General features: G+C 73.1%; 39 protein-coding genes and 1 pseudogene. 23 read left to right on the top strand and 17 right to left on the bottom strand.

Annotated elements, in window-relative coordinates:
- The 4 genes and pseudogenes from ABZ920_RS27215 to ABZ920_RS27200 form a co-directional block, all read left to right on the top strand.
- Window positions 1-179 (top strand): annotated as a pseudogene (locus ABZ920_RS27215) (4-hydroxy-3-methylbut-2-en-1-yl diphosphate synthase); the annotation flags it as partial.
- Between the two features lie 120 nt (window positions 180-299).
- Complete coding sequence (locus ABZ920_RS27210; protein ID WP_361510281.1) at window positions 300-1,148, top strand: GNAT family N-acetyltransferase; 849 nt, start codon at window positions 300-302, stop codon at window positions 1,146-1,148.
- Window positions 1,149-1,590: 442 nt separating this feature from the next.
- Window positions 1,591-2,160 carry a GNAT family N-acetyltransferase gene (locus tag ABZ920_RS27205; protein ID WP_361510278.1) on the top strand — a complete coding sequence of 190 codons (570 nt, stop codon included), beginning with the start codon at window positions 1,591-1,593 and terminating at the stop codon, window positions 2,158-2,160.
- 219 nt (window positions 2,161-2,379) lie between these two features.
- The gene (locus ABZ920_RS27200; RefSeq protein ID WP_361510275.1) at window positions 2,380-4,083 is read left to right on the top strand and encodes a proline--tRNA ligase; all 1,704 of its coding nucleotides are present in this window, start codon (window positions 2,380-2,382) and stop codon (window positions 4,081-4,083) included.
- Between the two features lie 357 nt (window positions 4,084-4,440).
- On the opposite strand, the gene ABZ920_RS27195 is transcribed toward ABZ920_RS27200, so the two are convergent.
- From ABZ920_RS27195 to ABZ920_RS27185, 3 genes are all read right to left on the bottom strand, one after another.
- Window positions 4,441-5,340: an aminoglycoside phosphotransferase family protein gene (locus ABZ920_RS27195; RefSeq protein WP_361510272.1), complete on the bottom strand. Its 900-nt coding sequence runs from the start codon at window positions 5,338-5,340 to the stop codon at window positions 4,441-4,443.
- 127 nt (window positions 5,341-5,467) lie between these two features.
- Window positions 5,468-5,932, bottom strand: coding sequence for a ferritin-like domain-containing protein (locus tag ABZ920_RS27190; RefSeq protein WP_361510269.1), 465 nt, complete (start codon window positions 5,930-5,932; stop codon window positions 5,468-5,470).
- The gene (locus tag ABZ920_RS27185; protein ID WP_361510266.1) at window positions 5,929-6,501 is read right to left on the bottom strand and encodes a hypothetical protein; all 573 of its coding nucleotides are present in this window, start codon (window positions 6,499-6,501) and stop codon (window positions 5,929-5,931) included. Before ABZ920_RS27185 ends, ABZ920_RS27190 begins: the two co-directional genes overlap by 4 nt.
- 225 nt (window positions 6,502-6,726) lie before the next feature.
- Here ABZ920_RS27185 and rimP point away from each other — a divergent pair, with 225 nt between their 5' ends.
- The 10 genes from rimP to ABZ920_RS27135 all read left to right on the top strand — a co-directional run bounded on the left by rimP (window position 6,727) and on the right by ABZ920_RS27135 (window position 20,080).
- Window positions 6,727-7,224, top strand: coding sequence for a ribosome maturation factor RimP (gene rimP, locus ABZ920_RS27180; protein ID WP_361510263.1), 498 nt, complete (start codon window positions 6,727-6,729; stop codon window positions 7,222-7,224).
- Window positions 7,225-7,226: 2 nt separating this feature from the next.
- Complete coding sequence (gene nusA, locus ABZ920_RS27175; protein WP_361510260.1) at window positions 7,227-8,213, top strand: transcription termination factor NusA; 987 nt, start codon at window positions 7,227-7,229, stop codon at window positions 8,211-8,213.
- A 138-nt stretch (window positions 8,214-8,351) separates the two neighbouring features.
- Entirely contained in the window at window positions 8,352-8,633 is a 282-nt protein-coding gene (locus ABZ920_RS27170) for a YlxR family RNase P modulator (protein ID WP_361510257.1), read from the top strand.
- A 217-nt stretch (window positions 8,634-8,850) separates the two neighbouring features.
- A complete protein-coding gene (gene infB / locus ABZ920_RS27165; RefSeq protein ID WP_361510255.1) occupies window positions 8,851-11,889 on the top strand; it encodes a translation initiation factor IF-2 in 3,039 nt (1,012 codons plus the stop codon).
- A gap of 462 nt (window positions 11,890-12,351) precedes the next feature.
- Window positions 12,352-12,645: a DUF503 domain-containing protein gene (locus ABZ920_RS27160; RefSeq protein ID WP_361510252.1), complete on the top strand. Its 294-nt coding sequence runs from the start codon at window positions 12,352-12,354 to the stop codon at window positions 12,643-12,645.
- A 47-nt stretch (window positions 12,646-12,692) separates the two neighbouring features.
- Window positions 12,693-13,145: a 30S ribosome-binding factor RbfA gene (gene rbfA / locus ABZ920_RS27155; protein WP_361510249.1), complete on the top strand. Its 453-nt coding sequence runs from the start codon at window positions 12,693-12,695 to the stop codon at window positions 13,143-13,145.
- On the top strand, window positions 13,142-14,047 hold the full coding sequence (gene truB, locus ABZ920_RS27150; protein WP_361510246.1) for a tRNA pseudouridine(55) synthase TruB: 906 nt from the start codon (window positions 13,142-13,144) through the stop codon (window positions 14,045-14,047). The genes rbfA and truB overlap by 4 nt, the downstream gene beginning before the upstream one ends.
- An 817-nt stretch (window positions 14,048-14,864) precedes the next feature.
- Window positions 14,865-15,866 carry a bifunctional riboflavin kinase/FAD synthetase gene (locus ABZ920_RS27145; protein WP_361510244.1) on the top strand — a complete coding sequence of 334 codons (1,002 nt, stop codon included), beginning with the start codon at window positions 14,865-14,867 and terminating at the stop codon, window positions 15,864-15,866.
- 209 nt (window positions 15,867-16,075) lie between these two features.
- Entirely contained in the window at window positions 16,076-19,681 is a 3,606-nt protein-coding gene (locus ABZ920_RS27140) for a serine protease (protein WP_361510241.1), read from the top strand.
- Window positions 19,682-19,687: 6 nt separating this feature from the next.
- Window positions 19,688-20,080, top strand: coding sequence for a CU044_2847 family protein (locus tag ABZ920_RS27135; RefSeq protein WP_361510238.1), 393 nt, complete (start codon window positions 19,688-19,690; stop codon window positions 20,078-20,080).
- Window positions 20,081-20,496: 416 nt separating this feature from the next.
- Here the strand turns inward: ABZ920_RS27135 and ABZ920_RS27130 are convergent, their stop codons facing one another.
- The 8 genes from ABZ920_RS27130 to eccE all read right to left on the bottom strand — a co-directional run bounded on the left by ABZ920_RS27130 (window position 20,497) and on the right by eccE (window position 33,189).
- Window positions 20,497-21,573, bottom strand: coding sequence for an ABC transporter ATP-binding protein (locus tag ABZ920_RS27130; protein WP_361510235.1), 1,077 nt, complete (start codon window positions 21,571-21,573; stop codon window positions 20,497-20,499).
- Complete coding sequence (locus ABZ920_RS27125; protein ID WP_361510232.1) at window positions 21,570-22,586, bottom strand: ABC transporter ATP-binding protein; 1,017 nt, start codon at window positions 22,584-22,586, stop codon at window positions 21,570-21,572. Before ABZ920_RS27125 ends, ABZ920_RS27130 begins: the two co-directional genes overlap by 4 nt.
- Window positions 22,583-23,506: an ABC transporter permease gene (locus ABZ920_RS27120; protein WP_361510229.1), complete on the bottom strand. Its 924-nt coding sequence runs from the start codon at window positions 23,504-23,506 to the stop codon at window positions 22,583-22,585. The genes ABZ920_RS27125 and ABZ920_RS27120 overlap by 4 nt, the downstream gene beginning before the upstream one ends.
- Window positions 23,503-24,576: an ABC transporter permease gene (locus ABZ920_RS27115; RefSeq protein WP_361510226.1), complete on the bottom strand. Its 1,074-nt coding sequence runs from the start codon at window positions 24,574-24,576 to the stop codon at window positions 23,503-23,505. The genes ABZ920_RS27120 and ABZ920_RS27115 overlap by 4 nt, the downstream gene beginning before the upstream one ends.
- A gap of 40 nt (window positions 24,577-24,616) precedes the next feature.
- Complete coding sequence (locus ABZ920_RS27110) at window positions 24,617-26,527, bottom strand: ABC transporter substrate-binding protein (protein WP_361510223.1); 1,911 nt, start codon at window positions 26,525-26,527, stop codon at window positions 24,617-24,619.
- A gap of 333 nt (window positions 26,528-26,860) precedes the next feature.
- Complete coding sequence (locus tag ABZ920_RS27105; RefSeq protein WP_361510220.1) at window positions 26,861-30,664, bottom strand: SCO5717 family growth-regulating ATPase; 3,804 nt, start codon at window positions 30,662-30,664, stop codon at window positions 26,861-26,863.
- Window positions 30,665-31,075: 411 nt separating this feature from the next.
- Window positions 31,076-31,786, bottom strand: coding sequence for a hypothetical protein (locus ABZ920_RS27100; protein ID WP_361510287.1), 711 nt, complete (start codon window positions 31,784-31,786; stop codon window positions 31,076-31,078).
- 65 nt (window positions 31,787-31,851) lie between these two features.
- Window positions 31,852-33,189, bottom strand: a complete 1,338-nt coding sequence (gene eccE / locus ABZ920_RS27095; RefSeq protein ID WP_361510218.1) for a type VII secretion protein EccE — start codon at window positions 33,187-33,189, stop codon at window positions 31,852-31,854.
- A 270-nt stretch (window positions 33,190-33,459) separates the two neighbouring features.
- Here eccE and eccB point away from each other — a divergent pair, with 270 nt between their 5' ends.
- Window positions 33,460-34,992 (top strand): type VII secretion protein EccB, encoded by a 1,533-nt coding sequence (eccB, locus tag ABZ920_RS27090; protein WP_361510215.1) that lies wholly within the window; start codon window positions 33,460-33,462, stop codon window positions 34,990-34,992.
- 26 nt (window positions 34,993-35,018) lie between these two features.
- Window positions 35,019-36,296 carry a type VII secretion-associated serine protease mycosin gene (gene mycP, locus ABZ920_RS27085; RefSeq protein ID WP_361510212.1) on the top strand — a complete coding sequence of 426 codons (1,278 nt, stop codon included), beginning with the start codon at window positions 35,019-35,021 and terminating at the stop codon, window positions 36,294-36,296.
- Window positions 36,297-36,372: 76 nt separating this feature from the next.
- On the opposite strand, the gene ABZ920_RS27080 is transcribed toward mycP, so the two are convergent.
- The 5 genes from ABZ920_RS27080 to ABZ920_RS27060 all read right to left on the bottom strand — a co-directional run bounded on the left by ABZ920_RS27080 (window position 36,373) and on the right by ABZ920_RS27060 (window position 40,653).
- Window positions 36,373-36,537, bottom strand: coding sequence for a hypothetical protein (locus ABZ920_RS27080; RefSeq protein WP_361510209.1), 165 nt, complete (start codon window positions 36,535-36,537; stop codon window positions 36,373-36,375).
- A gap of 82 nt (window positions 36,538-36,619) precedes the next feature.
- Window positions 36,620-37,156 (bottom strand): hypothetical protein, encoded by a 537-nt coding sequence (locus ABZ920_RS27075; protein WP_361510206.1) that lies wholly within the window; start codon window positions 37,154-37,156, stop codon window positions 36,620-36,622.
- 166 nt (window positions 37,157-37,322) lie between these two features.
- Window positions 37,323-37,853: a hypothetical protein gene (locus ABZ920_RS27070; RefSeq protein ID WP_361510203.1), complete on the bottom strand. Its 531-nt coding sequence runs from the start codon at window positions 37,851-37,853 to the stop codon at window positions 37,323-37,325.
- A 5-nt stretch (window positions 37,854-37,858) separates the two neighbouring features.
- Window positions 37,859-40,168 carry a DUF6571 family protein gene (locus ABZ920_RS27065; RefSeq protein ID WP_361510200.1) on the bottom strand — a complete coding sequence of 770 codons (2,310 nt, stop codon included), beginning with the start codon at window positions 40,166-40,168 and terminating at the stop codon, window positions 37,859-37,861.
- 14 nt (window positions 40,169-40,182) lie between these two features.
- Window positions 40,183-40,653 carry a hypothetical protein gene (locus tag ABZ920_RS27060; RefSeq protein ID WP_361510197.1) on the bottom strand — a complete coding sequence of 157 codons (471 nt, stop codon included), beginning with the start codon at window positions 40,651-40,653 and terminating at the stop codon, window positions 40,183-40,185.
- A gap of 546 nt (window positions 40,654-41,199) precedes the next feature.
- On the opposite strand from ABZ920_RS27060, the gene ABZ920_RS27055 reads away from it, so the two are divergent.
- The 5 genes from ABZ920_RS27055 (at window position 41,200) to ABZ920_RS27035 (ending at window position 45,671) form a co-directional block, all read left to right on the top strand.
- Window positions 41,200-41,640 (top strand): hypothetical protein, encoded by a 441-nt coding sequence (locus ABZ920_RS27055; protein WP_361510195.1) that lies wholly within the window; start codon window positions 41,200-41,202, stop codon window positions 41,638-41,640.
- A 2-nt stretch (window positions 41,641-41,642) separates the two neighbouring features.
- Window positions 41,643-43,466 (top strand): hypothetical protein, encoded by a 1,824-nt coding sequence (locus tag ABZ920_RS27050; RefSeq protein WP_361510192.1) that lies wholly within the window; start codon window positions 41,643-41,645, stop codon window positions 43,464-43,466.
- 99 nt (window positions 43,467-43,565) lie between these two features.
- Window positions 43,566-44,795 carry a S8 family serine peptidase gene (locus ABZ920_RS27045; RefSeq protein ID WP_361510189.1) on the top strand — a complete coding sequence of 410 codons (1,230 nt, stop codon included), beginning with the start codon at window positions 43,566-43,568 and terminating at the stop codon, window positions 44,793-44,795.
- 154 nt (window positions 44,796-44,949) lie between these two features.
- The gene (locus ABZ920_RS27040) at window positions 44,950-45,291 is read left to right on the top strand and encodes a WXG100 family type VII secretion target (protein ID WP_361510186.1); all 342 of its coding nucleotides are present in this window, start codon (window positions 44,950-44,952) and stop codon (window positions 45,289-45,291) included.
- A gap of 80 nt (window positions 45,292-45,371) precedes the next feature.
- Window positions 45,372-45,671: a WXG100 family type VII secretion target gene (locus tag ABZ920_RS27035; RefSeq protein ID WP_361510183.1), complete on the top strand. Its 300-nt coding sequence runs from the start codon at window positions 45,372-45,374 to the stop codon at window positions 45,669-45,671.
- A 400-nt stretch (window positions 45,672-46,071) separates the two neighbouring features.
- On the opposite strand, the gene eccCa is transcribed toward ABZ920_RS27035, so the two are convergent.
- The gene (gene eccCa / locus ABZ920_RS27030) at window positions 46,072-50,037 is read right to left on the bottom strand and encodes a type VII secretion protein EccCa (protein WP_361510180.1); all 3,966 of its coding nucleotides are present in this window, start codon (window positions 50,035-50,037) and stop codon (window positions 46,072-46,074) included.
- A 345-nt stretch (window positions 50,038-50,382) separates the two neighbouring features.
- On the opposite strand from eccCa, the gene eccD reads away from it, so the two are divergent.
- Window positions 50,383-51,891, top strand: coding sequence for a type VII secretion integral membrane protein EccD (eccD, locus tag ABZ920_RS27025; RefSeq protein WP_361510284.1), 1,509 nt, complete (start codon window positions 50,383-50,385; stop codon window positions 51,889-51,891).
- A 482-nt stretch (window positions 51,892-52,373) separates the two neighbouring features.
- On the top strand, window positions 52,374-53,873 hold the full coding sequence (locus ABZ920_RS27020; RefSeq protein ID WP_361510177.1) for a PQQ-binding-like beta-propeller repeat protein: 1,500 nt from the start codon (window positions 52,374-52,376) through the stop codon (window positions 53,871-53,873).
- Window positions 53,874-54,001 lie beyond the last annotated feature (128 nt).

Raw genomic sequence — 54,001 nt, 5'->3', positions numbered from 1 at the left:
ACCTGGGCGTGGCCTCCGGCAACGGCAAGGGCCAGATCTTCGTCAAGGGCCAGGTCATCAAGACCGTGCCGGAGTCGAAGATCGTGGAGACCCTCATCGAGGAGGCCATGAAGCTCGCCGCGCAGATGGAGGCCGACGGCACCGCCTCCGGCGAGCCCTCGGTGTCGGTCGCCGGCTGAGGGTCCGGCACCGGGTCGCCGCACCCCCGTCCCACCGCGTCGCCCGAGGGGGGCGACGCGGCACCAGGGGTGGCAGGTACAGTGCGGAGACCAGCAGAACCCCAGGGTGAGGCCCCGCACGTGTTGACCCAGACCACCTCACGGGTGCTCGGACCGAGCGACCTGGACGCCGCGCTCGCCGTCCTCCACCGCGAGCCGGTCGCGAACGCCTTCGTCACCTCCCGGGTACAGGTCGCCGGACTCGACCCGTGGCGTCTCGGCGGCGAGATGTGGGGCTGGTACGAGGACGGCGTGCTCACCTCCCTGTGCTACGCGGGCGCCAACCTGGTCCCCATCTGCGCCACCCCGCGCGCCGTGCGCGCCTTCGCCGACCGGGCCCGCCGGGCCGGCCGCCGCTGCTCCTCGATCGTCGGCCCGGTCGAGCCGACCGCCCAGCTGTGGCGGCTTCTCGAACCCGGCTGGGGACCGGCCCGCGAGGTCCGCGCCCACCAGCCCCTGATGGTCACCGACCGCATGCCGTCCGACATCGCCCCCGATCCCCACGTGCGCCGCATCCGCAAGGACGAGATGGAAACGATCATGCCGGCGTGCGTGGCGATGTTCACCGAGGAGGTCGGCGTCTCCCCGCTCGCCGGCGACGGCGGGATGCTCTACCAGGCCCGTGTCGCCGAACTCGTCGGCTCCGGCCGCTCCTTCGCCCGCCTCGACGAGCACGGCAAGGTCGTGTTCAAGGCGGAGATCGGCGCCGCGACCCCGCAGGCCTGCCAGGTCCAGGGAGTGTGGGTGGCACCCGAGTACCGCGGGAAGGGCATCGCGGCCCCCGGCATGGCGGCGGTGCTGCGGTACGCGCTGGCCGACGTTGCGCCGGTGGTGAGCCTGTACGTCAACGACTTCAACACCCCCGCGCGCCGGACCTACCGCAGGGTGGGCTTCGAGGAGGTCGGCGCGTTCATGAGCGTGCTCTTCTAGCGCCGCCCCACCTCGGCGCTGCACAGCCGGGCCGCGCCCCACTCGGGCCCGCGCCCCACTCGGGCCCGTGTCTCACTCGGGCCCGCGCCCTGTTCGGGCCCGCGCCCTGTTCGGGCCCGCGCCCGCCCTGCCCGGGCCCGGGCGCCGCACCGGCCCGGTCCGGTTCTCCCGCCTTCCGCCTTCCGCCGCTCACGGCTCCGTCCGTGCCCGCGGGTGTCAGGGGGTGCCGCGTTCCGCGCCCCTCGCCGCAGCGGTCCGCGCGGCGGGCCCGTTCTCGTGCAGCGGCCTGCTCGCCGTTCCGGGTCCCCACCGGGCGGTCCGGCCCCTTCTCCCCGAGCCGGGGGGATCCGCCCGCCGCCTCCCGGCGCCGCGTTCGACCGGTTCCGGCGGCCCCCCAGCCGCGCCGCGCCGGGCCTCGCGCGCGCCCTGTAGTCTCCCCGGCATGCCCCACTTCCCCGGTCACGGCCGCCCCCACCCCGACGACATCGTGATCGGCCCCCTCGACCTGCCCGCCCGTGTCGACGAGGCGCTCGCCGTGCAGGCCGTCGCCTTCGGGCTCGGCGCCGAAGAGGTCGCCGTACGCCGGCAGATCGTGCTGCGGCACATGACCTACCCGGACGCCCGCGCCCTCGGCGCCACCACCGCCGACGGGCGGCTGGTCGGGTTCGTCTACGGCATGCCCAACAACCGCGCGCACTGGTGGTCCACCGTCGTCGAGCCCTACCTCCGCGCCCGCGGGCACGACCACTGGCTCGACGACTCCTTCGTCATCACCGAGCTGCACGTGCACCCGGACCACCAGAACCGCGGCATCGGCCGGAGCCTGATCACCGCGATCACCGACAGCGCCGACGAACCCCGCTCGATCCTCTCCGCGATCGACACCGACAGCCCGGCACGCGGCCTCTACCACTCGCTCGGCTACCAGGACCTCGCCCGCCGGGTGATCTTCCCCAGCGCCCCGATGCCCTACGCCGTCATGGGCGCCCCGCTCCCGCTGCGCCGCCGCTGAGCCCTGTCGTCCGGGGCCCGGCGTCGCGGGGTCCGCCGCGCACCTCCACCGTGGCCGGCACCCCGGCACCGGACGCGCCACGACCTGGCCGGACCCGGCCCGGACGGGCTCCCCGGGCGCGCCGGGGGCGCTCCGCGCCGCGCTAACCGATTTCCACCGGGATGGACCGCCCGGCTAACCTCCTAGCCATCACCCCACCGCAGCAGGAGTACGAGAACCATGGCGAACCCACCGGTCCAGCGCATGTCCCAGTTGATGGCCAAGACGTTGCGTGACGACCCGGCGGACGCCGAGGTCCTCAGCCACAAGCTGCTCGTACGCGCCGGCTACGTCCGCCGCACCGCCGCCGGCATCTGGACCTGGCTGCCCCTGGGCAGGAAGGTCCTCGCCAACGTGGAGCGCATCGTCCGCGAGGAGATGGACGCGATCGGCGCCCAGGAGGTGCTGCTGCCCGCCCTGCTGCCGCGCGAGCCCTACGAGGCGACCGGCCGCTGGGAGGAGTACGGCGCCGAGCTGTTCCGCCTGCAGGACCGCAAGGGCGGCGACTACCTCCTCGGCCCGACCCACGAGGAGATCTTCACGCTGCTGGTGAAGGACCAGGCGTCCTCGTACAAGGACCTGCCGGTCATCCTCTACCAGATCCAGACCAAGTTCCGGGACGAGGCACGGCCCCGCGCGGGCATCCTGCGCGGCCGCGAGTTCCTGATGAAGGACTCCTACTCCTTCGACCTCTCCGACGAGGGCCTCGCCGAGTCCTACGCCCTGCACCGCCAGGCCTACCAGCGGATCTTCGGCCGCCTCGGCCTGGACTACCGCATCTGCGCCGCCACCGCGGGCGCGATGGGCGGCTCGAAGTCCGAGGAGTTCCTCGCCCCGGCCGGCGCCGGCGAGGACACCTTCGCCGACTGCCCCCACTGCGACTTCGCCGCCAACACCGAGGCGATCACCTACGAGCTGGCGCCGGTGGACGCCACCGGCGTGCCCGCGCCCGAGGAGATCCCGACCCCGGACACCCCCACCATCGAGACCCTGGCCGCCTCCCTCGGCGTCCCGGCTTCCGCGACCCTGAAGAACCTGCTCGTGAAGGTGGACGGCGAGATCGTCGCCGTCGGCGTCCCCGGCGACCGCGAGGTCGACCTGGGCAAGGTCGAGGCGCACTTCGCCCCGGCCGCCGTCGAGCTGGTCACCGCGGAGGACTTCACGGGCCGGCCCGACCTGGTCCGCGGCTACGTCGGCCCGCAGGGCCTGGAGAAGGTCCGCTACATCGCCGACCCGCGCGTGGCCCCCGGCACCGCGTGGATCACGGGCGCCAACAAGGAGCACACACACGCGAAGAACGTCGTCGCGGGCCGCGACTTCGAGGTCGACGAGTACGTCGACGTCGTGGTCGTCCAGGAGGGCGACCCGTGCCCCAAGTGCGGCACCGGCCTGAAGCTGGACCGTGCCATCGAGATCGGGCACATCTTCCAGCTGGGCCGCAAGTACACCGACGCCCTCAAGCTCGACGTGCTCGGCCAGAACGGCAAGCCGGTCCGCGTGACCATGGGCTCCTACGGCATCGGTGTCTCCCGCGCGGTCGCGGCCCTCGCCGAGCAGCTCGCCGACGACAAGGGCCTGGTCTGGCCGAAGGAGGTCGCCCCGGCCGACGTGCACGTGGTGGCCGCGGGCAAGGCCCTGCAGACCGAGCTGGCCCTCGACGTGTCGCAGAAGCTGGCCGCCGCCGGCGTGCGCGTCCTGGTCGACGACCGGGCCGGCGTCTCCCCGGGCGTGAAGTTCACCGACTCCGAGCTGATCGGCGTGCCGCAGATCCTGGTGGCCGGCCGGCGCGCGGGTGAGGGCGTGGTCGAGCTGAAGGACCGCAGGACCGGCGAGCGCGAGGAACTCACCGTCGAGGAGGCCGTCGCCCGCCTGACGGCGGAGTGAGGCGGAACCACCCACGGGAAGGGCCTGCGGGCCCTTCCCGCATCCCCGCCCAGGCCGGTCCCTCACGTCCACCGGTCCGGGACGGTGAGGCCGGTCCCTCTCGGGAATCGCCGATGAGACCGGGCCGCTCAGCGCTCCCGGTCGACGGCAGGGCGCGCGGTCCGGACGGCGCGCCGCGCGGCGCGCCACCGCAGCCGCACGGCGCCCTCCCGCCGCCACTGAGTGCGCCGCCCGTTCCCGCACGCGGACGCTGCTTGCCCGAGCACCGCGCGCCCCCGCACGTGGCTCGCCCCCGGCACGCGCGTCGCCGCACCTCCCGTCGTGCGGGGGCCGGTCGCCGTCGCGGACGCCGGCGCGTCACAGCCAGGACGCGAACTCCAGCAGCAGTTCCGCGTCCCGCGGACGGCCGACCCGGCGGGCCCGGACCCCGGACTCCACGGCCCGGAACAGCGTCCACCCGCGCAGCCGCTCCCGGTCCACCTCCAGCGACTCCGCCAGCCGCTTGACCCGCCGGCGGGTCGTCGAGGCGCCGGACGGCGAGGCGATCAGGTCCTCCACCCGGTCGCGGACCAGGCGCGCCAGATCGAAGGCGCCCTCGCCGACCACCGGGTCGGGGCCGACGGCCAGCCACGGCACCCGGTCCCCGGCGAGCACCTTGCTCTGCCGGAACGTGCCGTGCAGCAGCAGCCGTTCCGGGGGCGCGGCCAGCAACTCCTCCCGCACCGCGAGCGCCGCCTCGACCAGCGGCGCCGCCTCGGGATCGGACTCGGCGCCCGCCCGCATCGCCTCGGCCTGCCGTCCGGTCCGCTCCTCGACGGTCTCGAAGGGGTGGCCGGGCGGGGGTTCCACCCACAGCCGCCGCAAGGTGCCCGCGGCCTCCAGCAGCGCCCTGGCCTCCGGCAGTGAGCGCACCGACACGTCCGGGTGCAGCCGCTCCAGCAGCAGCACGCCCTCGGTCCTGAAGGGCTCCAGCAACTGGACGGCACCCCGCCCGCCCCAGTGGGCGAGCGCCGCGCGCTCGCTCTCCGGCCGGGCCCGGGGCGGAGCCAGCTTGAGCACGGCGGGCGTCCCGTCGGCCGTCCGGACCAGCACCACCAGGCTGCTGCGCCCACCGGGCACCTGCACCCGCTCGACGGTCAGCTCGCGCAGCGCGACCGCCTCCCGCGCCGTCTCGGGCAGCTTCTCCAGCCAGTCGTCGCCGGCGGGTGCCGTCTCACCGAGCGCCCGCACCAGACGCCGCGGCGGTTCGAAAGCCATGCGCGAGTCGCTCCTTCCGTGCCCTTCCCGGACGCGTCACCTGCCGCCAAGCCCCGTGCCCCGTGGATCGAACCGCAGGCGTCCCCCCGTCCGTCCTACGCCGCGTGCGGCCCGTGTGCCTCCCGGATCACGCCGCCGGTGTCGTCGGCGGTGCGGCCGTTTCCGCCCGCTCGGGCAGACCAGGGAAGGCTACGCTCCCGCCGCGCCAGCGCACCGCCCGGACCGCCGCCTCCCGCAGCGCCCCGGCGGCGGCGCGGCGCCGCTCGCCGTCCGCGGCCCGCACCAGGTCGGAGTAGACCGCCGCCATCCGGTCCTCGAGCTCGGCGGCGAGCCGGAGCGCCGCCACGGCGTCCGGCACCGGGAAGGGCAGCGCGTACGCCGCGGCGGCGGCCACCGGCCGGCCACCCAGGTCCCGGACCTCGCGGGCGAGGGCGTCCCGCCGCGCCCGGTGCGCGTCGTAGGCCGTGCGCGCCTCCGCGCGCCTGTGCTCGCCGATCCGGGCGCCGACGACACCGTAGCCGTACACCGCCGCGTGCTCGGCCGCGAGCGCCGCCTGCAGGGCCGAGACCGCGGGTGCGTCTGTCTCGCTCACTTGGCTCCCTCCGTCAGCAGATACGCGTGTGCCGCCCCGGCCGCCGCCACGGAGGCCAGCAGCCGCGCCAGCTCGCCCGGCACCCCGAGCAGGGCCGTCGTCCGCCGGTCCGCGAGGGACCGTTCGGCGGCGGCGAGCGCGGCGAGGGCGTCCTTCTCGTTCGGCGGGACGGCGGCGGAGACGGAAGGCGACGCCCCGGCGCCCGCGGCGTCCGGCGCCGAGGCGCTCGCCCCCTCCGGTCCGGCCGGCACCGCCGGCGCCTCGGAAGCCGTGGGCGAGGCCCCGGCGGCGCCGAACGCCCCCTCGTGCCGGGCGACCTCGGCCCGCAGCGGCCGCAGCCGCTCCGCCAGCGCCGGATGCGCGGCGATCACGGCGTCGTAACGTTCCCTCAGCCCGCGGCTGTCCCGCGCGGCACGCGCGCGGGCCCGTTCGGCCGCGGACGGATCCGCGCCGCCCGGGTCACCGGACCCGCCGGCGCAGCCCACGAGCAGGGCGCCCCCGGCGGCCGAGGCGAGCAGGCTCCTTCTGCGCGGACCCGTGAGGGCGCGCGGGGGTGAGGGGAACGGCACGGCAGACGTCCTCGGGGGGTTCGAACGCGACAACACGCGACAACGGCACTTGCGGGCGGCTCGCCCGTGATCACGGTACCCGTGCACCTGTCCGGTTCCACTCAGCGGCACCACGCCACGCGGCCGCCCCGCCGCAGTGGACGGCAACACCCCTTCGGAGCGGATACCCTTTGACCAGACACGCGACGTACCCACAACAGCACACGCGGCCGAGGAGTCACCCGGATGAGCACCAACCAGAGCGAGAGGCTGCGGGAACTGCTGGAACCGCTCGTCGCCTCCCAGGGGCTGGATCTCGAAGAGATCGCCGTGGACTCCGTCGGACGCAAGCGTGTGCTGCGCGTCGTCGTCGACTCCAACACCGGGGCGGACCTGGACCAGATCGCCGATGTGAGCCGTGCGCTCTCGGCGAAGCTCGACGAGACGGACGCGATGGGCCAGGGGGAGTACACCCTGGAGGTCGGCACCGTGGGCGCGGAGCGCCTCCTCACGGAACACCGGCACTACGTGCGTGCCACGGGCCGGCTGGTGAGGTTCCGGCTGGCCGGGGGCGGTGAGCTGGTGGCCAGGATCCTGCAGGTCGACGACGAAGGCCTCGACCTGGAAGTGCCCGGCGTCAAGGGCCGCAAGGCCACCACCCGCAGACTCGGCTTCCCGGACGTCGCCGAGGCGCGCGTCCAGGTCGAGTTCAGCCGCAAGGACCAGAAGGAAGAGGAGGCGTAGCCGTGGACATCGACATGAGCGCCCTGCGGGGCTTGGTACGGGAGAAGGAGATCTCCTTCGACCTGCTGGTCGAGGCGATCGAGTCGGCCCTCCTCATTGCCTACCACCGCACCGAGGGAAGCCGCCGCCACGCGCGCGTGGAGCTGAACCGGGAGACCGGCCATGTGACCGTGTGGGCGAAGGAGGACCCCGAGGACCTCGAGGAGGGCCAGGAGCCCCGCGAGTTCGACGACACCCCGTCCGGCTTCGGGCGGATCGCCGCGACCACCGCCAAGCAGGTGATCCTGCAGCGGCTGCGCGACGCGGAGGACGACGCCACGCTCGGGGAGTACGCCGGCCGTGAGGGCGACATCGTCACCGGTGTGGTCCAGCAGGGGCGCGACCCGAAGAACGTGCTCGTCGACATCGGCAAGCTGGAGGCCATCCTGCCGGTGCAGGAGCAGGTGCCGGGGGAGAGGTACCCGCACGGCACGCGCCTGCGGTCGTACGTCGTCCGGGTGGCCAAGGGCGTCCGCGGACCGTCCGTGACCCTCTCCCGCACGCACCCCAACCTGGTGAAGAAGCTCTTCGCCCTGGAGGTGCCGGAGATCGCCGACGGGTCCGTCGAGATCGCCGCGATCGCCCGTGAGGCCGGTCACCGTACGAAGATCGCCGTGCGGTCCACCCGTTCGGGCCTGAACGCCAAGGGCGCCTGCATCGGTCCCATGGGCGGCCGGGTGCGCAACGTGATGGGCGAGCTGAACGGCGAGAAGATCGACATCGTCGACTGGTCGGACGACCCGGCCGAGATGGTGGCGAACGCGCTGTCGCCGGCCCGTGTCTCCAAGGTGGAGGTCGTGGACCTGGCCAGCCGGTCGGCGCGGGTGACCGTGCCCGATTACCAGCTGTCCCTGGCCATCGGCAAGGAGGGGCAGAACGCCCGCCTCGCGGCCCGGCTCACCGGATGGCGGATCGACATCCGCCCCGACACCGAGCAGGCGTCCGTCTGAGTCCCTGCCCGGGGTGTCGCCCGGGGAGGGGGAATAGATCTGAGCCGCAGGTCGCTTAGATCACGACAGTTCTGTACACAAGGTCTGTTCGACCTCTCCCCCGTGGGGGTGAGATCGGTCAGGGGAGGTAGACTAGGAGTGTCTGGCCGGACGCGTGCCCGCGTATGCCCTGAACGCACCTGTGTGGGGTGCCGGGAGCGAGCGGCCAAGACCGAACTGCTGCGGACCGTGGTGGCCGAGGACGCATGCGTCCCCGATCCTCGCGGTACGCTGCCCGGCCGGGGTGCCTATGTACACCCCGCCTCGGTCTGTCTCGACCAGGCGGTGCGCCGCCGGGCGTTTCCGCGGGCGCTCCGCGTCCCGGGACCGCTCGACGTAAAGGCGTTGCGCCACTACGTCGAGCAGGCACAAGGTTGCTGACACGGCAGCCGACGGCCTGCTGGGTGATGCCGGCCATGCCAGGCGGAACCGAGCAGGCGACACGGTAAGGAAGACGTGCCGCGCGGAGCCCCGTGCGGCCTGGTACCTCGCGAGTCGAAAGCAGGTCGAGATTGCGATGAGCACTCGATGAGTACGCGATGAGTACGCCCATGAACTAGCGACGGTCCGGCCGCAACCCGGACCTCAGAGGAGCGAAGTGGCTAAGGTCCGGGTCTACGAACTCGCCAAGGAGTTCGGTGTTGAGAGCAAGGTCGTCATGGCCAAGCTCCAGGAGCTCGGTGAATTCGTCCGATCGGCGTCTTCGACGATCGAGGCGCCCGTAGTACGCAAACTGACCGACGCCTTCCAGCAGGGCAGCGGCAACGGCCGGTCCGCCGGCAAGCCGTCCGCCCCCAGGAAGGCCGCCCCCAGGCCCGCCGCGCCCTCCGCGGCGCAGGCTGGTGGCACTCCCGCGCGCCCGGCTGCCCCGAAGCCGCCGGCCGCCCCCGCCGCGGCGCAGCAGCCCGCGGCCCCGTCCGCGCCGGCTCCCGGCCCGCGTCCGGTTCCGGGCCCCAAGCCCGCGCCGCGCCCGGCCCCGGCGGCGCCCACCACGCCGGAGTTCACCGCTCCGCCGTCGGCTCCGTCTCCGGCCGCGCCGAAGCCGGGCGCCCGTCCCGGCGCCCCGCGTCCCGGCGCCCGTCCCGGCGCCCAGGGCCAGGGCCAGGCCGGCCGTCCCGGTCAGGGCCAGCGCCCCGGCGGCCAGGGCCAGCGCCCCGGCGGTCAGGCTCCGCGTCCGGGCGGTCGTCCGGCCGGTCCGCGCCCGGGCAACAACCCCTTCACCTCCGGTGGCTCCACCGGCATGGCGCGCCCGCAGGCGCCCCGTCCGCAGGGCCCGCGGCCCGGCGGCCCCGGTGCCCCCGGCGCCGGTCCCCGTCCGCAGGCGCCCGGCGCCCAGGGCGGCGGTCCGCGTCCGCAGGGTCCGGGCGGTCCCCGCCCGACCCCGGGCTCGATGCCGCGTCCGCAGGGCGGTCCGCGTCCCGGCCCGGCCGGCCCGCGTCCGAACCCCGGCATGATGCCGCAGCGTCCCGCTGCCGGCCCGCGTCCCGGCCCCGGCGGCCGCGGTCCGGGCGGTGCGGGTCGTCCCGGCGGCGCCGGCCGTCCCGGTGGCGGCGGCTTCGCCGGCCGTCCCGGTGGCGGTGGCGGTGCCGGTCGTCCCGGTGGCGGCGGTGGCTTCGCCGGTCGTCCCGGTGGCGGTGGCGGCGGCTTCGGTGGCGGCGGTGGCCGTCCCGGCTTCGGCGGTCGTCCGGGTGGTCCCGGTGGCCGTGGCGGCACGCAGGGTGCCTTCGGCCGTCCGGGTGGTCCCGCGCGCCGCGGCCGCAAGTCGAAGCGGCAGCGCCGTCAGGAGTACGAGGCCATGCAGGCCCCGTCGGTCGGCGGCGTGATGCTGCCTCGCGGCAACGGCGAGACCATTCGCCTGTCGCGCGGTGCGTCGCTCACCGACTTCGCGGAGAAGATCAACGCCAACCCGGCGTCGCTCGTCGCGGTCATGATGAACCTGGGCGAGATGGTCACGGCCACGCAGTCCGTCTCCGACGAGACGCTGCAGCTCCTGGCCGACGAGATGAACTACCAGATTCAGATCGTCAGCCCGGAGGAGGAGGACCGCGAGCTCCTCGAGTCCTTCGACATCGAGTTCGGTGAGGACGAGGGCTCCGAGGAGGACCTGGTCGTCCGTCCGCCGGTCGTGACCGTCATGGGTCACGTCGACCACGGCAAGACCCGCCTGCTCGACGCCATCCGCAAGACGAACGTCATCGCGGGCGAGGCCGGTGGCATCACCCAGCACATCGGTGCCTACCAGGTCGCGACCGAGGTCAACGACGAAGAGCGGAAGATCACCTTCATCGACACCCCGGGTCACGAGGCGTTCACCGCCATGCGTGCCCGTGGTGCGAAGTCGACCGACATCGCGATCCTGGTCGTCGCGGCCAACGACGGCGTCATGCCGCAGACGGTCGAGGCGCTCAACCACGCGAAGGCGGCCGACGTCCCGATCGTGGTCGCGGTCAACAAGATCGACGTCGAGGGCGCCGACCCGACCAAGGTGCGCGGTCAGCTGACCGAGTACGGCCTGGTGGCCGAGGAGTACGGCGGCGACACCATGTTCGTCGACATCTCCGCCAAGCAGGGTCTGCACATCGACTCGCTGCTGGAGGCCGTGATCCTCACGGCCGACGCCTCGCTCGACCTGCGGGCCAACCCGCACCAGGACGCGCAGGGCATCTCGATCGAGTCCCGCCTCGACCGCGGCCGCGGTGCCGTGGCGACGGTCCTCGTGCAGCGAGGCACGCTGCGGGTCGGCGACACGATGGTCGTGGGCGACGCCTACGGTCGCGTCCGCGCCATGCTCGACGACAACGGCAACAACGTGTCCGAGGCCGGACCCTCGACGCCGGTCCAGGTCCTGGGCCTGACCAACGTCCCGGGTGCGGGCGACAACTTCCTTGTGGTCGACGAGGACCGTACGGCCCGTCAGATCGCGGAGAAGCGCGCCGCCCGTGAGCGCAACGCGGCCTTCGCCAAGCGCACGCGCCGCGTGTCGCTGGAGGACCTGGACAAGGTGCTCAAGGCCGGCGAGGTCCAGCAGCTCAACCTCATCATCAAGGGTGACGCTTCTGGTTCCGTCGAGGCCCTCGAGTCCTCGCTGCTCCAGCTGGACGTCGGCGAGGAGGTCGACATCCGCGTCCTGCACCGCGGCGTCGGTGCGGTCACGGAGTCGGACATCGACCTGGCGATGGGCTCGGACGCCATCGTGATCGGCTTCAACGTGCGCGCCGCCGGGCGTGCCGCGCAGATGGCCGAGCGCGAGGGTGTGGACGTCCGGTACTACTCGGTCATCTACCAGGCGATCGAGGAGATCGAGGCGGCCCTCAAGGGCATGCTCAAGCCGGAGTACGAGGAGGTCGAGCTCGGCACGGCGGAGATCCGCGAGGTCTTCCGTTCGTCCAAGCTGGGCAACATCGCGGGTGTGCTCATCCGCTCCGGCGAGGTCCGCCGCAACACCAAGGCGCGCCTCATCCGCGACGGCAAGGTCATCGCGGAGAACCTCAACATCGAGGGTCTGCGTCGCTTCAAGGACGACGTCACCGAGATCCGCGAAGGCTACGAGGGTGGTATCAACCTCGGGAACTTCAACGACATCAAGGTCGACGACGTCATCGCGACGTACGAGATGCGCGAGAAGCCGCGGGCGTAACAGCCGACGGTTGGCCGCCGGCCGACGGGAACGCGTTCCCGTCGGCCGGCGTGCCGTTCCCGGGGTGCCGCCCCGGACTGAACGAACGGTTCCGTGGGCTGCAGCCCCAGGACGAACGGTCCCGGGGCTGCCGCTCCGGCCGCACGGGCTCGTCCCGGGCGGAACGGGTTCCCCGCACGGTGGACGGACCGCGGAGCCGAACGGCGTCGCGGCCGGTGCGGGACGCCCCGCACCGGACCCGCGGCGGGCACCTTCCACCCGGCCGGGACGCACCGGCGGACCGCACACCCCTGCTCCGGCGGACGCCGGGAGGCCCGGGGTGGCGCGAGCCCGCTGCTGACCTGCGTGGACGGAAAACCCCGTCGAGTCACCGGCAGGGTTCGGGGTACCGTTCTTGGTGTCCCTGCCGACACCGACGGCAGGACCAACGAACCCGTACCGGCGGGTGAACCGGATACACACATGTACGTGGGGACTCTGTCCTTCGACCTCCTCCTCGGCGACGTCCACTCGCTGAAGGAGAAGCGCTCCGTCGTCCGCCCGATCGTCGCCGAGCTCCAGCGGAAGTACTCCGTGAGCGCGGCGGAGGTGGACCACACCGACCTCCACCGAAGGGCCGTCATCGGCCTGGCCGTGGTCTCCGGCGACGCGGGGCATCTGACCGACGTACTCGACCGGTGCGAGCGGCTGGTCGCCGGCCGCCCCGAGGTGGAACTGCTGTCCGTCAGGCGGCGCTTCCACGGCGAGGACGACTGACGACCCTTGGCCAAGCACGTAGAGAAGAAAGAACGGGAGACGGACCAGTGGCCGACAACGCGCGGGCGAAAAGGCTGGCGGACCTCATCCGGGAGGTGGTGGCCCAGAAGCTGCAGCGTGGGATCAAGGACCCGCGGCTCGGCTCGCACGTCACCATCACGGACACCCGGGTCACGGGTGACCTGCGGGAGGCGACCGTCTTCTACACGGTCTACGGGGACGACGAGGAGCGGAAGGCCGCGGCCGCCGGTCTGGAGAGCGCCAAGGGCATCCTGCGCTCCGAGGTAGGCCGCGCGGCCGGCGTGAAGTTCACCCCGACCCTCACCTTCGTCGCGGACGCCCTCCCGGACACCGCCCGGACCATCGAGGACCTCCTCGACAAGGCACGCGCCTCCGACGCGGCGGTGCGCGAGGCGGCGACGGGCAAGACCTACGCCGGCGAGGCGGACCCGTACCGGAAGCCCGACTCCGACGACGAGACGGACGACACCGCCGAATGACCGACAAGCCCACCCCGCCCGACGGCCTCGTCATCGTCGACAAGCCTTCGGGCTTCACTTCGCACGACGTGGTCGCCAAGATGCGCGGGATCGCCCGGACCCGCCGCGTCGGCCACGCCGGCACGCTCGACCCCATGGCGACCGGCGTCCTCGTCCTCGGCGTGGAGAAGGCCACCAAGCTCCTCGGCCACCTCGCGCTGACCGAGAAGGAGTACCTCGGCACCGTCCGGCTCGGGCAGAACACGATCACCGACGACGCCGAGGGGGAGATCACCTCCTCCACCGACGCCTCGAAGGTGACCCGCGAGGCCATCGACGCGGGCATCGCCAAGCTGACCGGCGACATCATGCAGGTGCCGTCCAAGGTGAGCGCCATCAAGATCAAGGGCGTGCGGTCGTACAAGCGGGCCCGTGAGGGCGAGGAGTTCGAAATCCCGGCCCGGCCGGTCACCGTCTCCTCCTTCACCGTCCACGACGTGCGCGACGCCGTCGCCGAGGACGGCACGGCCGTGCTCGACCTGGTGGTGTCGGTGGTGTGCTCCTCCGGCACCTACATCCGCGCGCTCGCCCGCGACCTGGGCGCCGACCTCGGGGTCGGCGGCCACCTCGCCGCCCTGCGCCGCACCCGCGTCGGCCCCTACGGGCTGGACGCGGCCAGGACGCTGGACCAGCTCCAGCAGGAGCTGACCGTGCTGCCGCTCGCCGAGGCGGCCGCGGCCGCGTTCCCCGGCTGGCAGGTGGACGCGCGGCGCGCCCGGCTGCTCACCAACGGCGTGCGGCTGGAGATGCCCGAGGAGTACGCGGGCGCCGGGGCCGTCGCCGTCCTGGACCCCGAAGGACGTCTTCTCGCGCTCGTGGAGGAGCACCGGGGCAAGGCCAAGAGCCTGGCCGTCTTCGGCTGAGGCGCCTTCTCGGGCGGGCGCTGTCCCTCCGCCCGTGGAGCGGCGATCACGGGTGTCCACAGTCGCCGCTCCACGGGTGCCCCCTCGGTTCCCCCACCCCTAGGCTTATCCACCCGCTCCCGCGTATTCACCCGACTGGGCAGGCGCTCGGAGTGAACGGAGGGAGCGCAAGGGGGCGCGTTCGCCGCGTGCGCCGTCCCGGAGGGACGGGCCGCGGCGTCGGCGTACGCCCTGACCGCGCACCGCCGGTCCTGTCCGCTCCGACCGCGTACCGCCGACGCCCACCGCGTACGCCGACGCCCAGCACGTACCGCATACGCCGACCCCGCACCGCAGGCCCACCGCGTACTGCCGACGCCGACCCCGCACCGCCGGCGTCCACCGCGTACTGCCGACGCCGTCCGCACCGATCCGACCGCGCACCGCTGCGCCGCACCGGCCGCGCGCCGCTCGCCCCCGGGGCGACGGCTCCGCCCCGCACGGCCGTGCCCGCGCCCGGCCGTGCTCCCGCACGGCCCGGGAACCGCCCGGTTCCGGCCCTCGCCCGCGAGGAGGCCCGGCAGTCCTGGACGCCGTGCCGCCCGTCGCCGCGTACTCCTCCGAGGACCACCTCGGCGGTCCCGTCCACCGCACCGGACGCCTCCTCGTCCGCGCGCCCGAGGACGGCCGGGCCGTCAGCGACCGTCCCGTGCGGCGGACCGGGGACGTGCGCCGGGTCACAGCCCCATGCCGATGCGGGCGGGGACCGCGCGGCATGGCACCCTTAGACCTGCGGAAGAGGCAACACGGACACGGGTTTCGACGAGGAGCGGTCACAGTGCAGCGCTGGCGTGGCTTGGAGGACATCCCCCAGGACTGGGGGCGCAGCGTCGTCACCATCGGTTCCTACGACGGCGTCCACCGCGGTCACCAGCTGATCATCCGGCACGCCGTGGACCGCGCCCGCGCCCTCGGTGTGCCCGCCGTCGTCGTCACCTTCGACCCGCACCCCAGCGAGGTGGTCCGCCCCGGCAGCCACCCCCCGCTGCTCGCCCCGCACCACCGCCGTGCCGACCTCATGGCCGACCTCGGCGTGGACGCGGTGCTCGTCCTGCCCTTCACCACCGAGTTCTCGAAGCTCTCCCCGGCCGACTTCGTGGTCAAGGTCCTGGTCGACAAGCTGCACGCCAAGGCGGTCGTCGAGGGCCCCAACTTCCGCTTCGGCCACCGGGCCGCCGGCAACGTGGACTTCCTCGTCGCGCAGGGCCGGATCTACGACTTCGAGGTCGAGGCCGTCGACCTGTACCTGACCGGTGAGGCGGGCGGCGGCGAGCCGTTCTCCTCCACCCTCACCCGGCGCCTGGTCTCCGAGGGGGACGTCGAGGGCGCACGGGAGATCCTGGGCCGCCCGCACCGGGTGGAGGGGATCGTGGTCCGCGGCGCCCAGCGCGGCCGCGAGCTGGGCTTCCCCACGGCGAACGTCGAGACGCTGCCGCACACCGCGATCCCCGCCGACGGGGTGTACGCGGGCTACCTCCACGCCCAGGGCGAGGCGATGCCGGCCGCTGTCTCCGTCGGCACGAACCCGCAGTTCGACGGCACCGAGCGCACGGTCGAGGCGTACGCCATCGACCGGGTCGGCCTCGATCTGTACGGCCTGCACGTCGCCGTCGACTTCGTGGCGTTCGTGCGCGGCCAGGCCAAGTTCGAGTCGCTGGACGCCCTCCTGGAGACCATGGCCGAGGACGTCCGGACGTGCCGGGAGATCATCGCGGCGGACGAGAAGGGCGCCTGGTCCCGTCCGGCCGGCCAGGGGCGCTGCCCCGGAACGCCGCACTGAGTTCCGTACGGTGCCGATGATCCCGTCTCCGGCGCCCGTCACCGTGGCCTCAACGGGGCGGCGTCCTCCCGGACGGCGCTGTCTTCTTCCCGTCCGTGGCCACCGCAGGTGATTGCCGTACCGGAGGGCGGAAGTCACACTGGTCCCGTCAATCACGTCGGCGGCGCTACGGCAACGCCGAGCTGTTGATCGGATGATCGGGGGACATCGTGACGCAGGGCGGTGCCGCGCCGAGTGACGCGGCGGTGGTGAGAATCCTCAACGCCGACGGCAGGCCGGAGGGGGCCGGATTCCTCACCGGCCACCATGAAGTGATCACCTGCGCGCATGTGGTGGCCAGAGCGCTGGGCGCACCGTCCGACATGCTCACGGAGCCGCCCGCCGGACGATTATGGATCGACTTCCCCCTGGCGGAGCCCGGCCGGCGGACGGAGGTGCGGATCGGGTCGTGGACCCCGGTCCGGGCCGACGGGTCCGGCGACGTCGCCGTCCTCAAGCTGCTCACCGACCCGCCCGCCAAGGCGACGGTGGCCCGGCTGGTGGAGGACGCGGCCGGACCGGACCGCCGGGTGCGCACCTTCGGCTTCCCGGCCGGCTACGACGACGGCGCGTGGAGCGTCGGCTGGCTGCGCGGGCGGACCGGCGCCGGCTGGCTCCAGTACGACACCGATCCGTCCAGCGAGCACCGCGTGCAGACCGGCTTCTCGGGCGCCCCCGTCTGGGACGTGGCCGAGGGCGGAGTGGTCGGCATGGTCGTCGCCGCGGACGGCAGGCCGGACGTGCGCACGGCCTACCTCATCCCGACGCAGACGCTGCGCGAGAGCTCGTCGGCCCTGGGCGACACGGCGCTGCCGGCCTGCCCCTTCCGGGCCCTGGAGCCCTTCCACGAGCGCGACGCCGGCCTGTTCCACGGCCGCGAGGAGCCGGCCCGGCGCATCGTCGACCTGCTCGGTCACGCGCCGGCGATCAGCCTCGTCGGCCCGTCCGGCTGCGGCAAGTCCTCCTTGCTGCACGCCGGAGCACTGCCCGCGCTGCGCGCCCGCCGGGACCGGGAGATCGTGCTCTTCCGGCCCGGGCAGCTCGGCCGGAGCCCGCTCGCCGCGCTGGCTCTGGCGCTGCTGCCCCGTCTGGAGCCGGACCTGACCGAGACCGCCCGCCTGAAGGAGCTGCCCGGGCTGACGGACCTGCTGCGTGCAGGCCGGATGCCCGAGGTCGTCGACCGGCTGCTCGCCCGCCAGGGCTGGGACGGGCTGCTGGTGGTCGTCGACCAGTTCGAAGAGGCGCTCATCGGCACGGACAAGGCGGAACTGGACGCGCTGACGGCCGCACTCGGGCACGCGCTGCGCCCCGGCTCCAGGCTGCAGGTCGCGACGGCCCTGCGCGCCGACTTCCTCACCTCCGCCCTCAACCACCCCGGGCTCGCCCCGCTGTTGGCCGGCGACCGGCTGTTCACCGTGGGAGCGATGTCCGACGAGGAGCTGCGGGCGGCCGTCGAGCGTCCGCTGGACCACACCGGCGTCCGCTACGAACCGGGCCTGGTGGACCGCATCCTGAGCGACCTCGGGAGCGACCCCGGCCGGCTGCCCCTGCTGGAGTTCACCCTCACCAGGCTGTGGGAGCGCCAGCGGCACGGCGTCATCGGGCACGCCGCCTACGAGTCCCTGGGCCGGGTCGACGACGCGCTGGTCACCCATGCCGAACAGATCTGGGGCGGTGCCCTGACCGAGGAGGAGCGCCTGGCCGCCCGCGCCCTGCTCGTCCAGCTCGTCCACCCCGGCGACGAGCGGGTGGCGCCCACCCGCCGCACCGTGACCCGCTCCGAACTGCCGTCCCGGCAGTGGCGGATCGCCCAGCGGCTGATGACCACCCGCCTGGTCGTGCCCGGCGAGGAGTACCGGACCGGTGACGGGTCGCCCGTGGAGACCGTGGAACTGGCCCACGAGACACTGCTGACGCACTGGACCCGGCTGCGCGACTTCTTCGAGGCCGACCGCGGCTTCCGGCTCTGGCAGGAGGACCTGCGACGGCGGATCGCCCAGTGGGCCGCCGACGGGCAGCCGCGCAGTCGGCTGCTGCGCGGAGCGGACCTGCGGGACGCCCGCAACTGGCACGCGCGCCGGCCGGACGAACTGCTCGCCGCGGAGAAGGAGTACGTGGCGGCGAGCGTCCGGGGTGCACGCCGCCGCCGCACGCTGGTCGTCGCCCTCGTCGTCGTGCTCGGACTCGTCGCGGGGGGCGCGGGCCTGGAGGTCCGGGCGTGGCAGCGGGACGCCGGCAAGGACTCGGCCGCCAAGGCGTCCCGAGTGCTGGTGCAGCAGTCGCGCGACGCCGAGGGCATGGCCGACCCCACCGACCGGGGGGCGGGGTACACGGCGCTGCTGCTGGCCCTGCGCGCCTACCGCACCCAGGACACCGGGCAGACCCGTGCGCGCCTCGGTGAGATGTACGCGCGGTACGGCTTCGCCGACGTGATCGCCCCGCGGTACACAACGATCAACGGGCTCCTCACCGAGTCGCCGGAACAGCCGCCGAGTTCCTCCCTCACCGACGCCGGAGGACGGGTGATCGCCTCGCGTGCCGCCGACGGCAGGGTGGTCGTCCTGAAGCGCACCGACGGCCCGGGGGTCCGCCGGCTGTCGGCCGGGCACGACGCGGACGTCACGGCGGTCAGCCCGGACGGCTCCCTGGTGGCGATGGCCCGGACTGAGCTTCTCCCGGACACCGGCACCGTGCCGTCCACTCCGGCGGACCCGCGCGGGCTGCCCGTGCGTCTGTACGACGTACGGACCGGGCAGACCCGCACACTGGAACGGCCCCGGGGCGGGGACCCGTTCCCGGACGACGTGGGCGAGGTACCGGGGTTCCCCGGTCTGGAGCTGCCCGAGCTCGATCTCCACGACATTCCCGGCCTCACCCTGCCGACGCAGTACGCGCGACTCGCCTTCTCCCCCGACGGCACCGTGCTCGTGGGCCAGACCGGGTTGTTCGGCGACGGCGGCCGGCTCGTCCTGTGGGACACGGCCGGCGGACGCATCAAGAAGACCATGCCCGGCCTGCCGGAGCCGGTCGACGCGCTCTGGCTGGACGCCGGCGGGAAACGCCTGATCACGCTGACCGAGAGCGTCGGGGGCAAGTCCCTGGAGGTGACGACGTCGCTGAAGGTGTGGGACCTGACCGGGACGGCACCGCACGGGCGGGAACTGCTCGGCCTGAAGGAGTCGGCCGGGCACAGCGTGACGGTGGACGTGAGCCCGGACCTCACCCGGGCGGCCGTCGCCGAGACCTTCGTCAAGGGGCTGAAGGCCGAGCAGCGGCTGGCCGTCCGTGAACTGCCGGGCGGCAGGGTCCTCCGGCAGGAGCGGTCCTCGCAGCAGCTGCCGGCGACCGGGGTCACCGTGTCCGCCGGCGGTTCACGGGTGCTGGTCTACAGCGGGGCCGACATCCCTTCCTTCCCGTCCTCTTCACCCCCGGCGCCCGGCGGTTCCCCCGGCGACGGCCCCGTCGTCGCCGTCGCCCCCCGGTGGACGATCGACCTGCTGGGTTCGGACGACGGCCTGTCGGCGCTCCTGTACGAGTACCCCGGCGTGCTCGCCGTCGTCGGCCGCGGCAAGGGCGGACCGCTGCACCGGCTGCCGGCACCCCAGGCCGGCACCGGTGCGACCGGCAAGCCCGTCGGGGTTCCGTCGGCCGCCGAGGCGAAGCGGTGGATGGGGCGCCTGTGCGGCACCCTCGGCGACGAAACGCTGCCGCGGGCCGCCGAGGAGAAACTGCCCCCCGGTGCGTACCGGGGAGCGCTGTGCGCGAAGAAGGGATGACGACACATGGCCGAGGCCCAGCTGATCTGGGTGCCACTGAACGGTTCCGGGCAGTGCGGGGAAGCCGCACGGGTGGTGATGGAGGTCGAACCGGCCGCCTCCGGCATCGTGCGCGCCGCCCGGCCGGGTGAGGTGGCGGGGACCGCCGCGCGGACGCTGGCGGAGAGTTTCGACCAGGTGCGCGCCGCGGCCGCGACGCTCCTGGACCGGCTGACCACGTTTCCCAGCCCGCCCAGCACGGTCGAGGTCGAACTCGGAGTGAAGATCAACGCCGAGGCGGGAGCGGTCATCGCCAAGACGGCGGCCGAGGGGAACTTCACCGTCAGGCTGACCTGGCAGCGGGCCGACAGTGCCGACCCGCGCCAGGCCGCGAGCAGCGCGGACACGGCGACCGCCTGAGCGCGCCACCCCTTCCCCGGAGTCCGCCCCCCGGCGCGCCCCTGCCGTGCCCGGGAAGAAGGCCCCGGGTCATCGCGCTCCTGTCGTGCGGGTTCCTTCTGTTCGTGCCACGGACGACCTCGCCGGCATTGCTCTGCACAGCGACATTGTTCGCACTTCCTCATCGGCGGCCGAGTCGTCGTGAGGCGCCGGGCGGCGAAGCCGGGGAAACCACGAGACGGCAGCCGCCTGATGGCCACACCCAGCACCTCTGGGCGATCCAGCCCTACGAATGGCTCGATCAACCCGATCAAGAAGGTAGAGCCGCCTGACGTCCACGGGTGCGTCGGGGGACCGCCGATTCGTGCCCGGCGGCCGTCGTCCCGCCGCCCCCGGCCGTGCCTCCCACCCCGTCCGCGCCGCTCATGCGTGCCCGCTCACGCCCCCGTGCCGGCGGCCGGCGCGGTCATGCCGTCGTCCTCGCTCGTCCCGCCGGGTCCGCTCACCGCACCGGCGCGTGCCCCGCCCGTGACCCGCGCCCAGTGGCACGCCACCTCCGCCTCGCCGGCCCCGCCCAGGACGTCCGGATCCACCCCGCGGCACGCGTCCGCGACCCCCGCCCGTGCCGCCTCGCCGCTCGCCAGGACCTGGCAGCGGGCGTGGAAGCGGCACCCCGAGGGGATGCGGGAGGGATCCGGCGGCTCACCGGTGAGCACGACCGGATCGCCGGGCGCCTCGGGGAGCACGGACAGCAGGGCCCGCGTGTACGGGTGCCGGGGCGCCGTCAGGACCTGCTCCACCGCGCCGGTCTCCACGATCCGGCCGAGGTACATCACCGCCACCCGGTCGGCGATGTTCCAGGCCAGGCCCAGGTCGTGCGTCACGACCAGCGCCGACAGGCCGAGTTCGGCGCGCAGCCGCAGCAGCAGGGCGAGGATCTCACCGCGCACCGAGGCGTCCAGGGAGGCCACCGGCTCGTCGGCGACGACGAGTTCGGGTTCCAGGACCAGCGCGCCCGCGATCACGACCCGCTGGCGCTGGCCGCCGGACAGCTCGTGCGGGTAGCGCAGGAAGAACCGCTCCGGCGGCCGCAGCCCGGCCCGGGAGAGGGCCTCGGCGACGGCCGCCCGCTCGTCGCCGCCGTACCCGTGGATGCGCAGGCCCTCGGCCACCGCGTCGTACACCGTGTGCCGCGGGTTGAGGGAGCCGCTCGGGTCCTGGAGCACCAGCTGCGCCCGCCTGCGGTACGCCTTCAGCGCACGGGAGGAGTAGTCGAGCGGCGCCCCGTCGAAGGTGATCCGGCCCGCGGTCGGGCGGACGAGGCCGAGCAGGGAGCGGGCCAGCGTCGTCTTGCCGCAGCCCGACTCGCCGACCAGCGCCACGATCTCACCGCGCCGGACGGTGAGGTCCACGCCGTCCACCGCCCGGGCCGGCGGCGCGCCGTTCCGGCCGGGGAAGGTGAGGCGCAGACCCTCGACGCCGATCAGCGGCGCACTGGGGACAGGAGTGGTCATGGGGCGCTGCTCCTCACTTCATCCTCGTCCTCGACGCCCTGTCCCGCCGCGGTCGCCCCGGCCCCGGCGTCCACGTGCACACAGGCCGCCCGGCGCCCCGCCCCCGCTTCCCGCAGCGCCTGGTCCTCGGTGGCGCACAGGTCCAGCGCGACCGGGCAGCGCGGGTGGAACGTGCAGCCCGGCGGCAGCGCGGACGGGTCCGGCGGGTCGCCCGGCAGCCCGCGGGGTGCGAACCGCGACGCGGGGTCGCCGATCCGAGGGAAGGCCTCCGACAGGGCCCGCCCGTACGGGTGCCGGGCGTCCTCGTGGACCTGCCGGGCCGGGCCCTCCTCGACCACCCGGCCCGCGTACATCACCGCCAGCCGGTCGCAGGTGTCGGCGAGGACGGCGAGGTCGTGACTGATCATGATCAGGCCGAGGTCCTGCTCGCTCACCAGGCGTTCGATCAGCCGCAGGATCTGGGCCTGGATCATCACGTCCAGGGCGGTGGTCGGCTCGTCGGCGACGATCAGACGGGGGTCGCAGGCCAGCGCCATCGCGATCATGACGCGCTGGCGCTGGCCGCCGGACAGCTCGTGCGGATACGCCTGCGCCCGCGCCGCGGGCAGCCCCACGTGCTCCAGCAGCTCACCGGCCTTCGCCCGGGCCCGCGCCGGGGTGGCCCTGCGGTGCAGCAGCACCGGCTCGGCGATCTGGTCGCCCACCCGGTGCACGGGGTTCAGGGAGTGCATCGCCCCCTGGAAGACGATCGAGGCGCCGGCCCAGCGCACGGCGCGCACCCGGCCCCACTTCATGGCCAGCACGTCCTCGCCGTCCAGCAGGATCTCCCCGGTGATCCGGGCGCCGGCCGGCAGCAGCCGCAGCAGGGACAGCGCCAGCGTGGACTTGCCGCAGCCGGACTCCCCGGCGAGGCCGAGCTTCTCGCCGGCGGCGAGGCGGAGATCGACGCCGCGCACCGCGGCGGCCCCGCCGGGATACGTCACCGTCAGGTTCCTGACGTCGAGCAGGGTCAACGGGACACCCCCAGCCTGGGGTTGAGGACGGACTCCACCGCGCGCCCGCACAGCGTGAACGCCAGCGCGACGACGGCGATGGCGATGCCCGGCGGCACCAGGTACCACCAGTCGCCCGAGCTGACCGCGCCCGCTTCCCGGGCGTCCTGGAGCAGCCCGCCCCAGGAGACGACCGCCGGGTCCCCGAGACCGAGGAACGCGAGCGTCGCCTCGGAGAGGATCGCGGAGGAGATGATCAGGGTGGTCTGGGCGAGCACCAGCGGCATGACGTTGGGGAGCACGTGCCGCGACATGATGTGCCAGTGGCCGCCGCCGAGCGCCCTGGCGCGCTCGATGTACGGCCGCGACTCGACGGCCAGTGTCTGCGCCCGCACCAGACGGGCGGTGGTCGGCCAGGTCGTCACGCCGATCGCCAGCACGATGGTGCCGAGCGAGCGGGACATCACCGTGGCCAGCGCGATGGCGAGCACCAGCGTCGGCATGACCAGGAACCAGTCGGTGACGCGCATCATCACGGTGGCGTACCAGCCGCGGAAGTGCCCGGCGGTGATGCCGATGAGCGCGCCGATCGCCACCGACAGCACGGCCGCGAGCAGGCCCACGAGCAGCGACACCCGCGAGCCCCAGACGAGCAGGCCCAGCAGGTCGCGCCCGAACTGGTCGGTGCCCAGCGGGAACCGGCCGCTCGGGCTCTCCAGCGGCCCGCCGGGCGCGTCGGTCACGCTCTGGACGTCCGCCCCGGCGGTCAGCGGCGCGGTGAGCGCGACCAGCGCGGCCAGCAGCAGCGCGGCGAGTCCGAACAGGCCCGGCCGGTGCGTGCGGTACTGCCGCCAGAAGCGGGCCACGGAGGCACGGCGGCGCTGCCACGTCAGGGCGCGCGGCCCGGGGGCGGCGGCGGGCGCGGCGGTGTCGGCGGTCATCGTCCCACCCTCGGGTCGAGCAGCGGATAGAGCAGGTCGGCGAGGGTGTTCATCACGATCACCGACGCCGCGAAGACGAAGAACAGGCCCTGCACCAGCGGCAGGTCGGGCACGCTCAGCGCCTGGTAGAACAGGCCGCCGAGGCCCGGCCAGGAGAACACCGTCTCCACGAGGATGACGCCGGCGACGGTCCGGCCGAGGTTGACGAAGATCAGCGTCACGGTCGGCAGCAGCGCGTTCGGCACCGCGTGCCGGCGGCGGACGAGATCATCCCTGAGGCCCTTGGCCCGCGCGGTCGTCAGGTAGTCGCTGCCCATCTCGTCCAGCAGCGCGGAGCGCGTGACGAGCAGCGTCTGCCCGTACTCCACGGCGACCAGCGTCACCACCGGCAGGATCAGATGGTGGGCGACGTCGGCGACGTGGGCCAGGCCCTGTTCGCCGCCGGACTCCATCCCGCCGGTCGGGAACAGCCCCGGCACCGGGCCCACGCCGACCGACAGCACGATGATCAGCAGCAGCCCCAGCCAGAACGACGGGATCGAGTACAGGGTCAGCGCCAGCGCGGTGTTGACCCGGTCACCGGGCCCGCCGTGGCGCCAGGCCGACCGGGTACCGAGGACGATGCCCAGCACGGTGTAGAGCACGAAGGCGGTGCCGGTGAGCAGCAGTGTGTTCGGCAGCGCCTCGGTGATCTTGCCGACGACCGGGGTCCGGAACTGGTACGACGTGCCGAGGTCCCCGGTCAGGGCCTTGCCGCAGTACTGCGTGAACTGCCGCCACAGCGGCAGGTCGAGCCCGAACTCCCGCCGGTAGGCGGCGATCTGCGCGGCCGAGATCGGGCGCCCGCCGGTCATGAACTTCACCGGGTCGCCCGGGATCAGCCGGAAGAGGAAGAAACTGGTGACGAGGACGGCGAGCAGCGAGACGGCCGCACCGCCCAGCTTGCCCGCCACATAGCGCAGGTAGCCGGCGGTCGTGCCGGCCCGCGGCCTCCGGCCCGCCACCGGCCGGGCCGTCGCCGGGCCGGCGACGGCGGGCTCGGCCGGCGCGGGTGTCGCTTCAGCGGTCATGAGCACTCACTCGGTCTGTGCCGGCCGGGCGGTCGGCTGCCTATTCACGGTCGTCGGCCGTGGCACGCCGGCGCATCGCCAGGAAGGTCCCGAGGCCGGCGAGGACGACGACGCCCGCGACGATCCCGATGATGACGCCCGTGGACGTGGAGCCGTCTGAGGAATCACCGGACTTCGCCGGAACGGCGGACCACCAGCTCCAGTAGCCGTCCTGGCCGTAGATGTTGCCCGCCTTCGACGGCATGGTGGTGATCGACTCGATCTGGTCCGTGCGGTAGGCCTCGACCGCGTTCGGATAGGCCATGACGTTCATGTAGCCGAGGTCGTACAGCCGCGACTCCATCTGCTTGACCAGGTCCGCCCGCTTGGCCGGGTCGTACTCGGCCAGCTGCCGGGCGTACAGCTCGTCGTACTTCCGGTCGCAGATGAAGTTGTCGGTGGCGCCGGTGTCCTTCGGGGTCGCCGGGCGCGCGGCGCAGGTGTGGATGGAGAGCACGAAGTCCGGGTCGGGGTTGACGGACCAGCCGTCGAAGGCCAGGTCGTACTTGCCGGCCAGCCAGGGGTCGGTCACGTTGTCCAGGCAGTCGAGCGTCACGCCGATGCCGAGCCTGCCCCACCACTCCTGCAGGTACTTGCCGACCGCCTTGTCGTTGGGGTCGGTGGCGTGGCAGAGCACGCGGTAGTTCAGCGGCTTGCCGTCCTTGCCCAGCCGCTTGCCGGCGGCGTTCGCCTTGTAGCCCGCCTCGTCCAGCAGCCGGGCCGCCTTCGCCGGGTCGTAGGAGAGGTCCTGGCCGGCCGGCGGCTTCCAGAAGTACGTCGAGTAGCGCGGCGGAATGTACCCCTGGCCCTCGACCGCGTGGCCCTGGAACACCTTGTCGATGATGGTCTTGCGGTCGACGGCCAGGAACAGCGCGTTGCGCACCCGCTGGTCCAGCAGGGAGGGGTCGCCGTCGCCGAACTTCTCGCCGTTCCTCGCCTGTGCGCCGGGGTTGGTCGCGAGGGCGTAGAAGCGGCGGCCCGGCGCGTCGTTGACGCGGATGTTCTTCGCGCCCTTGAGGGACGCCGCCTGAGCGGGCGTCAGGGACGGCGAGCCCGCGACGAAGGAGACCTCGCCCTTGCGCAGGGCGGCCACCGCCGCGTCCTGGTCCTTGTAGTAGCGGAAGACCAGCTCGTCGAACTTGGGCGCCCCGCGCCAGAAGGTCTTGTTGGCCTTCAGCCGTACGTAGCTGTCGGGCTTGTAGTCGGTGAGGACGAACGGCCCGTCGCCGACGACCGGGAAGGACTTGTCGTTGTTGAACTCGGAGAAGTCCCCGACCTTCTCCCAGACGTGCTTGGGCACGATCGGCACGTCCAGCGCGGTCATCGTGGCCTGCGGCTTCTTCAGCTTGATGATCAGCCGGGTGGCGCTGGGCGCGGTCACCTCGTCGAAGTTGCCGACGAAGCTGCCGTTGGCCGTGGCGGCGCCCTCGTCCGTCATCATCTTGTTGAACGTCCACGCCGCGTCCTCGGCGGTGACCGGCTTGCCGTCCGACCACTTGGAGCCGGTGCGGATCGTGTAGGTCCACGTCAGCTTGTCCGGCGACGGCGTCCACTGGGTGGCCAGGCCCGGGACGACGTGGGCGTCCTTGGGGTCGTAGCCGGTCAGGTACTCGTACATGAGCCGGTTGATGCTCGTGCTGAGGAGACGGACCGCGAGGAACGGGCTGAGCGAGTCGACACTCTGCGCGACGGCGACGGTGAGGACCTTCTTGCCGTCCCCGTCCCCGTCGTCCGCCCTCGTGGCCCCCGCGTCCCCGGCCTCCGCGGCCTGCGCCTGCTGCGCGGCCGGGGCGAACGGGGTGGCGAGGCCCGCCGTGAGGACCAGGGCGGTGGCACCCGCGGCGGCGAGGAGCCGCGTTCGCCGAAGGCGTGGGCCGGTACGTCCTCTGCCGTGCTGATCGTGTGTGTTCATGGCTCATGACCTCGCGTCCTCGCAGGCACGGGACGCTGTGCGTCCCCTGTGCGACGGGCTGGAACGGGCTTGATCGGGTGACGCCGGCGGAATGAAGTGAGTGTCTATCAGCGGCAGTCTGCGCGCGTCAACGGTCCGTCAAACCCCGCGTGGCCTGCGGAAACAACGAGTTGACCGCATCGTCACCCCCCATTGGTGGAGACCATTGACGCCCTCCTGGTCAGGGGGTGGCGGCGGAATGCCGCCGGTTCGCGGCGCGAACGCGCGAGGGCCCGCGCCGGGTCGTACGGCGCGGGCCCTCGTGGCGGGCGGCCCCCGCAGGGGCCGCCGGTGTCACCGCTGTGGAGGAGCCGGAGGAGGCGGGGTCTGGCCCTGCGGCGGCTGGGGCTGAGGCTGGGCCTGCCCCTGCGGGGGCTGCGACTGCCCGGGCTGCTGCGGAGCGGGCTGACCGGCCGGCTGGCCCGGATACGGCTGCGGCGCGGGCTGATCGGCCGGCTGGCCCGGCCGGCCCGGATACGGCTGCGGGGCGGACGGGGCACCGGGCGCCGGGGCCTGGCCCGGGAACGGCTGCCCCGGAGCCGGCTGACCGGGATACTGGCCGCCGCCCTGCGCCGGCCGGCCGGGCTGCTGCGGGTAGGGGTGGCCGGGCTGCTGCGGATACGGCTGACCGGGCTGCTGGGGGTACGGCTGCTGCGCGGGGGCGAACTGGCCGGGCACCGGCTGCCCGGGCTGTCCCGGCACCGGCTGCCCGGGCACGGCCTGGCCGGGCACCGGCTGCCCGGGCTGGGCCGGGAACGGCTGTCCGGGCTGCCCCGGGAAAGGCTGTCCGGGTTGAGCGGGGTACTGGCCGCCCTGCGGCGCGGGCCGGCCCGGGTGCTGCGGGTACGCCTGTCCCGGCGCACCCGGCAGTGGCTGTCCCGGCAGCGGCTGTCCCGGCATCGGCGGGGCCGCCACCGGCGGCGGGTTGCCGTCGGACGTCCACAGCCCGTGGGACTGCTGGTGCCGGACGAGGTCCTCGGCCACCATCGCCGCCAGGTTGAAGTACGCCTCGCGCACCTTGGGCCGCATCATGTCGAGGTCCACCTCGGCACCGGCCGCCAGGTGCTCGTCGAACGGCACCACGACGACTCCGCGGCACCGCGTCTCGAAGTGCGCCACGATGTCCTCGACCTTGATCATCTTGCCGGTCTCGCGCACTCCCGAGATGACGGTGAGGGAGCGCGCGACGAGGTCGGCGTACCCGTGCGCCGACAGCCAGTCCAGCGTCGTGCTGGCGCTGCTCGCACCGTCCACGGACGGCGTCGAGATGATGATCAGCTGGTCGGCGAGGTCGAGCACCCCCCGCATGGCGCTGTACAGCAGGCCGGTGCCCGAGTCCGTCAGGATGACCGGGTACTGCTTGCCCAGTACGTCGATCGCCCGCCGGTAGTCCTCGTCGTTGAAGGTGGTCGACACGGCCGGGTCGACGTCGTTGGCGATGATCTCCAGACCGGAGGGCGCCTGGGACGTGAACCGCCGGATGTCCATGTACGAGTTGAGGTACGGGATCGCCTGGACGAGGTCGCGGATGGTGGCCCCGGTCTCGCGGCGGACACGGCGGCCGAGGGTGCCGGCGTCGGGGTTGGCGTCGATCGCGAGGATCTTGTCCTGCCGCTCGGTGGCGAGCGTGGCGCCGAGCGCGGTCGTCGTGGTCGTCTTGCCGACACCGCCCTTGAGGCTGATCACGGCGATCCGGTAGCAGGACAGCACCGGGGTGCGGATCAGGTCCAGCTTCCGCTGCCGCTCCGCCTCCTCCTTCTTGGCGCCGAACTTGAACCTGGAAGCGGCGGCGGCGGCGGTCGGCCGGCCGCTGCGGGCCTTCTGCCGCTTGTTGTTGAGCAGCCGGTCGGAGGACAGTTCCACGGCCGCGGTGTAACCGAGCGGCGCGGCACCGGGGTTGGTGGGCTGGCGCTGGTCGTGCTGTACCGGCTGCGGCCAGGCGGTACCGGCCCGGGGGTCGACGGGCGGCTGCACGACACCGGGCTGGGCCTGCGGGAGCTCCGGCCCGGGCTGCGCGGGCTGTCCTGGCTGCCCCGGCTGCCCCGCGTGGGCGGGCGGCTGCGGGAAGCCGTAACCGCCGGGCTGGGCGGGGGAATGGGGCGCGCCGGGGGTGTGCGGGGCGCCCGGGTCCTGCGGGAAGCCGTAACCGCCGGGCTGGGCGGGGGAATGGGGCGCACCGGGGGTGTGCGGGGCGCCCGGACCCTGCGGGAAGCCGTAGCCGCCCGGCTGGGCGGCCGGGCCGGGGGCGCCTGCGCCCGGCGTTCCGCTCGCCCCCGTGGGCTGGGGGAAGCCGTAACCGGCCTGCGGGTTCGGCGCGGGAGTGGGAGCGGGGGCGGGCGTGGTGCCGGCGGCCGGGGCGGGCGGCACGGGGCCCGAATGGGGGAAGCCGTAGCCGCCGTGTGCGTCCGGCGCGGCAGCCGGGGGCTGCGGGAAGCCGTAGCCGCCCTGCGCCGGGTGCTGAGGGGCCGGCTGCGGCACGGAGGGCGCGCCCGCCTGGCCACTGCCGGGCTGCGGGAAGCCGTAGCCGGCGGGAGGCGCCGGGGGAGTGGGCGCCGGGGTGTGCTGGGGCGGGGCGGCCGGCGCGTGCCACGCGTCGGGCCCGGCCTGCGGCGCCTGCTGCTGGAACGGCGGTTGCTGCGGGAACGGCTGCTGGGGCTGCGCCGGCGGCGGAACCGGCGTACCCGTCGGCTGGTACGGAACACCGCCCGGCTGGGAGGCGTCCGCGGCCGCCGGAGGGGCCGCGTGCGGCTGCGCCGGCCACTGGTCCGCGGGCGGGGGAGCGGCCGGCTGGTAGGACGGGGGCAGCGGCGGGACCGCGCCCTGCGGCGCCGGCGGCGGACCCCAGCCGGCCGGCGGCTGCGGCACGTCCCCGGGCGCCCCGCCCGGTGTCCCGGACCCGGAGGCCGGTACGTCGGCGGGGGCGCCGTCGGCCGGTGCGGCTGCGGCGGGGACGGCGTCCGGCGTGCTCCCGCCGTCACCGGCCGCCTCCCCGGCGTCCGGCGCCGCGCCGTCGCCCGCCGCGTCCGCCCGCGCCTCGGGAAGGGGGCCGGAGGCGGCCTCGGCGGAGACGCCGTCGTGGCCGCCCGCCACCTGCCCGTCCCCAGCTCCTGCCGAACCGTCGGAACCGTCGCTCGCGTGGGGCCCGGCGACCGTCTCACCGGCCGCCCCGTCGTCCTCCGCGGCTCGCGCGGCCGCCTGCGCGTCCAGGGCCGCCTGCACGTCCAGGGCCGCCTGCACGTCCGCGGCCGCCGAACCGCCGGCCGAGTCCCCGGTCGGGTGCTCGGACGCGCCGAGACCGGCGCTCTCGTGCTGCGGAGCCTCGCCGTCCCGCCCGGCCGCGTCGTCGGCCGGGACCTGGGCGCCGGCCGCGTCACCGGAGCCAGGAACGCCGTGCTCGCCGCCGGGCGCCGCCTCCGTCAGGTCCGCGTGCGCCGACGCGGCGTCAGCGGGCGTCGTGCCGTGGGCGTCCTGGGCCGGATGCAGGTGCGTGTCGCTGCCGGGCCCGGCGAACGGGATTCCCGGCGCATCGGGCCCGGCCGGGCCGTCCCCGGCCGGGGCGGCGTCCGCGGACACCTCCGCGTCGCCCGACGGCTCGGAGGCTCCCGGCGTTCCGCCGTCCGCGGCGGGCCCAGAGTCGCCTCCCGCGTTCGCGGCGGCGGCCGCCCGGTCCCGCTCGGCGAACTCGCGGTTCAGCGCGGCGGCGGAGATCCGCATCGTCGCACCGTTCACCAGGTCGCCGTTGCCGGCGCCGTCCGCCGCGCCGCCTCCGGCGGCCGCCTCGGGCGCCACCGGCTCAGCAGCCGCCTCGGGCGCCACCGGCTGAGCGGCACCCGGCTGAGTCCAGGCGGGCTGGAAGCCGCCGCCGGGCGGCAGGTCGGGAACGTCGACCGGCGGACCGACGGGAGGCGGCGGGGGAGGGGTGGCCGGGGTGGAGGGCGACGCCTCGTTCGAGGCGCCCGGCGCGTTCTGCGTGTACCAGGCGGGGGGCGCGTAGTCGATGGTGAACTCGCCCGTCGTCTCGATGGCGGACTCGGCGTCGGACTGGTCGTCGCCGGGCGTGGCCCAGCCCCCGCGGATCCCGTCCCGATCGCTGTTCACAGTTCCTCCTGGTGTGGTCGAGCACCCTCATGCCGTGCTGGGGCGACCGTTCGTGTCCTACGGGGTCGGTCGGGACCGGCCGGCCGGACACCCGGACCGAATCCGGTCCGCCCGGCCCTCCCCCGGAGCGCCTACGGCCCAGCCGCGGGTTCTGATGGGGCGCCCGGTCCCAGCCTAATCACCACGGGCACACCTGCGGCAGGCCCGGCCGCCCCTCCGCTGACGTCCGCGACGTCCGGTCCGGGCCGGGCCCACGGGCGCAGGGGTCAAGTAAGCGGCAAAACCAGCCAATGGTGAACCGGCCGGCCGACCGAAAACCGATCAGACGCCGGCCGCCCAGCGCACCGAAGCAGAGGACGAATCGCCCACAAGCGCCAACACCGGTCGGCGGACGGCCCGTTCGGTCCCCGCTCAGTCCATGCGGCGCGGCGTTCCCAACAATCCGATCTCGGCGTCGGTGGGCTGGGTCATCACGTACTGCCGGTCCCGGTCGGCGCACCAGAGCGTGACGCCGTCGGCGAGCGTGGGAAGGGAGTCGATGTCCGCCCGCGGCAGCGCCATGGTCCGCCCCAGCTCCGCCGCCTCGTCGGGGGAGATGCGCTGCACGCCGATCAGCCGGGCCTGCCGTACGAGCCGCGGCGCGACCGGGCTGAGGTAGGGCAGCAGCGTCACCACCGCCTGCCACGGCCCGGAGACCACCCGGCCGCGCGGGGGCCGCATACCGCAGTCCCGCACCACCAGGACCGGCGTACCGGCCGAAGCGCCCTGCGGGGGCACCCGGCCGACCTCGTACACCGCCAGGCCGTTCTGACCGCCGCCCATGGCGTGCACCATCTGCATCCAGGACTGCGGCCGGCCCGTCTCCACCGCGACCCGAGCACCCGTCGCCGCCGCCCGCAGGGCGAGGACCTGGGCGGTCCACAGGCCGCCGATGAGGACGACGTCGTACGGAGTGGGCCGGTTGAGCCCCAGCACGGCCGGCTGCCCCTCGGCGTCGACGCCGACGACGACGCCGTCGTCCCCGATGGGCAGGGCGAGCGCGTCCACCTGCTCCGCCGTCAGCGCGTGCCGCCCGTGCCGCGGACCGATCAACCCCAAGCCGGTGCGGAGCCGTTCACGCATCCGTCCGGTGGGGGAGGACGGCGCGGCCGCACCCGGGAAACCGGGGGTCTGCGTGGTCGTGGCGGTCACCGGGCACCTCCGAGGGGCAGCGTGGCGAGCATGCCGGGCACCTGCTCCCGGTCCAGTCGGGCGAGACCCGCACCGGCCTGCCGGGCGGCGTCCTCGACCGCGCGCCGGGCCGCGACCAGTTCGTCGTCACTGCGTCCGGTCACCCGGACGTGACCGCACAGCGTCATCTCCCGCCGCTCCCCCCGCGCGAGCGTCAGGCTGAAGGTCGTGGCGAGCGCGGGCACCGCGGTGAGCGCGGCCACGAGCTGCGGCAACGACGGCCCGGCGCCGCCCAGTTGGGGCCACCGGCGGATCCAGTACGTGGTGTGTCTGCGGTTGTCGCAGCGCCAGCTGCGGCCGGACTCCTCCGTCCGCCGCTCCCGCGTCTCGCCGCGCCCGGCCTCCGCCGTCACCAGCGGGTTGGCGCACGCCGACGTGGCGATCGCGGCGGTCAGCTCCTCCTCGTTGAGGATCGTCGGACGGAACCCCGCTCCCGTCAGCCGGCTGGCGAGATGGTCCGCGACCCGCGCCAGGCACTTCTGCGCGCCCACGAGGCCCCCGCCGCGCGCGGCCACCGCCTCCTGGCACAGCTCGGGGTCGAGCTTCAGCGCGATCCACGTGATCCGGACCGCCGGCGCGCCCGTCTGGGCCTGCAGCGGGGCGTAGTTGGTGACCGCCACGGAGTGCTGCGGCAGGTGCAGGGCCGGCGCGGGCTGCGTGTGCAGCACGATCTGGGCCGACTCCAGCCGGATCCCGTCCACCTCCAGCGCGTCCCGGACCAGCCCGACCGGGAGCGGCTGCCGCCCCCGCTCGGCCCGCAGCGCGGTCACGTCGGCCTCCACCTGGACGACGGCGCTGACGAACGTCCCGTCCCCCACCATGCCGACCGGCCGCCGGTCCCGGCCGCCGTAGGAGTACGTCCGCAGGCTGGGGTCGCACTCCACGGCGGGCGCGAAACCGGACTCGGTGCCCGGCGGCACCGGAGTGCTCGCGGCCCGCTTCTGACGGGCGCGCAGCGCCAGCAGCGTGCCCAGCCACTCCGGCAGGGAACGTCCCCGGCGGCGGACGAAGACCAGCGCCACCAGCACCGCGGCGACCACGGCGGCCGGCACGAGCGCGAACGGCCCGACCGCCCACCCGCACACCAGGAGGGCGGCGGCGAGCTCCAGCAGCACGATCCGCTGCAGCACGAACGAGCCCGCACGGCCCGAACGCGACGTGGGATGCGGCGTCAGCGGGCCCGCGGCAGGGGCGCCGGACGGGGCGGCACCACGGGAGTCGCGCGAACCCGGTCCCCCGTCACCCGATCGTGACCTCGATTGCGATCGCGACCGGGCCCGTGCTGCGGAAGCCACCACTGCAAACCCCCCGAACTCTCCCGAAAACTCACCGGCACGGCCCCTGGAACTCCGCGCGGAACGGGCGCTCGGCGCGCCGACTCCCGTTCCGTTCAGGGCTCTTGAGGGTCCCAGCACCCTACCCGTGCCGCGGGCGGTGTCCCACAACAGGCATAGTAGGGGCCGGTGCCGACAGTCGGGGCACCGACGGCAGCCGGGGGCGGGCACGGGGCGCACCGGGTCTCCACCACCCCTTCACAGCTCTGCACGGGGAGAGAGCGGACACAGATGGCATCACGGCGGGACGAACTCAACGCCTACACCTTCGCGAAGCGCCGCATGCTGGCGTCCTTCCTGCGGCCCTCTCCGTCGGGCTCGGAGGAGGGCGCCCCGAAGCCCCTGGGCGCCGTACTGCCCGGCGTCGTCGTCGGTGTCGTCGTCCTCGCGGTGTTCGGCGGGATCGGCCTGTTCAGCCCGACCGCCCCCAAGGGCTGGGACAAGCCGGAGGCGCACGTCATCGTCGCGAGCGACTCGACGACGCGCTACGTCGTGCTGAAGACGGGCAAGCAGACCCAGCTCCACCCGGTCCTGAACATGGCCTCCGCCAAACTCCTCCTGCCCCCGGACAAGAACAGCGTCATCACCGTCGACGAGAAGGTCCTCGACAGCGGCAAACCCCCGCACGGCGCCACGATCGGCATCCCCTACGCCCCCGACCGCCTGCCCACCCCCGACGAGGCCGAGACCCCGAAGCGCTGGGCGGTCTGCGAGCGCCCCGGCGACGGCGGCCGGGCCATCCAGAAGGCCGCGTTCGTCTTCGCGAAGAAGGACTACGCGAAGGCCGAGGGCCGCAACAGGCTGTCCGGCGGCGAGCTGATGTACGTCGTGGGCCCCGACGGCAAGGCGCAGTACGTCGTGGACGCGCGCGGCCACGGCTACCCGCTGGCCGACCCGGCCGACAAGGAACTCCTCAAGGCCCTCGACACCCAGGGCCGCGCCCCGCAGCGGGTTTCCCAGGAATGGCTCGACACCCTGGAGAAGGGTGATCCGGTGGCCATCCCGGCCGTCGAGGGCACACCCGGGGCGAAGGCGGGCGCCTTCGACGGCCTGGCGCAGTACGACCGCTACGACAAGGTCGGCATGGTCATCAAGGCCTACGACGGCCGGCGTATGCAGTACTACGTCGTCCAGCCCGGCCGCGTCGCCCGCATCTCCGAGTTCACCGCCACCCTGCTGCTCAACAGCCGGGACCTGGTGGCCGTCGGCCAGGCCGGTGAGGCGCAGCAGGTCAGCCCGGGCGCGGTCGTCGACAGCACCACCTTCGCGGCGGACCAGGACTGGCCCGAGTACCGGCCGAAGACGGTGAACGACGGCGCCAGCACCACCTCCGGCCGCAACACCGTCTGCAACGTCCTGCGCTCGGTCGGCGCCGACGGGAGGAAGACCCTGTCCACCTGGGTGGGCAGCGACTTCCCCGCGCAGCTTCCCACCGGCTCCTCCAGCGCCTACGTCACCGCCGGCTCCGGCCTGCTCTTCCGGCAGTTCAAGGGCACGGAGACCGGCGCCGGCCCGGTGTTCCTGGTCACCGACACGGGCCTGCGCTACGCGCTGCAGTCCAACAGCGACAGCGCCACCGACGACAAGGGCATCGGAACGTCCGGCAAGAAGCGCAAGGAAGAACTGGACGAGGCGAAGATCGCCCAGACCCGGCTCGGCTACGAACGGGTCACACCGGCCCCCGTGCCCGCGGAGTGGTCGACGTTCCTGCCGACCGGCCCGCGCCTGTCGGAGTCGGCGGCCCGCCAGCCCCAGGGCTCCTGACGGCCGCGGGGGAGGGGAGCGAACCCATGCTGACAGCAGCAGACACGAGGCGGCGGCGATCGGCGGCCGTCACCCGGGCGGCGGCCCTCGCGGCCGCGACCGCCCTCACGGCGGCGACGTCGGTGCTCGCCCTGCCCGCGCCCGCGGCGTGGGCCGACGACGGCCAGTGCACCTTCCCGTCGAAGCCGTACGCGGGCCGCCCCTGGGCGCTGCAACGGGTCAACCTCGACCAGCTGTGGGCGCAGTCCACCGGCAAGGGCGTCCAAGTGGCCGTCATCGACACGGGAGTCGACGTCAAGCACCCGCAACTGAGGTCCGCGGTCGACGCCTCGAAGGGCAGGAACTACCTGCCCGCCAAGAACGCCAAAGGCGAGCCGATCGACCGCGGCAACGCCCGGGGGACCACCGACACCGTCGGCCACGGCACCCGCGTGGCCGGCATCATCGCGGCCCGCCCCGCCAAGGGCACCGGCTTCGTCGGCCTGGCACCGGACGCCACGATCCTGCCGATGAAGCAGAACGACGCGGAGGGCAACGGCACGGCGACCACGCTCGCCCAGGCGATCCGCGACGCGGTGGGCGCGGGAGCCGACGTCATCAACATCTCCCAGGACACGGCCAACGCCGTCGCACCGGACGTCCGCCTGAAGCAGGCCGTCGACTTCGCCCTCGGCCAGGGCGTCGTCGTCGTGGCCTCCGCGGGCAACGACGGCCTCGGCGGCAACGTCAAGGTCACCTACCCGGCCTCCTACGAGGGCGTCCTCGCGGTGGCGGCCTCCGACCGCAACAACGAGCGCGCCTCCTTCTCCCAGTCCGGCGACTTCGTGGGCGTCGCCGCCCCCGGCGTCGACATGATCTCCACGGTCCCCGGCGGCGGCCACTGCTCCGACAACGGAACCAGCTTCTCCGCGCCCTACGTGGCCGGCGTGGCGGCCCTGCTGAAGGCCAAGTACCCCAAGTGGACGGCCCAGCAGGTCGTCGCCCAGATCGAGCAGACGGCGGAACGCTCCGTCGCCGACCACGACCGCCTGGTCGGCTGGGGCGTCGTCGACCCGGTCAAGGCCCTGACCGACGTGGACCCCGCCCACCCCGTGGAGACCCCCCGCGCGCAGGAGGGCGTCACCCGGGCCGAGGCCCCGTCGGTGACCCCCGTGCACTTCGGCGAAACGCCCGAGGAACGCAACACCCGCCTGGCGACGTACGTGGTCGTGGGCGGCCTGGTCCTGGTCGCGGGCCTCGGCGGCACGGCGGTGGCCATACGGGACGCACGCCGGCGGCACGGACGCGTGGGCGGCACGGTCTGACGGCGGTGCCGGCGCTGCCGTTCGCCGAGTCGGCCGGACTGGCGGCGCAGACCCGTCGGCACGCCTCGCGGTCGTCCTACCGGCAGTCCGGCCCGTTCTCCGGCAGCACGTCACTGAGCGCGGCTGCGGCGCGCGACGCATCACCGAGCGAAGCGCTTACGTTCGCCGTCTGAACCTCGCCCTTCTTCTCGAGCGGCGGCAGTTCGAAGGCGTAGGCCATCCCGGCGACGAGCGCCAGCACCAGGGCGGCTCCGGCGACGAGCAGGATCTTGGGGACGGGTGAGTGTCACGTCTCATTCTTCCGTGTCGACCGCATCCGCCTTTCACGCCTCCTGGCCGCACGGCTGCTGCTTCGTGAGGGCGGCCGTGTATCCGGAGATCAGGCTCTTCATCGCCGACTCGTCCTTGCGGCCAGGCTTCAGGACTCTGATGTAGGTGCTCACGGCCTCGTCCTCGGTGCCTTCGGCACGGCACTGCACGACCGACACCGCAGCTCGGTCCACGTAGGCGATGGTGCCGCCTTCTCCGGATTTGGCCTGTCCGATCCGGTGGTCGTAGGAGATGATGCGCCACGCCGAACGGCCTGCATCGATGCGTTCCCGCTCGGCGGAGAGGACTACCTCGCCGTCCACCGTGACTTCGCACATTCCGGCGTCATCCGGGTCGTTCTCGACCTGTACGTCCTTCCCCGATTCAGGCAGCAGGCGGGAGAGCGCGTCGGAGGGTACGGAGACCCCGCACATCGCCTTGGGGACCGTGAAGCCCCGTTTCGGCGCGTGTGAGGAGCAACCCGCCACCGCGCCCGTCATCAGGACGGTCAGCAGGAGGACGGTGCGAAGCGCTCGCGCGTTCCGGCTCAATTCGCGTCACTCTCCGAGTTCCACCGGGCGCCCGTCGGACGGCTGTCAGCGGCTGTTGGGCTCGCGGCGTGGCGCATGAGAGCTTCGAGGTCCGTTGTCGTCCCCAGGAATTGGCGAGCAGCGTCCGTGGAGGGGCGGGCGGTCGGCGTGCCCCTCCAGCGCTCTCTCAGGACCCCTGCCTGCACGGCTTCTGCGCCCTCAGCGCGTCGGTGTATCCGACGATGAGGTCCTTCATGGCCGACTCGTCCTTCCGCGCCGGTTCGAGGACCTTGATGAGGGTGCTGATGTCCTCCTCCTCCACCCCCGTGCCTCGGCACTCGATCAGTGAGACCGCACCCCGATCGGCGTAGGCCACGGAGCCGTCCTCTGCGGACTTCGGGTCGTGCAGCGAGAGCCTGTTCCGCAGGATGCTCTCCGCGGACTGGCCGACGTCGATGCGCTCCCTGCTGAGGATCAGGACCGTGTCGTCGTCGACGGTTACTTCGCACAGTCCCTCACCGTCAGCCGACATCGATTCCGATGCCACGCTGACGCGCTTGCCTGAAGAAGGCAGGAGACTGGACAGCGCGTCAGCCGGAACCGACACCTCGCACAGGCTCTCCGGTGCCGCGAACTCCCGTTTGGGATCGTCCGACGAGCAGCCGGCCACCGCGGCTGCGGCGACCACCAGACAGGCGCCACGCAAGGCGTAGATCATGGCCTTCAATTCGCGTCACTCTCCGAGTTCCACTGGGCGCCCGCATCGTGACCCAGGCCGGCAGCCGTGCGAGCCGCGCGCTTCAAATCCACCGCCGTGTCGTAGTTGATGTCCTGGTTGTTCACCAGAGCATGACCGACGGCGGCCTCGGCGGAGTCCAGCGCGGCCTCGCGACCGTGGGAGTACTCGTTCCCCGCCTCGCGCTCGGCGTCGGTCATCGTGTCCCGCTCGATGCTCTTCATGATGGATTCCTGGATGTCCTCCGAGGCCCACTCGAGGGCAGCACCCGCGATGGGGACGCGCTCACCGGCCTTCTCGATACCCATGCCGAGGATGCGGTTCACCCACTTCTGCTTGTCGGCGGCGGCCTCGTTGAACTCCTTGTCCGAGGCGACGTGGTACTCGAAGATCGCGTCGGCCCTCGCGTCGCTCATGATGCCGGCGATGGTCGCGCCCGGTGTCACGGCCGCGCCCACCCGTCCGTCCAGCGAAGCGGTCGACTGGCTGTCCCCATTGATGACGTGGTGCACCACATCGGCCGTGTAGGCGTGCTGAGCGCTGGTGATCGCCGCGTAGGCATCGGGGTCCTGCCCCACCACGCCCAGGAAGCGGGCCGCATGGCCCGTGTCCAGATTGGCCGCGGCGCCGAAGGTCGGGAACAGGGTGCTGCTCGGATCCTCCTTGTACATGGCTCGCTGGAAGTCACCCATGTACTCGGCGGTAATGTCCCCGAGGCTTCCTCGCATGGCGTAGAGAGGGCCGGACTCCATGCCGTCCAGGTCCCCGTTCTCGTTGTGGCGGATGAGCTCCGGGTGCTCGCCGAACTTGTCGACGATCTGGCTCACCAGCTGCGCACGTGCTTCGGTGTGCTTGATCGCGTCGCCGGTGGCGTCGCTGTCGTAGGGCCGGCCCGTCGTGGCCGCTTCGAGGGCGTGGCCGAGCGCCTCGGGGCCGAAGCCGAGGGCCTTCTTGGTCTTGTCCTCGTCGATGAGCACGTTGTTGTCGTTGGTGTCGATCGTCCACTCGAACTCCTTGTCGGTGAACAGATCGAGATACGAGTCGAAGCCGACCTTGCCGTCCTTCTTCACCGTGCCGTCCTCGTTGTACGCGGTCGGCGCCTGGGTGAAGAACTTCTCCGCGGCCTCGGGACTGTGGCCCAGGGCTTCGAGGACGCTGTTGAGCGGATCGTTGCCCGTGCCGAGCTTGCCGGACGGGTTGAAGCCGTAGATGTCGGGTGAGCCGGCCGGCGCGTTCAACACGAACCGGTGCGGGTCCTCCTTGTGGAGCTGGGTGATGTGCTCCGCGATGGGCGTGAGGAAGCGAGCGTCGTAGTTGCCGTACCGCAGCAGACCGCCGAGGACCTGGTAACCGTACGGCTTGTTCATCTGACCGGGTTCCCAGCCGATCGGCTGGGTGCCGAGTCGCCGGAACGTCGAGCCCCAGCTGTCGGGCAGGTGGTGCCTGTGGTCGGGGTCCGTGGCGTTGGCCAGCGTGTACCCCATGACCTTCTGCAGGTCCCGCACCTGGTCGAGCCGGGTCTTGGTCGCGTCGCCGTCCGTTCCGTCGATGGACATCTCGGCGTAGAACTCCAGCGCCTTCTCCGGGCCGCCGAGCCCCTCGTAGAACTTGGTGGCGAACTCACCGTCCTGCTCCCGCGAGTTGTACCGCAGCAGGCGGTTCAGTTCGCGCAGTTCGGCGTCCGACATCTCGTCGCCCTTGCGGGCCAGTTCCAGGGCGCGCTCGGCCTCTGCGTCGTTCAGGGACCCGTAGGCGCTGTGACCGGCGTTGTTCGGGTCGTTGCCGTGACTCTTCGCCAGCGCCCGGGCGACCGAGGCGTCGATCTCTGCGGCGTGGGCGAGGATGCCGTTGATCCGGCCTTCCAGCTCCTGCTTCGCGTCGAGCTGTTCCTGTGTGCGCTCGTCGCTGTCCCCGCGGACGTGGGGGAAGAAGCAACGGACCGTTCCGTCGCCGACGTCCTCGACGCGGAGGCCGAGACGAGCCGCGTCGTCGTGTACGGCCGTCTTCAGCTGCTGCTGCAGCGCGGCGAGTTCCGTGTGTCCGTCGTCGAGGACCTGGAAGATGCTGTTCGCCTCGGTGTGGAGATCGGATATCTCCTTCGCCGTCTTGGCGATGAACTCCCGCGTGACCGTCGCGTTGACGCCGGCCCATCGAGCGGTGTCCGACTTGGCCTGCATGCCCTTGCGCGCGTTCTCCGCCAGCGTGTTCAGCCTGTCGACGGTCTTCTTCCAGTCCGATACGGCGGTGCCGAGCTTGCCGAGGTCTACTTCGACGAGGTCGGTGAACTTCAGAGCCACTGACGCTTCCCCCACTACTTGAAGTACTCGCTGAGCTTCGACACCGGCACCGTCGAGCCGTCAGGGTTGCTGAGGACGGCCGCGATCTGGGCGTCGTCCTGCGCGTGCAGCTTCTTGCTGTAGTCGAGGTGGTTGGAGATGTGCGCGCAGGCCTGGAGGACGGACTTCACCTGGGACGTCCACACGTCGACCGTTGTCTCCAGGGCGCCGCCGGTGTCGAAGCCGTGCGACTTCAGGTTGGCCGCCGCCTGCATCGTCGAGCCGGCTCCGTCCTTGCCGGCTCCGGCACCGGCGATGTCGGCGTCCTTCCGCAGCCCTTCCCAGAGGATGTACGCCTCGTGCCCGACCGCACCGAGGTCGTCCTGATGCACGACCAGGTCGCCGCCCCCGCCGCCACCGCCCGGCTCCAGCTGATTGAGGCGCATGTGAGTCGATCGTCGGTCGGCGGCCTGAGCCTTGAGCGTCTCCCATTCCTCCCACGCCATGGTGGACCCCTTCCCCGTGTTCGCCCAGCCGTCGATGCACATGCTGCGGCAGGTGCCCCAGGTTGTTGCTGCGGTGTCCGGTCAAGTTAGCAACTGGACCCGGCACTGCTCACAGGTCGCGTCCGGTGTGCGGTGTTTGTGTGGCGCCGAGTCCCCTCGGCGCTTCGACCGGCGCCCGGGAGCCGTGCCGTGACCGCGCTCGTCATCAGTGTCGTCCTGGGCCGTCACCCGGTCGTGTGGAAATTCGATGAAGATCGCCGACGGCGCCGGCGACGCGGGCGACGGCCGCGCTCCATGGCGGGTGGACGCGCCGGGGCGGGCGGCGGTGCGTGTTCGCCGGCGCGTGCGCGAGGGACCGGCAAACCGGGAGAAGCGCGGCGCGGAGCATGGTTCCGTAACAGGCTTAGTACACAGCCTTGTTGGTCCCGATGGGCAGGTTGACTACAGTGGTAAAGGCGTTGTGGGAAGCGGCTCGCTTTGCGATCGTAGGCGAGCGGTTCGTCGGCCACGGCGGATGTGCATCACGGGGATACGGGGAGGAGCGTCGTGCTTCCGGCAGACATGGTGGGGGGCGTGTCGGCTGCCAGGGCAGCGAACCTGGAGGCCAGCGGCGAGGCGCTGACCACGTTCATGAAGCGGGTGGACGCCGTCCTGCGCGACCTCGAGTCGTCGGCCGGCAACCCCACGCGGGTCAGTGCCCAGAGGATCAGCCGCACGTCGTTGAGCAGCGGGAACGCCGTCTTCCAAGAGGCGCACGACCTGTACGAGCAGTACGACGCGGTGCACGAGAAGCTCACCACCCTGTCCAAGACCCTGCACCTGCAGATCGAGGCGATCGGAATCGCCGTCAAAGGCGCCCACGTGGGCTTCGACAACCTCGAAGAGGAACAGCGCCGGCGGTTCTGGGAGATCCAGACGAGGATCAAGGCGCTCCAGCCCACGACGGGCGTGGAGCACACCGGCGACGGCACCGGCCTGAAGGCGTGACCATGGGCGACAACCAGCACAAGGCGGACTACGAGCGGGTCTCCGGCCAGAACTCCTTCACCGATTTCGCGCGGGGGATCGAGGAGCACCCGCAGGGCGGTTTCTACAACAACCTCGTCTACGGCGCCCTGCGCCCGATGGTCGAAGCAACGCCCTACGGCAGGGCCATGCACGGCCGCACCGACTTCGACGACTACGACCTCAACAAGATGGTCGACCTGGTCGAGCAGACGAAGCCCGAAGACCTCGAGTCCTCCGGGAAGGCCCTGTGGGACGCGCGCGACGCCATCAGCGCGGCGGCCAGGGAGCTCGACGGCCACATCGAGAAGGTCCACTGGGTCGGTGAGTCGGGCGACGCGTTCCGCGAGTGGGGCCGCTCGCTCGTGAAGACCACGAACGCGCTCAGCGACTTCGCCGGCGGAGCGGGCGACCAGATCACCGCCGCCGCCGTCGGCCTGGCGTCCGTGCGCAGCGCCATGCCGCCTCGTGACACGCGGCCGGACCGGAAGCGGCCGGACAAGTTCACCGAGGCCGAGAAGACCGCGGACAAGGAGGAGTACGCCGACGCCGTCCGGGTGGAGAAGGACCGCCAGGAGGCCATCAACCAGATGAACCGGCTGTCCTCGTACTACGCGGTGGCCAAGGAACAGCTCCACGGTCTGAACGCGCAGCCCCCGCAGTTCACGGCCATGCCGAATGTAGGGGTTCCGAAGCCCGCAGGGGTCAGGCGCTTCGCGACCGAAGAGGCGACGTCGGAGACGCTCGGGGAGAGCCGGGCGGCGCCTGCCGGGACGACCCGTCACGCGACGGTCGAGCAGACGGGCCCCGCCCGCGTGCACGCCACGACTGACACACCGCCTCACTCCCCGGACGTCATCGGCGGGGTGGAGCGCCCTGACGTTCCCGTGGGTACGAACATCGACACCGTCGGCACGCTGCCCCCGCCCGTGACCGGACCGGCGGCGGGTCACACCGCACCAGCCACAGCCTCCCCGGTCGCGGGTGGTGGCCTGCCCAGTGGATTCGAGGGCGGGTTCGGCCCTCCGGTGTCCCGAGGCGTTCCCGGCCGCACACCGAGTGCAGCCGGGGGTGTCCGCACTCCTGCCTCCGCTCAAGGGCGCGCTGGTACTTCCGGCTTGGGCAACTCGGGCTCGGGACGCTCCGCCGCCCGGGGACCTCTGGGGCAGACGGGCCGCGCCACGGCGACCGGTCAGTCCGTGGCCAAGGGCATGGCTTCCGGGTCCACGTCGTCGTCCCAGATGGGCCGAGGCGTCACGGGTGGCACCCCGAGCACCAGCCGCACGACAACACCCCGTACCACCGGCGCCCCCACCGCCGGTGCCGGCCGTGGCAACGGCGGTGGAGCCACGGGTGCGCGGGGTGCCAACGGTGTGGTCGGGGGGCGGCCGGCTCCCACGACCGGTACTTCGGCCAAGGGCGGGCCGAGAATCCCACGCGGAACCGTCATCGGAGCGGAGGGAACGGCCAACGCACGCCCCCTGACCGGCCGGCCCGGACAGCGTGGGGTCTTCGGGGCATCCGATGTCACGGCCAGGTCCGCTCCGGTTGCCAATCCCGCGCGCGGCGCAGCGGCCGCACCCGGGACGGTCACCGGTACGCCGAGCGCGCGCAACTCCGCCACCCAGGCCGAACGCAACGGCATGACGCGTGGGGGAGCAGGACTCGTGCGTGGACCGGGCGGTCAGGGCAAGCCCGGTGACACCGGCGGCCGCGAGGGGGCGTCGCGTCCGGACTACCTGGTCGAGGACGAAGAGACGCACCTGCCCAACCCACCGCGGCGCGACGTGCCGCCGGTCATCAACTGAGTGCGAGTGAGGACTTACGACGCCATGAGGCCAGGGACCAGCGGACGTACCCGGCGGGCTGCGCTCCTGCGAGGGCGCTGCGGAGGACGGGTTCGTGCCGTGAGCGCGGTCGTGGGTGCCCTGGCCGCTGTGGGTGTGGGGTTCGCGCCGAGCGTCGCCGCGTACGACGCCCCGTCCAAGCAGTGGTACCTGGGACCGATGCAGGCCGAGCGGATGTGGAAGGTCAGCGCCGGTGAGGGGGTCAAGGTCGCCTTGATCGACACCGGCGTCAACCCGGACACCCCGTCGCTGAAGGGGCAGGTACTGACCCACGAAGTCTCCAAGGCGGCGGCCTACCGTGCCACCGACGACTACGACGGCCATGGAACGAGCATGGCCGAGTTGATCGTCGGCACGGGAGCCGGCGGTGGAGTGCGAGGACTGGCCCCGAAAGCCAAGATCCTCCCGTACCGCATCAGGCTCGAGGGCGTGAAGGGGGCGGAGGAGAAGCAGACGCCTGAGCCGGCAGACGCCATCCGGGCAGCGGCGGACACCGATGCCAAGATCATCAACATGTCGTTCGGCTCGGAGTACGTCGACCCCGACGAGGAGGAGGCGATCAAGTACGCGGCCTCGAAGGGCAAGCTGCTGGTTGCCGCCGTCGGCAATGAGGCGGGGAACAAGGACGGCAAGGACTATCCGGCGTCCTACCCCTACGTGCTCGGGGTCTCGTCGTCGGACGAGTCGCTGCAGGTGTCGAAGTTCGCCTCCTACGGTGGTTACGTCGACCTGGCAGCGCCGGGTGAGGACATTCCCGGATGGTGCGACGCATCCCTCCGCTCCTACTGCGACCGCAAGGGCACCAGCGCCGCGGCCGCTCTCACCTCGGCCGCCGCCGCGCTGATCTGGTCCGCCCACCCCGACTGGACGGTGAACCAGGTCACCCGCGCCCTGATCGACACGGCCGGCCGGACGTGGTCGAAGGACGACCCGAGCAAGTACGCGGGCTACGGGTTCATCCGGCCCCGTGTGGTCCTCGAGGACTCCGGCTACGACGCGGGCCCGCCGAACGTCGACCCCTTGGCGAAGGAGAACGGGGGCGACCTGCTGGCCAAGTCCGCGGCCGGGGCGGGCGCGTCGTCGTCCGAGCCGTCCTCGTCGTCCTCTTCCGCATCAGGCTCGTCACAGGCTCCGCAGAAGGGTTCGGCCGGCGGCACATCTGCGGCAGGATCGAGCGCGGAAGCGTCGAACGACAGCAGCACGCTCTGGATCGCGCTGGGTGCTGCCGCCGCCGTCCTCGTGATCGGCGGCGGAGGCTTCGCCGTCCTGCGGGCGCGCCGGGCGAGGTGAGGGCGCGGGTCGCCGAGCCGGACGCCCGGCACCATCCGCGTGCCGCGAAGCCCGCCCGGCCGGGCTCCACGGACCGACACAGCGTGCTCACCGCCGAACCGGCGGTGGGCCGAGGCAACTGACCAGGAAACGACAAGGAAAGGGCGGGCTGGTCATGGTTGACAAGCAGAAGCTCGAAGACGGTGCAGTAAGCAAGCTGCAGAACGACATGTTCATGAAGTACGAGAACATCCGGACCCGTGTGCACCGCCTGCAGCAGGTCATCGACAGCCTCGAGGGGCAGTGGCAGGGCATCGGCCGCGCCGCGTTCGACAAGAAGCAGTACGAGATCAACGAGTCCCTGCAGAACATCGGCAGGATCCTCGGCGACGTCATCGAGGCGATGACGAAGACGCGCGAGATCAAGGACACCAAGGAAGACGACGTGCGGGCCGCGATGAACAAGATCAGCCTGCAGGACGGCGCCTCCACGGTCTCTCCCTTCAGCTCGTACTGAGACCGTTTCGGCTTCGCAGGTGATCCGCCGGGCAGCCGGCACCCATCAGACAGACACGAGCGAGACGAGGTAGACAGGTCATGGGCAACAACTCCGAGGGGCTGAGCGTCACTTACAACGCCCTCGACGCCACGGCGACCAAGATCGGTAACGAGGCGAAGGCCCTCGAGCAGGACCTGCAGGAGCTCAAGCAGATGGTCGTGCAGAGCCTGCAGTACTGGGAGGGCGAGGCTCAGGGCACCTTCAACGAGAAGCTGCAGAAGTGGGACAAGGAAGCCAGCGACATCCACACCGCCCTCACGGGCATCGGTCACGTCGTCCACATGGCCGGCGGTGACTACATGGCGGGCGACAAGCAGGCCGCCAGCTACTTCCGCTAGAGACGGCGGTTCAGAGGTTGTCCGGGGTGGGCGCGCGCGGGAGGCGCCCACCCCGCTGTCGTGTGCCGGGCACGGCCCGAGGCTCCGCCGTCGGCGGGCGACGGGGCGCCACCACGAGACCGCCGGCGCTTCCGTGCGGCCGACCGGACGGGGTGCCGCCGTTGGGCACGCCGGGCCCTCACGCCGGGCCCTCACGCCGGCCCTCACGTCGCCGGAGCAAACGACCCGGCCGTGTCCGGCGACCACCGTCCGACCGCAGGCCTGCGTCGTGCGCTCGTCCACGGACGCCGGCGCGCCGGCCGCCCCGCCGACGTCCGAACAGGTCGGGTGAGCGGCCCCGGCCGCCGCTCGCACAGCCGGCCGGGCCGGCGGGCACGGCGCCGCTGCGCCGTGCCCGTCCTCAGTCGCCGACCAACCCGACCTGCACCAACGGCCGGCCCTGCTTGCGGGACACGAACACGCCCCGGCCCGCCGGCATCGACCGCGGCCGCACGCCGCCGAGCAGGTCCCCCTCGCCGGGGTCGCCCGCGAGGACCACGCCCTGGGCGCCGAGTTCCTTGATCCGCTGCATGAAGGCCTCGTAGCCGGCGCGCCCCGCGCCCGCCGTCGAGCGGGCGATGATGAAGCGCACGCCGACGTCCCGGGCGAAGGGCAGCATGTCGGTGAGTCCGGCCATCGGGTTGCCGCTGGAGGTGGACACGAGGTCGTAGTCGTCCACGATCACGTACACCGTGGGACCGCGCCACCAGCTGCGGTCCCGCAGCTGCTCGGGGGTGACGTCCGAGGTGGGCGTGCGGCGCTGCATCAGGTCGGCCAGCGCGCCCATGTGGTGCTGCATCTGGTTCGACATGGGGATGTACTCCGCCAGGTGGGAGGACGGGGTCACCCCCAGCAGCGAGCGGCGGTTGTCGACCACGAACAGCTTGCAGCTGTTGCCGTCGTAGCGCTCGGTGAGGCCCTTGATGAGCAGCTTCAGCAGGTTCGACTTGCCGGACTCGCTCTCGCCGAAGACGAGGAAGAACGGGTCCTGGTCGAAGTCCACGAACACCGGCTCGAGGTTGTCCTCGTCGAGGGCGAAGGCGATGCCGCGCTGCGGGAAGCGGTCGCCGGGCGGCAGCTGGGCCGCCGGGAACTCCCGCGGCAGCAGCCGCACCTGCGGAGCGCCGGGCTGCTGCCAGTGGCGCGTCACCTCGGCCGTGAGGGCCGCCGTGGCGTCCGCCAGGTCCGTGTCGGAGGACAGGCCGTCGATCCGCGGCACCGCGGCCATGAAGTGCTGCTTCTGCGGCGTCTGGCCGCGACCCGGCACGCCCGTGGGCACGTTGGCCGCGACCTTCCGGTCGAACTCGGAGTCCATGGGGTCACCGAGCCGCAGCTCCAGGCGGTTCATCAGGTGGTCCTTCATGTTCGAACGGACCTCCATGGAGCGCGAGGCGGTGAGGATCAGGTGGATGCCGTAACCGAGCCCGCGGGCGGCGATGTCCAGGACCAGGGGTTCCAGCGCCTCGTAGTCGGAGCGGAAGTTGCCCCAGCCGTCGATCACCAGGAACACGTCGCCCCACGGCTGGTCGGTGACCGAGATGTCGCCCCGCGCGCGACGGGTGCGGAACTCCGCCATGGAGGAGACGCCGGCGCTGCGGAAGTACTCCTCGCGCCGGGTCATCACGCCGTACACCTCGGCCGCGGTGCGCCGGACCTTCTCCGGGTCCAGGCGCGAGGCCACCCCGCCCACGTGCGGCAGGCCGGCCACCGCCGACATGCCGCCGCCACCGAAGTCCAGCCCGTAGAACTGCACCTCGTGCGGGGTGTGGGTGAGCGCGAACGACGCCATGACCGAGCGCACCAGCGTCGACTTGCCGGACTGCGGACCGCCGAGGATCTGCATGTGACCCGCGGCCCCGCCGAAGTCCACCCAGAGCGGGTCACGCCGCTGCTCGTAGGGCTTGTCCACGAGGCCGACGGGGATGACGAGCCGGCCCGCGCCCTCGTAGCCGGGCTGGGTCAGGCCGCGGCCCGGCACCGGCACCAGGCCGGGCAGGAGCGAGTCCAACGACGGCGGGCTGTCCAGCGGCGGCAGCCACACCTGGTGCGCCGCCGGCCCCTGTGCCTCCAGCCGCCGCACGATGACGTCCAGGACGGTGTCGGCGAGCGCGTCGTCCTTCTCGTCGCGCTCCGGTTCCCGGCGCTGCTGCGGCACGGGCACGTAGTGCACCGGCACCTCGGCCGCCGTGAACAGCACCGGCCGGCGGTCCACCGGGAGCGGCCCGCCGAGCGCCGCCGCCTGCTGGGAACTCGTCCGGTACACGCCGGAGACGTACGCCGCCTTGAAGCGCACCATCTCGTCGGTGCCGAACTTCAGGAAGCCGGAACCCGGCACGTTCGGCAGCTCGTAGGCGTCGGGCACGCCGAGCGCGGCACGCGACTCGGCCGCCGAGAACGTCCGCAGGCCGATCCGGTACGACAGGTACGTCTCCAGGCCGCGCAGCCGGCCCTCCTCCAGGCGCTGCGAGGCGAGCAGCAGGTGCACGCCCAGCGACCGGCCGATGCGGCCGATCTGCACGAACATCTCGATGAAGTCCGGCTTGGCCGTGAGCAGTTCGCTGAACTCGTCGATCACCAGGACGAGCGAGGGGATCGGCTGGAGCGGGGCGCCGGCCGCCCGCGCCTTCTCGTAGTCGTGGATGTTGGCGTAGTTGCCCGCGTCGCGCAGCATCTCCTGGCGGCGGTTGAGCTCGCCGCGGATGGAGTCGCCCATGCGGTCGACGAGGGTGAGGTCGTCCGCGAGGTTGGTGATGACGGCGGCGACGTGCGGCAGCTGGGCCATGCCCGCGAAGGTCGCGCCGCCCTTGAAGTCGGCGAGGACGAAGTTGAGCGTCTCGGAGGAGTGGGTCACCGCCAGGCCGAGGACCAGCGTGCGCAGCAGCTCCGACTTGCCGGAACCGGTCGCGCCGACACACAGGCCGTGCGGGCCCATGCCCTCCTGGGCCGCCTCCTTCAGGTCGAGCATGACGGGCCGGCCGTCCTCGCCGACGCCGATCGGCACGCGCAGCCGCTCGGCCTGGGCACGTGGCCGCCAGGTCCGCTTGGGGTCGACGGAGGCCGCGTCGCCCAGGTTCAGCAGGTCCGTGAACTCCAGGTTCGCCAGCAGCGGCTCGTCGTCGTCCCCGCCGGACGCCACCCGCAGCGGCGCCAGCTGCCTGGCCAGCGCCTCCGCGGCCTCGTACGACAGGACGTCCGGCGTCCCCTCGTAGACCATGCCGTGGGCGGACTCCAGCCGGAGCTCCTTCGGGTGCACGACGACGGACAGGTCGCCGCGCCCGGCGGTGAGCTCGCCCGGGACGACTTCCAGGACCGTCACGCCCTGCAGGCCCTCGGGGGAGGCCAGCAGCGACGTGGGCGACAGCGACACGCCGTCGAGCACGACGACCAGGTGCGGCTGCTCGGGGACGGGCGGCCCGCCGGGGTGGAAGCGCGGCCGGCCCTGCAGCCGGGCGGCGAGCAGGTCCTCCAGCTCCGCCGGGTCGGCCGTGATCAGCCGCCGGCTGCCCGCCCCGTCCGCGACGCCCGCCGCCTGGCTGTGCGGCAGCCACTTGGCCCACTCCCACTCGGCAGCGGCGTCCCGGTGCGCGGCGACGGCGACGACCAGGTCCTCGGGGGAGTGCAGCGAGGCGAGCGAGCCGACCAGGGCGCGGGTGGTGCCGCGCACGGTCGCGGGCTCGCCGCTGACCGTCACGTGGTAGAACGCCCGCAGCGAGACCGCCATGGGCAGGTCCTCGAGGGTGCTGTGGGTGGCCAGGAAGCGCTGCATCGCGCCCGCGGTCAGCGGCTCCAGCTGGTCCACCGGCGCGGTCTCCGGCGGGAGCAGAGGAGTGGCCAGGGCCTGCGGGCCGAGCCCCACGCGCACCTGCCCGAAGTCCTCGTCGCCGGTGCGCCGCTCCCACACCCGGCTGCCCTCGGCGACCAGCGCCCACAGTTGCTCAGGCGAAGGGTGCAGGTAGTACTGGGCGTCGCGCTGGACCCGCGCGGTGTCCATGGCGGCGCGCCGCGTCTGCGACAGGTAGCGCAGGTAGTCGCGCCGGATGTCGGCCATCTGCCCCTGGTTGCCGCGGCGGTAGCGGACCAGCATGGAGATGCCCATGGCGATCGTGGAGGCCACCATCACCATGCCCATGATCTTCATGAACGGCTGGGCCTGGGGATTGAAGAAGAACACCACCGAGCCGCCCATGCCGAGCATGGGCAGCAGCTGCATCAGCGCGCCCTCCTGCTGCCCGCGCGGGAGTTCCGGTGGGGGCTGGAGCAGGACCTCGTCCGTGGGCACTTCCTTCGGCAGTGCCCGCGGCGGGCGCTTGACGACGATATGGCTCACTGCACACCAATTCCCTTGGCCGACCGAGGTGTTCTGTCCGCCGCCCCGTGTCAGGCGGACGCCGATCGCGAACCGCGATCCTACTGACAACCACCGGCGCCGACGGGCGGTAGGGTGCCCGTGGGACGTGTGAGCGTTTGCGAATACGCCGGTCGAAGCAGGGCAATTCGCAACGTTCACAGCGAGCGCCTGCCGCACCTCACGTGCGGGACGGCGCAGTTGACCGGCAGTGGGGGAGACGCGGCACGGACTCCCACCGGAACGTACACAGCATCTTCACGGCCGGGCGTGCGCGGCGGCGTCACGACCGGCCACACCAGCGACGAGGGGGAACAGCAGGTGAGCATGACGGCCTCCGCGCCGGCCGGCAACAACGCCGGACCGGGCTCCGGAGCCCCTTCCGGGGCGGGCACGGGTTTCGGTTTCTGCCGGGTGACCATCGTGGCGCCCGACAGCCGCATCGACGTGGCACTCCCCGACGACGTACCCGTCGCCGACCTCTACCCGGAGATCCTGCGGCTCTCGCAGCAGAGCCCCGCCGAGGGCGCTCCCGTCGGCTACCACCTGGTCCGCCGCGACGGCACCGTCCTGGACAGCGCCCGCTCCTTCGCGGCCCAGCGCATCCTCGACGGGGAACTGCTGACGCTGCGCCCGTTCGCCGAGTCGCTGCCGCCCGCCGTCTTCGACGACGTCTCCGAGGCCGTCGCCTCCGCCGTCACCCGTGACCGCGCCCTGTGGAACGGCGACCTGACCCGCGCGGCCGGCCTCGTCGCCGGCGGCGTGCTGCCCGCGCTGCTCGCCTTCGTGGCGTGGAGCTCCCAGCTCCGCCACGACATGCACAGCCTCCAAGGCGTCCTCGCGGCCGTCACCGGAGTGCTCCTGACCGCCATCGCGTGCGTCCGCGCGCGGGTGTACGACGACCGGGGCTCCGCGGTCGCCCTGGGCCTCGGCGGCCTGCCGAACATCGCCGTGGCGGGCTCCGGCCTGCTGCCGCTCACCGACGGGCAGGGCATCGGACGACTCCAGTTCCTGCTCGCCTGCACGGCGGTCCTGGTCGTCTCCGTGGTGCTCACCCTCGTCTCGCCGGGCGGCGACGGGCCCTTCGTGGCCTTCGTCCTCGCCTCCACGATCGGTCTGATCACCACCTTCGTCGCGATCCTCACCGACCTCAGGCCCATCGAGACGGCCGCCGTCTGCGCCCCCCTCTCCGTCGGCGCGCTCGCCTTCCTGCCCGGACTGTCCATGCGTTTCGCGCGCCTGCCCATCGGCTTCGACGCGCCCAGCCCCTCCCGCGGCTCCTACGCCCAGGGCGAGCCGAGCGCGCACGAGCCCGTGGACGCCGAGCGCGTCGCCGCGCAGGCCCGCCGCGGCCACGAACTCCTCGTCGGCCTCGTCGGCGGCTGCGCGCTCGTCTCGGTGGGCGCGTCGATCGTGCTGGGCTTCTCCAGCAACGTGTGGGCGCAGCTGCTGGCCCTCGCGACCGGAGTGGCGATGCTCATGCGGGCCGGCCTGTTCCGCTACACCGCCCAGGTCGCCGCCACCCTGGCCGCGGGCCTGGCCGCCCTCGTCTTCCTCGGCATCGGACTGGCGCTGAACCCGCCGCTCGGCTACGTCCGCGACGCGCTGCAGGGCGACACCACCGCCCTCGACATCCGCACCGTCTGGCTGGTGGCGGCCGTCGGCGCGGCCGCCGCCCTGGTCACCGCGATCGGCCTGATCACCCCCAAGCGCGGCGTCACCCCCTTCTGGGGCCGCTTCCTGGAGATCGCGGAGAGCTTCGTCCTGCTCACGCTGGTCCCGCTGACCCTGGCGGTCTTCGACGTGTACGCGACCGTACGGTCGATGACCAGCTGAGACGTGCCGCACCGGCCGGTCCGCCGCAGCGAGCGGCCGGACCGGACGGCGGGCCGTGACAAGCGGCTGGGACGGACCGGCCGGCACGACCGCTGGGCCGGACCGGACGGACGGCCGTGATGAGCGGCCGGGCCGGTCCGGCCCCGGGCCGTGACGAGCGGCTGGGACGGACCGCTCCCCGCACGGCCGGCCGGAGCGAGCGGCTGAGACGAACCGCACCGGCCGTTTCCGCCGCAGCGAGCGGCTCGGACGGACCGCACCGGAGGGCCGGCCGCGACGAGCGGCCGGGAGGACCGGAGGCGGACCGTGCGGCGGAGACGCCCCGCACGGGACGGCCCGCCGGAACAAGCAGCTGAGACGGCCGCACCGACGGCTGCACGAGACGACTGGACGAACGGCCGGTCAGGACGGCGGGGCGGCCGGCTGAGGCATCCGCCCGGACAGCCGGCTGCCCCGGCCCGGCAACGAGAGGTGCCCGGCACGTGAGCTTCGGCCCACCCCCTTCCCCCTTCACCCAGTCCGCCGTCGCGGCCGACCAGGCCGCGCGACGCCGGCGCACCAGAGCGCTGGGCGGCGCCCTGGCCGTCGTCCTGGCCGTCGCGCTGTGCGTCGGCGGCCTGCTCCTGTGGTCCGCGGGGGACCACGGCGGGCCGGCCGGTGACGGCAAGGCGGCCGCCGCCCAACGGCCGGACGAGGTCCGTGAGTCGGCCGACCCGGTCCCCGGCTCGCCCGAGGGACGGCTGCTGGTCGACTACAGCGAGGACGGTCTCGAGGGCACGGTCAAGGGCCGGCCGCAGTACGCGCCGGGCACCTGGGCCACGGACAAGGTCGTGGCCAAGGGCATCGGCCACGACATCGTGGGCCTCACGACCGCGGCGAGGGGCGACGAGAAGGCCTGGACGCTCGAGCTGGACGGCCACTTGTGCGCCACCACCAGGCACATCACCGCCGACGGCCGCACCGCCGTCGTCGTACAGCCCACGCGCCCCGGCGGCGCCAAGGCGTCGGGCGTGTGCGACGAGGTGGTCTTCTTCGACGTCGACACCGGGAAGAAGCTCTGGCAGGCGACGATGCCGTCGGCGCAGGCGGCCCTCGTCACCAACACGAACGTGACGCTGACCAAGGGCGTGGTCGCCGTCGCCTGGGGCCAGGGCTCGGTGGCGTACGAGATGAAGACCGGCAAGCAGCTCTGGAACGGCACGACCGCCTCCGCCTGCGAGGACAGCGGCTTCGCCGGCGGCCGCGCTCTGCTGGCCCTGGAGAAGTGCGGCCAGGCGCCGGACACCACCTACCGGGTCCAGAGGCTCGATCCGCGCACCGGCAAGGCGGAGTGGACGTACAAGCTCGCCGACGGCGTCCAGGACGTCTTCCTGCCCTCGGCCGACCCGCCGGTGCTCGCCGTCGCGGCGGGCGACAGCCTCGTGACCGACCTGATCACCCTCGACGACGACGGCAAGCGTCTCGCCACCGTCTCCATGAGCGGCTACGACCCGCGCTGCGGGGTGCGGACCATGAGGTTCTTCGGCTCGGTCGACCACTGCGAGGGCATGGTCGTGGGGCCGAAGCAGGTCTACGTGGTGAGCGAGGACAACGTCGAACCGGCGCAGGCGGCGAACTGGATCGTCGCGTTCGACCTGGCGACCGGCAAGAGCGGCCGCAAGTTCGACGGACGTCCCGGTGAGCCGCTGACCCCGGTCCGGATGAACGGTGACGACCTGCTGGTGTTCCGGCGCAGCTACCTGGAGGTCGAGCCGTCCGCGGTGGTCGGCTGGAATCCGCGCACCGGCAGGCAGACGCCGTTCCTGTTCTTCGGGCTCCCGTCGGACGACGCCGGGGAGCTGGGCGACGTCGAACAGTCGGACATCCTCGTCGAAGGGGGCCGGGTCTTCTTCGCGAAGTTGCGGCTGGAGGCCGACGACGAGTCGCCCACCGACCCGGTGCGGGTGGTCCTCGGCGTCGGCAGCGCCGGGCCGGGCGACTGACCGGCAGCCGCGGGGGCGGAAACCGCAGCGGGCGGAAGCGGGAGGTCACCGGCGACGGCCGCCGCCAGGCGACCAGCAGCTTCCTGGCCCTGGGCGTCCCGATCGAGATCAGCCTCCGGCACACCTAC

The organism is Streptomyces sp. NPDC046831 (genome assembly GCF_040645305.1).
GTDB lineage: Bacteria > Actinomycetota > Actinomycetes > Streptomycetales > Streptomycetaceae > Streptomyces.
The sequence above is the reverse complement of the archived record's forward strand: the minus strand, read 5'-3'. Positions and strand labels throughout refer to the sequence as shown.

Excerpts from the sequence above, each read along its gene's own strand:
- ABZ920_RS27205 (WP_361510278.1), top strand. The coding sequence starts at position 1,591 with ATGCCCCACTTCCCCGGTCACGGCCGCCCCCACCCCGACGACATCGTG.
- ABZ920_RS27200 (WP_361510275.1), top strand. The coding sequence starts at position 2,380 with ATGGCGAACCCACCGGTCCAGCGCATGTCCCAGTTGATGGCCAAGACG.
- ABZ920_RS27195 (WP_361510272.1), bottom strand. The coding sequence starts at position 5,340 with ATGGCTTTCGAACCGCCGCGGCGTCTGGTGCGGGCGCTCGGTGAGACG.
- rimP (WP_361510263.1), top strand. The coding sequence starts at position 6,727 with ATGAGCACCAACCAGAGCGAGAGGCTGCGGGAACTGCTGGAACCGCTC.
- ABZ920_RS27160 (WP_361510252.1), top strand. The coding sequence starts at position 12,352 with ATGTACGTGGGGACTCTGTCCTTCGACCTCCTCCTCGGCGACGTCCAC.
- truB (WP_361510246.1), top strand. The coding sequence starts at position 13,142 with ATGACCGACAAGCCCACCCCGCCCGACGGCCTCGTCATCGTCGACAAG.
- ABZ920_RS27135 (WP_361510238.1), top strand. The coding sequence starts at position 19,688 with ATGGCCGAGGCCCAGCTGATCTGGGTGCCACTGAACGGTTCCGGGCAG.
- ABZ920_RS27130 (WP_361510235.1), bottom strand. The coding sequence starts at position 21,573 with ATGACCACTCCTGTCCCCAGTGCGCCGCTGATCGGCGTCGAGGGTCTG.
- ABZ920_RS27120 (WP_361510229.1), bottom strand. The coding sequence starts at position 23,506 with ATGACCGCCGACACCGCCGCGCCCGCCGCCGCCCCCGGGCCGCGCGCC.
- ABZ920_RS27115 (WP_361510226.1), bottom strand. The coding sequence starts at position 24,576 with ATGACCGCTGAAGCGACACCCGCGCCGGCCGAGCCCGCCGTCGCCGGC.
- ABZ920_RS27110 (WP_361510223.1), bottom strand. The coding sequence starts at position 26,527 with ATGAACACACACGATCAGCACGGCAGAGGACGTACCGGCCCACGCCTT.
- ABZ920_RS27100 (WP_361510287.1), bottom strand. The coding sequence starts at position 31,786 with ATGCGTGAACGGCTCCGCACCGGCTTGGGGTTGATCGGTCCGCGGCAC.
- eccB (WP_361510215.1), top strand. The coding sequence starts at position 33,460 with ATGGCATCACGGCGGGACGAACTCAACGCCTACACCTTCGCGAAGCGC.
- mycP (WP_361510212.1), top strand. The coding sequence starts at position 35,019 with ATGCTGACAGCAGCAGACACGAGGCGGCGGCGATCGGCGGCCGTCACC.
- ABZ920_RS27070 (WP_361510203.1), bottom strand. The coding sequence starts at position 37,853 with ATGATCTACGCCTTGCGTGGCGCCTGTCTGGTGGTCGCCGCAGCCGCG.
- ABZ920_RS27060 (WP_361510197.1), bottom strand. The coding sequence starts at position 40,653 with ATGGCGTGGGAGGAATGGGAGACGCTCAAGGCTCAGGCCGCCGACCGA.
- ABZ920_RS27050 (WP_361510192.1), top strand. The coding sequence starts at position 41,643 with ATGGGCGACAACCAGCACAAGGCGGACTACGAGCGGGTCTCCGGCCAG.
- ABZ920_RS27040 (WP_361510186.1), top strand. The coding sequence starts at position 44,950 with ATGGTTGACAAGCAGAAGCTCGAAGACGGTGCAGTAAGCAAGCTGCAG.
- ABZ920_RS27035 (WP_361510183.1), top strand. The coding sequence starts at position 45,372 with ATGGGCAACAACTCCGAGGGGCTGAGCGTCACTTACAACGCCCTCGAC.
- eccD (WP_361510284.1), top strand. The coding sequence starts at position 50,383 with ATGACGGCCTCCGCGCCGGCCGGCAACAACGCCGGACCGGGCTCCGGA.